Below are 54055 nucleotides of genomic sequence, written 5' to 3' on the forward strand. Positions count from 1 at the left end.
AAAGGTGCAACAATCATCGCTCCTACAATTTGATTCGGTGCTCTACCTGCTAAGCTTTTACCATCAATGGCAATTATTTCAGGGAAGATATTTCAAATTTCATCTGTACCTACAATAATGACTACTGTCATAAAGGCACCGAAAGCTGCACCTCTAACACCATAAATCATTTTCCCAGCATTAACTCCAATTAAAATTGGAATTAATCATTTAATTCCTGGGCCAACAATTGCGCCTAGTGAATTTAATGTATCTGGTTTATCTTGCCCGGTAAATCAACCGTGTGAACTCCCTGAATTGTATAAAAACATCGAAGTTCATAAACCTCATGCAATGAAAACACCAATTGAAGGTAGAATCATTCCAGCCATAAATGAACCAATTTTTTGAATTTTTTGACGCATACCTCCAGGAGCATACTTCTTAAAATTATTTGGTTTAATATTTTTGGTTAAAGTCATTTTATCCTTTCTTTTCTCTTCTAAATTTAGAGAAAAATTTTTATTAATTTCAATTATAAGTAGAAAAAATAATGATTTATTGTTTCTTAAATTTTTTATAATTTAGTGAAATTTTTCAAAAAAAAAAAAAAAAAACTTTCATTTTAAAAATGAAAGTAGTTAAAAGAAATTAATTGATATTTAGTAACCCATAGCTTCTTCATATTCGTCAAGCGTTCCTCTAAAAATGAATGAAGAATTTGGTTTTATTTCTAAAATAACATTTGCAACTTTTTTTACCAAAGCTCTATTATAAGTTGTAAAGATTGCTCCAGATTGATAATTTTGTAGTCCCTCAATTACTGAATCAATTGATTCAGTGTCTAAATGATCTAATGGTTGATCTAAAACTAAAAAGTTAGATTCTTTTAACATCATTCTCGAAAACATTAAACGAGCTTTTTCTCCACCTGATGTTACTTGGACATTTTTAAATACTGAATCTCCACTGAATAACATTCTTCCCAAAAAACTACGCATTCTTTGATCAGAATTGTCTTTAGTTGCTTCTGTAGTATTTTCTAAAGGCCATTTACTAATTCAGTCCATAATGGTTTCTTCTTTGGGAAAATATTTTGTATTATCAGAAGGAAAATAAGTCGTTTTAATTGTGTTTCCTCATTTTACTTCTCCAGATGTTGGTTTTTCTAAACCTAATAAAATTTCTAGTAACTTAGTTTTAGCAATATCATCCTCACCTAATAATGCTAATTTTTCACCATTAGATAAAGAAAAATTTAAGTTTGAAAATAAAGTTTCACCAGTTTTTGAAACATAAGAAAGATCTTGCACTTCTAAGATCTGTTTTCCTGGTCTTGTAAAAATATCGAAGCGAATGAAAGGATATTTTCTACTTGAAGGTTTAATTTCATCTAAAGTAATTTTCTCTAAAGCTTTTTTTCTAGAAGTGGCTTGTGATGATTTAGAAGCATTAGCTGAAAAACGAGCAATAAAAGCCTGAAGTTTAGCAATTTGATCTTCTTTTTTAGCATTTTGATTTTTTTGCATTTCACGCATTAATTCAGAAGATTCTTTTCAGAAACTGTAATTTCCTGTAAACATTTTAGCTTCTCCAAAATCAATATCTACAATATTTGTACATACTTGATCTAAAAAATCACTATCATGGGAAACTACAATAACAACATTTTCATAATCAATCAAAAAATTTTCTAATCATTTAATTGATTTAAGATCTAGATGGTTAGTAGGCTCATCCATAATTAAAACATCGGGATTACCAAATAAAGCTTTTGCTAAAAGTACTTTTACTTTTTGCGCAGCTTTTAAATCTTTCATTTGCAGGTTTCATTTTTCTTTTTCAATTCCTAAACCGGAAAGTAAAATTTGTGCATCATTTTCTGCACTTCAACCACCCATCATTCCGAATTGTTCTTCTAATTCACCTGCTCTTGTGTAATCTTCTTCAGAAGCATTAGGATCTGCATAAATATCATTTTTTTCTTTTTGAATTTCGTATAATTTTTGATTTCCCATAATTACAACATCTGTAACTACATAATCATTGTACATATTATGATCTTGCGAAAGAACAGAAATTCTTCTTTCTTTTTCAATAAAAACTTCACCTGATGATGGTTCAATTTCTTTTGCCAGTATTTTTAAGAAGGTTGATTTACCTGCTCCATTTGCTCCGATTATTCCGTATGTATTACCTTCAATGAATTTTAAATTAACATTATCAAACAGTTTTTTATCTGAAAAAATTTTTGACAAATTTCTTACTTCTAACATTTTTACCTTCTTTCAAATAAATTATGTCTATTATATAATAAGAGGTTATTTTTAATATATCAAACTAAAAAATAATTTTATTTTAGTATAATTACACTTTATAATGCTAAAAACTAAAAATACATCTAATAATTGATTTACACTAAATTTTAAATTAACTAGAAAGGAATGAAAAACTAACTTTTTCTTTTTACTACCAATAATTCTTTCATCCATCTTATTCGCATCTAACAACTTTGTGGATAATTTCATGGTTACACATATTAATGGCGGAATTTCTGCTTTGTCTTATGCCAATGCATGAATGGGAATTATTTTCGCTTTTTTAATTGGAATTAATATTGTTGGAAATATGCTTGTTGGACAATATAAAGGAACAGATAATATTAAAAATATTAATTCTTCAAATCGTTTAAGATATTTTGTTTCAGTATCTTTTGCAACTATTTTTTTTATTGGATCACAAATTTCACCAGAATGATTTATTTCATTTTTTGCTAGGACTAACCAAGGAATAGGTTATGAACTAGGTATAAGATACATTCGAATTGTGTCTGTAACTTGAATTACTACTGCTTGAATTTTTGTGAGTTCAAGTATTTGTCGTGAACTAGGTTCAGCTAAAGGAATTTTAATTGTTAACATAGTTTCAGTTTCATCAAACGTGCTTTTTAATATCATATTTTTAAATATTTTAAAAATGAGTGTTGAAGGAGCAGCTTATGCAACTTTAATTTCTAACTTTTTCTTTGTATTAACAACAGTTATTATTTTCTTAACAAGACAAAAAAAATATTTTGTTTTACCTTTTGCTTTTTGAGCGGTTTATAAAGAAATTTGAATTCACTATTTTAAAAGAATCCCAACAATGGTTATTTCTACAGTAAGTTTTCTTTTTATTGCTATTCGTGCTGTTTTTTGAAATCAAACTTTTCATGAAGGTTCTGTAGGTGAAGAACATTGAGCTTTAGGAGCTGCTGTTGTTTTGGGGATTACTAATTCCATTAATAATATTTTAACTTCAGCGTTTCCTTCGGTATCTGCTTCTGTTTCTAATTTTGTTGGTAAAAATTTAGGTGCTGGTAATATTGAAGAAGCTAAAAAAGAAGCACAAAAATTAAGAGGATTCAACTTTGTTTTCAGTATTGGTTTATCAGTTGTTTTTTCTCTTGTTTTTATGATTATTCTTAACACTAACCTTTTTGCTGGTGGAGTTTTAGACGATGTAAAAACCAAAATGATGCAAGAAGGTTGAACTGAAAGTGCAGCAATTAATGAAGCTAATACGGCAGCCAGTTTTTACTTAAAACAAATCCAGTACACCTTGATTCCTATTATTATTTTTAATCCATTTTGACTATGAATTATTACTACATCAAGGGCGATTGGTTCAGGTGGAAGAACTAATTTAACAGCTGTTTTTGACTTTGTATTTAACTTTTTACATGTTGTATTTTTAGCGATGTTAGTTTACTTAGTTGTACCAGCAATTAAAAACTCAGTTTCAAACGAAGCATTGTTACCAATTATTCTATTTATCTTTTATGCTTTTGAAGTTGTGATAAAAATTCCAATTTATGAGTATTTATTTTATCACTTTAAATGAGCTAAAAAAATTTATAAATAAAAAAATGGTTTTAAAACCATTTTTTTATTTTAGTTTTTATTATCTATTTTCTAAATGATCCCATAATTCTTGCAACATAATACATTAATCTGATGAAGGCAACAAATAATAATAAACTGTAAGCTAAAACTGCTCGATTAATCATTTCTTTTCCAATTTTAGTTTCTGAGTAATTACTTGTTTGATCTTCGTTTCATTCTACTTTTGGCATACGATTTAAATAATCATCTTCTGTTTTAATCTGGTACAAAATAAAACCAATATATAATGTGTAAAATAATGTTCCTAACGCTGTAACAAATGTGTAAAGCATATTGTTATTTGAAAGGAAAAAACCAATAATAGAAGAAATTATTAAGCTAATACCTAATACGATTAATAAAGGTGTAAGTTTATTGAAGTTGATAATATTTTTGTAAGCTAAAAATCCCATTATTCCCATTACACCAAAAGGTACTCCAATAATAATAAGCAATCCTTTAGCTCCTGAATCTGCATCTACAAATAAAATAAGTAGTGCTGCACTTATTGAATCAAAAAATACAATCGCTCCATAAAAAAATATCATAACTCACATAGGAATTCTCAAACTACGTGATATTACCATTCAGTATCCTACTATATTTACTATTATAAAGACTATTAATAAACCAATTCCAATTGCTCTTGAAGAAACTAATCTATTTAAAATGAAAGTAAATCCTTGTTGTACTGCTGGAATTCATAAAATTGCAAAGGCAAATCCGAATGTAAAAGCAAGTGTTGCTCCAAAAAGAGCTAAAGTTTTTCCTAAAATTAAATTTTTAACTCTTGCTTTTTCTGAAAAATCATTTGTTTCAGTCCCAAAAGGATTATTTTTTTTAAACATATTTTTTAACATAATAAATTTATTATATCAGTTTAGTGTTTTAATAAAAGTTTTTAAAATTAACCAAAGCAAAAAAGAAAATAAAAAAAAGCGACTCCCTATTTTTCCATCTCTGGTATCGTCGGCGTAAAGAGGCTTAACTGCTGAGTTCGGAATGGATTCAGGTGATCCCTCTTGCTTTGGTCACTCGAAAAATAATTTTATCTTATTTTTTAAAAAAATCAAGAAAAAAAATTTTCCATTATAAAATACAGTATTTTTTTGTTTTTATAATGGAAATAATCTGAATACTAATTTGTTTTTTAAGCTACTTTAATTGCTATTTTTAAAACTGGCTCACGGCGTGTTTCAAATAATTCATAAGCTTCTAAAATATCGTCAAATTTATATCTATGTGAAACTAATAAACTAGTATCAATTCTTTTTTCTTCTACTAATTTAATCAAGCGTCTCATTCTTTCACTTCCACCTGGACATAAAGATGTTTTAATTGTATTATCTCCTAAACCAGCATGAAAAAATTCTAGGGGAATTATTAAATCTTCTGAATAAACTCCTACAGATGAAAGTGTCCCACCAGGTCTTAAAACTTTTAAAGCATCTTGAAATGTTTGATTAGTTCCTAAACATTCAACAGATGCATCAGCCATACGTCCTTCTGTAATTCTTTTTACTGCTTCTAATAAGTTTTCATTTTTAACATTAACTGTATGAGTTGCTCCTAATTTTTTAGAAATATCTAAACGAGCATCATCAGTATCAGCTGTAATAATTTGTCCTGCTCCTAACAATTTTGCACCAATTGTTGCACTCAAACCAATCGGACCTTGAGCAATAACAACTACGGTATCTCCTAACTTAATATCAGCATTTTCTGAACCTTTAATTCCTGTAGAAAGAATATCAGGACACATTAATACTTCTTCATCACTTAAATTTTCTGGAATTTTAGCTACATTTCTCATTGCATCATGTACTAATAAATACTCAGCTTGTGCACCATCGATAGTATTACCAAATTTTCAACCGCCAATTGCTTTGTAACCAAACTTTTCTTCAGCTCCATCTTGTGAACTTTGTCCATACTGGCTAGCTGCCGAATGTCCTGAAGGAGTAATGGCGCCTGCTAAAACTCTTTCACCAATCTTAAATCCTTTAACATTTTTACCAAAAGCAGCAACAATTCCAACTGATTCATGTCCTAACGTTAATCCTGGTTTTACAGGATATTCAGCTTTTTTAATATGAATATCTGTTCCACAAATAGTTGTAGTAGTTACTTTAATTAATAAATCATTTGCCCCTACTTGAGGTATTGGTTTTTCGGTTATTGCAAGTTTATTTTTTTCTAAAAAAATTAATGCTTTCATTGTTTTAGGTAAATTTTCAAGAGATTTCATTTTTAGATAGATTCCTTTACTTAAAATATGTTTAGCAAAATTGCAAATTATTACTTTCTGTTTATTTCCTCCTTATGTTGTTATTAGCTATATTTTGCCCATCTAAAATTATATGTTTTATAAACCAGTAAAATAATTTTTAAAAAATAAAATATTTTACTGGTTATTTTTTAAAAAATTTCAGTAATAAAAAAATACTAATTTTTGTAATTAAAATTAGTATTTTCAAAATAACCAAAGCAAAAAAAGAAAATAAAAAAAAGCGACTCCCTATTTTTCCATCTCTGGTATCGTCGGCGTAAAGAGGCTTAACTGCTGAGTTCGGAATGGATTCAGGTGATCCCTCTTGCTTTGGTCACTCGAAAAATAATTTTATCTTATTTTTTAAAAAAACAATTAAAAACTTACTATAAAGTGTTTTAAAAATTTGTTTTAAAAAAAACTCAGACTTTATTGCCTGAGTTTTGTTTTATAACTTACCTAAAAGTTTTGATGTTTTTCCTGAAAGATTTTTTTTCATACTTTGAGCATATGAATATTTTTGCCCTTCAACACCATAAATTAAATCATATTTAGGATAAATGATTTTTCCATCTAAAGAAAAACCTTCAAAAATAAGTGGATCTAAAAATCCTGTTTTTGTTGTTGTTTCTTTTCCAAATTGAATTCCAAATACTTTAAATTGATCTTTAGTTTTTCCTTCAAGTCCCATAGAACCTGAAGCTCCAATTGCTAAATCATCATTGTCTAGTGAATAAACAACTCCAAAACGACGCAGGTATTTTACATGACTTGTATCTTTTGAATTGAAATCATAATCATTAAATTTAACAAGTAATTCACCACGTGGATCAGGAACTTTAAATGCATCAGTGATACCAGGAATATATTGATTATATTTGTTTTTTAATTGTCATTTTGTTCTTGCAGACATTTTACTTCCTACAGAATAATCAAAATCACCACGGTTAAAACTTTCTCCTTCTATTCCACCATATTTATTAAATACAGGAATAGTAAGGGTTAAATTATTTTCTAAACCATATCCTAAAACATAAAATTGATTATATGTATATAATCAATTTCCGTTTTCACTCATTAGTGATTCTTTTCTAAAACTTAATCAATTATCTTTATATTTTTGAGCAATATTTCTTGTTATTTTTCTTGCTTCTTCTTGATCTTTGAATTTAACTTCTAGAACAGCAAAATCTTTAAAGTAATCCCCAAATTTTTTATATTCTTCACTGTTATATGATGGCACTGAATTAGACATATCAATAGAATCACCTAAAAAATTTACAGCAGAAAAAACTAATTTAGGTTCAATTTCTGTATATCCTTTTCACTCTAATTCTGGTTTACCATTTTCTTTAAAGTCTGAATATCCTATTTCAAATTTATATTCAGCTGGTTTTTTATAATTTTTATCTAGAGGTAGTACAACATCTGTATATCCACCATTTTCTTCAAATCTTCAATGTGGAATATTATGCAAGTTAGTTGCAATAAATCATGTTGTAGGATACTCATTTGGGTTATCAGGCACTAAATAATCCATAAATCAACCTGTGCCGTGTAGATTGTAGTCTACCATAGGTTCTTCAGTCATCATTCTTCCTGTAAAAACTTCCCTTTTATATCTTTTACCCATATAAATAGCTAATTTTACAGTGTGATCGTTAATATATTCATACTGTTCATTTGGAGCTTTACCATATTGGAAAGGTCTAGGATCATTATTTGGGTTTAGTCCACTCGGTTCTTTATTATCATCAATAAAAGTTTCATAAGCAGGAGTTAAAATTTTGTATCCAGCAGCAGCATTTTTGTTTTCTGGAACTTCTGGAGGTCTGTACTTAGGTTTGGTTTTTCCTGTTGAACCACTTAATAGATCATTAGCTAAATCATCATCTTTTAAGTCAATATTACCATCAATATTAGAATTATCAACTGTATCGCCTGGAAGCGAGTTAGGGTTTGAATTATTACTACTAGAATTATTATCTGTATTAGGATTATCAGCTACTGGGGTTGATTTTTCTGTGTTAGAAGCACTCTGACAAGCAATAATAATTGCTGGAATAGAGATTACAGATAAACTTGATAAACCTAATTTAAACAATTTTTTATATTTCATTTTATTAAACATTTATAATTTGTCCATTTTTTAATGTGATTGTGATTGATCCTCTACCTAAAGAGCTTCATGATTGTGATTTTGCTTCGCTTTCAGTAATTTCAGTGTTTGATAAATCTATTTTATTAATTGAATTTGAATAAAATAAAATATTATAAATAGATTGTAAATCTGCACTGACTCCTCGAGGAGAAGTTGCTGTTAAAGTCAATGTATCAGGTCATTGACTTGGATCATGGCCATACTCTACAGGCTGAGGTTCTTGTCCCATTCCAAAATAAATTTTTCCTGTGGTGTTATCATCATTTGAATTAATAACTTTTGATAAATCTATTTTTAGATTTCTGTTTTCTGGTACAGGAAAAATTACTTTTGTAAATTTCAATTCTTTATTATTAATTCTTGGGAAAATGATGTTATTTAAATCATAGATTTCTGTATTAGATAAATCTCATTTAGTGTTGTGTCCGCCTTCTCCAAATCTTCCTTGAAATTCTCTTCTGTCTTTTTCTTTGACATAGATATATTCTAAAAGTTTTGACATAGTAGTTTTAGAAATATCATCTTTTAGTTGGTAGATTGTATAAATAGCAGAAGCATAATGATCATATGCTCCAGGTTTTACTTTTAAAAATACACGTGGATCTACTGTTACGATAGTTTTGTCACTATTTTCTAAATGAGTATCATTTGTAATAACATTCAATTCATATAATTTATTTCTAGCAGAGAAATTAGGATTATCTATTATTGCATTAATAACTTTGGGATCATTGTATTCATAAAATAATGTTAAAGCTTTTACTGAATCATTCATTTTTTGAACAAATTCAACAGCTTTTTCCTGGGTATCAGATTGTACATTTCTTAATGCTAAACCTGTACCGATTGTTTTATTACTCATAATACTTTTAGCCGCATCTAGTAATTGATTAATGTCCTGGATTTGGTTAATTAATTTAACTTCAACAATATATCTTTGGTCGCCTTTTTCATCTGTATAAACATTTAAAACAGCAACATTATTTGAAAATCCAGGAATATCTACAATCGTTTTTTGTCATCCTGTGCCAGTTTTGTGAAATTCCTTTGTAGTTCAATCTAGATCTCTAATTCTTTCCGGTGAGCGCTGTGCATTTTCTTTTAAAGGGATATATCTATTCAAATTATTTTTAGTCATTTTGTAAAATGTTGTGTTTAGAAAACCTGGTCTCAGTGCTCAAACACTTGCGCTAACAGGGAAAAAACCTTTACGCAACATTTTTTTGTCTTCTTCTGTTAATTGATAATTTTGCAAATCCAAATGTTTTTTATGTCAAGGACTTGGATCAGCTTGAATTGTTAATAAAGCATCTTTTAGTATTTCATCATCTAGTTCAATAAATTCTTCGCCTGTATAAATTAAAGAATTTTCTTTTACATCTTTGAAATCTTTGGATTTAATTTTTGTACCAGGTTTTAATTTTTTAAAAGTGGGTGATGAATTAACTAATTTAGTTAAAGCTATCGATGATGATTGACCACCAGGAAGAAATTCATAGTAATTACTATGATTTTCAATAATTCTTCCTTGTTTTCTAATGTATGTCCCACGTCCACCTTGAACATCTTCATCACCTGGTGCTTGTGGGTTTGTGTCAATAATGGAATCTAAATCCTTGATTTCCTCAGTACGAATATTTAAATCTGCATCATAATCAGGATTTAGAACCTCGTCTAAATCTGCATCTGCAGAATCTTCCCATTCTTTAGGTCTGGAGTTTACAGGAGTTGAGGGTTTATAATTTTCTTCCTCTTTTTTTGGTTCAGGAATTGTTTCTATTGGTTCTGTTACTTTTTCAGATATAGAATCAGATTTAGGCAAAGGAGTCGGTAAATTTTCGTTAGATTCATCCTTTGGTTTAATTTCTGCTTCTTCATTTTTTAATTCCCGAGTTACAGCGGAGGGGTCATAGATAATAAGTCGATTATTACTACCATTATAATTTTTAAAGTGATTAACAAGAATAAAAGTAAAAGCTGCGGATGATAAAACACCAACTACTGTTAATGATATTAAAATTTTGCTTTTTAATTTCATATTATCACTCCTTTTTAAATACTTTTTATATGTCTTCTAATTCTTCATCCATTGGTAAATCAAGTGCTGATCCAATTGATTTAAAAATTTCAGGACTTTGGTTAATGTATTTCCCTTCAATAATTCTAATAACTGATTCAATGGTGTCTTCTAGTTTTACATAAACTCCTTGTTCTTTTGTAAAACTTTCAGCTGTAAAGAAATTTTGTGTAAAGAAGTACTGTAATTGCATAGCTTTCCTTACAATAATTTTACTCTCTTTATCTAACTCATCAAAACCCAAAATTAAAATAACATCTTCAAGTTCTTTATATTTTTGTAAGATACTTTTTGTTCTTAAAATAGCATCAAAATGTCTTTTACCAATAATTTTTTCATTTACTGAGTTTGAGGTTGATGCAATAGGGTCAAAAGCAGGATAAATATTTTTAGCAATTTGTTCACGAGATAATACCAATGAGGAATCTAAATGATTTAATACAGAAACAGCTGAGGGATCTGTAATATCATCCATTGGTAAAAACACAGTTTCAAAAGCTGTAATTGAACCATTTTCATTTGCATATAATCTATTTTGAACTTCAGAAACTTCACTATCTAAAGTTGATTGATATCCACCAATAGAAGGTTTTTTACCTAAAGAAGCTGAAATTTCATTTCCAGCTTGAATATAACGATAAATGTTGTCAATAAATAAAAGAATATTTTGTTTTTCTACATCTCTTAAATATTCTGCTGCTGTAATTCCGATTGGAACAATACTCATTCTAGATCCTGGGTGTTCATTCATTTGTGAAATATAAAGTGAAGTATTTGACATTAAATTAGATTCATTTAGCTCTGAAAATAATTCTAATCCTTCACGTGAACGTTCTCCTGAACCAATAAAAATTGATGAATTAATTTTACTTTTAAATTTAGAAACATTAAAAATAATTTCTTTCATTAAAACAGTTTTTCCAACTCCAGCTCCACCAAATATTCCTAATTTATAACCTTTTAAAATAGGAATAAAAAAGTCAATAGATTTAATTCCTGTTTCAAGAATTTCAAATTTAGTATCTATTTTTTTAGCTGGAACATCCACAGAATTCATTGGAATTCTTTTAATTTTTGGTGAATTTTTATCTAACAAAGAATTTCCTAAAACATCATAAACATTTCCTTGTGATTCTTTACCTACAGGTACTGAAAAAGTTTTTAAGGTATTTATGAATTCATCACCTAATCGAATTTCTCTTTGGGAAATAATTAAAATTGCAAGAGCAGTTTCCTTATTAATAATTCTTTTAATAATTAAAGTATTTTTCTTATCACTTGATTCTAAAATTTGATTATTTTGTAATAATCCTTCTTTAGCTTTGGCGAATTTTACTTCAATAACATTTGATAAAATTTTATGAACAATTCCCTTCATTATTTTCATTCCTCCATATTTTCTATTACTGTTGTTAATTGCTCTGGGTTAAATGGAATAAAGTTCATTGTTGTTGGTATTCTGTCATTGATATTTTTATATTGGAAATATTGATTCAATGATCAAGCAAAATAATTTTTTAAAACTTCATCATCATGTGGAATTGCATTTAATAAATTCTTATAAATTTGAATTGCATTTCTCTCATGTTTAATTAATGAATATACAAATTTGATGGCCTCAAATTTATCCTCAACATGTTGTAAAATTCCTCATGCAATTAATTTTCCTGAAATTAAAATTGTTTTTTCAGAATATTGATTAAACCCTCTTTGATTTAAAATTCCTTCAATTGATTTACCCTTATAAATTAAGGTTGAAATTTCCTTATTTAATTCGTAATTTAGATTTGAAAGTTTACTTTGTCGTTTATAAGCTCTGTAAATTTTTAATAAATCACTTGAAATCTTAGCAATATTTTTTGATTGTACTGATGTACCTGTACGAGAAACAGAAATATCTAAATCAATAGCAGGTAATCTACCTTCAGCAAAAATATTACTATTTAAAATAATTTGACCATCGGTAATTGAAATAATATTTGAAGAAATTAGTGATGTGATATCGTTATCAACAGTTTGCACTATTGGAAGACATGTAATACTTTTTCGATCAATAAATTTTCCACTTTTTTCTAAAATTCTTGAATGTGCAAAGAAAATATCACCTGGAAAGGCTTCTTTACCAATTGGTTTATCAATTAATAAAGAAGTTTCACGATAAATGTTTGCATGTTTTGTTAAATCATCAAATACAATTAAAACATCATAATCTTTTGATAAGTTTTCAGCATGTGCCATTGCAAAATAAGGAATTAAAAATTGTTGAAATTGTGAAGTTGCAGGAGCTTCAAAAATAATTACATTATCTAATGCATTGTATTTTTCAAGTGTTTGATAAACATTATTTAAGTTGTGGTGGTTTTGACCAATTGAAACATAAATACATTTGACACCTAATTTTGATTGGTTGATAATTGTATTTAAAATAATGTGAGTTTTACCTGTTTGCTTATCACCAATAATTGATTGTCTTTGTCCTAGACCAATGGGATTAAATAAATCAATTGATAAAATTCCTGTTTTTAATTGCTCATTTAATTTTTTTCTCTGCATCATGTTTAATGCTGTTGAGAAAATATGATGTTTCATTGGAAATACTTCTTTTGATTTCTTTTCTGGTTGAGGCAATAAAATTTCTGCTTGATAATTAACTACCTTCCCAAAAATATTTTTAGGTGTTGCAACTTCTGAGTAATTTTTTAATTCAACTAATTCATCACCAACAGCATAATTTGTAAAACTGCTATCTATTAAAAGAAAAGCTTCGTTTTCATTAGCACTTAATAGAAAAGCTGTTAACCCCGGCTTGTTTTTAATTTCAAAAAATTGTTCTTGCTGGTAAGGATAATTTCCTTCAGCAATAATTACATAATCTAAAATAGCTTTAATTTTTGGATTGTTTGACATATTTATTGTTTCCTTCTTTTCTTAATTAAAAGTGCTTTTCAAATACTGATTGAAGCAACTGTGATGATCAATATTAAACTAGATAGTGAAATTAATACTGATTGCAAAATTTTAGATTTTTCTATTTGTTGAGATACTTGTGAAAATTCCTGACTTAATGCAGCTTCTGATCCTTCTGTTTTATTAAAAAAATCTTTTACTTTTGTTAAACTTTCATTTTTAAGATTTAAATCTTGACTTAAATCTACCATTTGATAAAAATTATTAACATTATCAATACTGTCGGTTTCACCTAAAAGTTTTAAATCATCTGACACTTTAGTTAGATAATTAATCACATTAACTAATTGATTAATGTTTAAATTATTTTCTTGAAATGTTTTTAGAATTGTGTCTTTTTCTTTATTAAAATTAGTGATATTTTCATGAAATTTCATAGCAGTAACTTGTGCAATAACACTAGAAATTTTTGTTGAATTAATATAACTATGTTTTAGTTGATTTAAAAAATATTTTTTAATTTCATAGTTAGCATCAGAAATGATTTCAGTCCCTGGGCCACCAGAATAACTTTTAACTCCCTGTTCTAATAATTTTGTTTGTTCTTCTATAAGATCGGGATAAAACATAAATTTAGTTAAAGCAAAAATTATGTTATTTATATGTCTTTGTTGTGCTCTATTGGCATCAGGATTTTCTTCATCATTTTTTGCACTATAACTTTTTTTGATTTGTAACAGATCATTTAACATCAAAGAAGTTTTGATATCTTCGATAATGCTTTTTAAGCTTTCTGTGATATTAAATCTTAAACGGGTTCGAAAATTTTCTTGTTCATTTTCATTTATATTTGTAACTTCTACTGAATAAACTCTTGAATTAGTTTTAACTAATTTATCTTCTAGTTTTACTGAAAGATTTAATTTTCCGTTTGTTTCATTAGCGGACTGCACAGAATATTCATATCTTATTGACATCGGGTTTTGAAAAAAGAATAATTTTTGTTTTTCTACATCATCTACTGAATTAAAAATATCACGAATTCTTTGGCTTGATAAATTTGAATAAACTGGAGAAACATAAGCCACTAAATTTGGAATATCTCTAATTTCATATGAATTAGTGATAGGAACTTTATCACCTTTTGAATCTGTTAGTATATCTTCTTCTAAAACTTCAGGATTATCAACAGGAGGAGTAAGGATATTTTCTTGTGTGTAACGTTGATTTTCTTCTAGATCAAACTTTAAAGTTTGCTTATGAATTTTTTGATTGATATAATCATCTCAAGAATTAACTCCTTCAATACCAATTGGATCTGACATATCTAAGTATCCAACTCCATTTTGGTAAACTGAGTTCAAGATAAAATGCTTTTTATATTCTGGAAAATCTTCTTTGTTTAAAAATATATCATGGAGTCTTTTGCCGAAATTATTTATATAATTCTGTACATAAACCTGAAATTTGTCATAAACATCCATTGATCTATGAGACGTGGTATTTTCTTCTTTTGGAGCATTTGCTGTTTCTTTAGCATAATCTGTACTAGGGCTTTTACCTCAAGTTATAGGAACATAATCTGTATCATTTCACTTAACTGTTCCGATTGATGTTTCATAATCTTCATAAAATATTCTTGGAAAAACAAAAGGTAATTCATATTTACCGATTGAATTTTGAATATCGTTTTTATTTTTTGAAATATATTCTACAACTTTTGATAAATAAGCTTTTTCAACAATTTTTTCTATATCTGTATATTCTTCTAACTCATCAAGTTGTTGAGATCTATTTAGCAAAAAGTTTTGTAATACATTTAAAAATTCATCTAACTTAGTTTTAATTAAATTGTTTAAATATGCTTTTCATTCTGCTTTTTCTTTTTCACCTAATCTTCTTGGTAAAGGTTTTGCTGTTTCTTCTGGGCTTGTAGCAGTGTCAGTATCATTAAAAACTTTTACTGTACTAACTTGATAATGGATATTTTCTTTTACAGATAAAAATGGAACTGCAACCACAGATAAAGTGAAAGGTATTGATAAAATTTTTGTTATCTTTTTCATATTATTCACCTTCTTTTTTATTTATTAAATAAAAATTATTTGTGGCTATTGCTTCAAATTTTTTTTCTAAAATTTTATTAAATAAAATGTTTTGTTCGATGTTTTTTTGAGAATTATCATCTAGATAAAAGGTAATTAGTTTTTCTTCAATTTCTGTTAAATTAATTTTTTTTCTTTGAATTAAAAATTCTTTTTTGCTTGACTTGTAAAAATGTAAAGGAGTTTGAAGATTGATAATTATTTTTTTGCCATTATTAATTACAATTGCCTTATGGGCAAATAAAAAATTCTGTTCTGTTTCAGTATCTATTCTCAGTAATAATTGTTTTTCTGATAAGATGATTTTAAATCTAATTTCTATTCATGAATCTTCTAGATTTAAGTTGTAAAAAAGTTTCGCATCATTGAAAGTAATAATTTGATTTTTATCAGTTTTTATATCAATATCAAAAATTTCTGGATTTTTATTTTTCATGATAATCTCATTTTTTGTTATAACTGGCAATATTAATTTCTTCAATTTCCATTTCTCTTTTAATTTTTAGAATTTCTCGTTTGAAAATTTTAATTTTTTCTTCAACATCTTTTAGAATTTGATTTTCATTAATTAATTTGTTTTTCATGATAACGAATGAAGATTCCAAAATTAAAATATCTAAAACTTTTTCTAAATATAAATTACATAAATTCTCTGTAAAAGTTTCTAAGTTAGGGAAGATTGTATATTCTTCAATTTCTTTTAAAACATTTTTATAAAATTTATTTTCTTTATCATAATCAAAATAAAATTGATTCATAGGGAAGATTGTTGCTGTAAAATTTTTAACTCTACTTGAATGAAGCATAAAATAAACTGTTTTGATTTCTTGGTGTTGAATTAAATTTTTCATTAATGTGATAATTTTTTGAGAATTTTCATAATTTCAATCTTTTGTATCTTCTAAATGAAAAAGAATTTCTAAATTTTGATTTTTAGCAAATTCATAAGCTTGTTTCCCTATAGCTATAATTTTGTCGCCGCTTTTAGCTTTAGTTTTAATATTTTCTTCAATATTTTCATAAAAAGCTTTTACATATTTTTGTTCTTCTGAAATATAAATTCAAAGTGTAGATTTTGATTTTTTAAACAAATTATCTTTTTTGTATAGTCATGGTTGTATTTTGTATTTATCTACAATTGCATCAATTAAATTTTTAATAAAATAAAAATCTTCAAATTTATCTTTTATTTTGTTTACCAATGATTGAATTTCAATCATGGAAATACTTCTATTAATGTCAACAATTTTGTGTAGTTTTTCAAAATTAGTTAATTTATTTACTTTTTTTTGAAGATTCATTACTTTCCTTTTCCAAATCTACAACTTCTGGACTAAAAGCAATTTTTAATGTGTTTGTTTCTCTTGATGTATAAATAATAATCCCGTTAGTTACTTCAATGTAACGTTTTTCTTGTAACAGATAGTGTTCAATGATATCGTTATAAGTTTCTAGATAATCTTCTTGATCTTCTAGTTTTCTAAAATTAACTGACTCAACGTTTGTTGTTTCTGCTTCGCTAATAATAGGGATAATTTTGTCTCTACTAAAACGTAAATTTTTATTTCAACTAATTACAAATGATCTAAAAACTAAGTCCAATTGTTTTTCATAAGCTTTTTTGATTTTTCTAGATAATTGCCGGAATTCATTTCCTTTATAAGAAGTATTTGTTTGTAAAGCTAAAGTTCCTCTTAATTGTGAAAAAGAAATAAAATTTTCTTTTTGAATAAGATCATAATATTCATAAGTAGGTTTATCTTTCTTTGAATAATTCTGTTGTGATTTGTTTTTAAACATTTTGTCCTCCTTTTGCTGCACCTTTATTTTTAAATAAAAGTTTTTTGAAATAGAATTTTATGATTTTTTGATTTTCTAAAACTATTAACAATAAACATGAAAATGTTATTGCAATAAGCACAACAATACCTAACTGTAAATACAAAGGTAAAGAATAAATATTGATTGATAGATAATTTTTATTTACTAATAAATAATTGTTAAATCCAATAACAATTGACATTAATGAAATGGTTATAAAAATAATAGATAAAACATTCAATTGCCTTAAAGTTGTTTTTTCTTTTTGTCAAATAAATAGTAAAAAGTAAACAATAATTGAAGAAGCAAAATTGACTGCAATGATTTTGAAATTTTCACTTGTATTGACATTAAATAAACTATTGATTAAATTAGCAATTCAAATTAATAAAAGTATTCAATAAATTAAATATTTATTTTTAAAAAATTTTCTAATTTTGAAGTTTCTTTTTGCTAAAAATTTTAATGTGATAATTGTTGTTAAAACAATTATGTTAATTGCTATAAAAATATAAAGTGATAAGTAATTAGTTTCAATTCCAAATGTTGAATCTCAAGGAATAAATTCACCTGCTGCTTGTTTAACAAAAAAAGCAAAAGCTCCTAAAAAGAAAATTGATGACATTCAATAAAAAATTTCATTACTTTTAATTTTATTTTTAGTTACGTGAATATTGAATCAATATTCAAATGAAGAACTGATTAAACCAAAAACTATTAATAGTAAAAATAGAAAAATAATAAATGCATTTTTAAATTCTCTAGCTCCTATTAAAAGTTCATTAAAAAACTTAATTAAAAAATTCTCATAAAAGCTATCTTTAATTGAAGCACTTCCAAATGCGATGATGGCAAAAAGTACATAAAAGACAACTAATCATAAGAATCTAAATATATAAGTTAAATATAAAGGTCAAATTACGTTTTTATCTAATGGATTGATTTTTTTCTGGATAACAAACATATGAATTGCATAAATTAAGTTAATGAAAAATAAAATTAACAAATTAAAACTTAAATAAAAAACATTTTGTATTTCTTTTGTGTGGTATATAAAATAAATGACTATATTTGCTAATAAATAAGTAGAATAGACAAATAATCAAAAATATTTTGTTCTATCTTTGATTCATTTTTTTGTAATAATTGAAAAAATACCAAAAAATAAGAATAAGCAAGTTAGTATAAGAAAAGTAGATCTTGCAATAATTGTAAAATTTAAATATAAAGTTTGGTTACTTGTACTTTGAAATAATCTTTGAATACTGATTCCATCTTTTCAAAAGAAAAAATTTTCTAATGTCATCAATACTACTAAAGTAAAAGCTAAATAAAATAATTTCATTAATCAAACTAAAAGCCTTTTTTTATTTCTTAAAAATGGAATTTTGAGGCTTTTATTTGGGTTTGATGTTTTTGTTGTGCTGATGTTCATAAAACAAATTTTACTGCTTTAATTTGGGTTTTAACAAAAAAAAAAAAAAGCCGAAAATCTGTTATTTTTTTGAATTTATTAACACATTTAATAGTTAAAAAATCTTAGCAAAATCTGATATTTAAACTGTAATAATAAGCTTTTATTTAGTAAAATTTTAATATCTAGTTTAAGAAAAATAAGGAAAGTTATGGACATTAAAGAATTAAATAAAGTGCCTGAAAAGTATGGAGTTTATTGCTGAAAAAATAAATGAAATGAAATTATTTATGTTGGTAAAACTAATAATTTACGCAAAAGAATGCAGCAATATTTGCAAGGTAGAAAAAATTCATATAAAACAGATGCTTTAGTCAGAGACATAGAAAGTTTTGAATTTAATGTTTGTAACAATGAAAAAGAAGCCTTAATTTTAGAAAGACAATTTATTGAACAATTTCGTCCTATATATAATATAAAATTTTTAGATCATAAAAATTATCCATATCTAATGATAAAATTAGACAAAAAAATTACTATTTCTGTTAAGTGAAATTTTAAAAATAAAATACAAAAAAATAATGTTTTTTTCTATGGCCCAATTCCAACTAGCAACTGAAAATCTTTAAAAGACTTTTTAGAAAGAGAAGCTTTTCATGAAAATGGTTTACCAATTAAAAATGAAAGTGCTCAATACTGAAAAGAAAAATTTGAAAAAATTAAAATAATGTTATCTCCTAAAAATGGTTCATATATAAAAGAATTAGAAAAAAAATACCTGCATGCTATAGAAATGCAAAATTTTGAAATAGCAAGAGATATAGATAACTGTATTAAACAATTAAAAAATATTCATGATGACCAAAGTGTAGAGTTAATAAATCAAAACAATTTAGATGTTGTTGCTCTTATTTCTAAAAACAATAAATTTTTTATTCAAATAAATTTTTACCGTGCTGGAAAATTAATCAGTAATTATAAATATACAAGTGATTTTACTCAATATAATGAGGTTTATTTTTTAAACTATTTTTTAAATGACTTTTATAAAAATACCTTTATTCCTGATCAAATTGTTTTAGATTATAAATTTCATAAAAATGAATTTTTATTTGATTTTTAATTCCTCAACTAATATTTCCTCAAAAAGGTAAATTAAAAAAAGCTTTAAATTTGGCTTATTTAAATTTGGAAGAAAATATAACTGAAATGCAAAATTCCTTTAATATTGAACAAACAAGAATTGCTTCAAATTTAGAAAAATTTAAAAAAATCACAAAAGTAGATAGTCTTTATAGATTCGGAATTTTTGATAATTCTCATTTAGGAAATACTGATGTAGTTTCTAAACTTGTAGTTTTTGTGAATGGTAAAGAAAATACATCAGAAAATAGACAATTTAAAATTGATGCGGAAGAAGACACAAGAAAAGCTGATGTTGCATATTTAGCTAAAGCTTTGAGAAAATGAGCATCATCTGATAATAGATTTGAATTAGATACTTTAATTGTAGATGGGGGCATTGGTCATATTCATGAGGCTAAAAAAATATTAAGTGAATTTGCTATAAATATTCCTGTAATTGGCCTTGTTAAAAATGACAAACATACAACAGAATATTTGATTGATGCAAATGAAAAAAAAGTTACAATCAAAGATCAAGTTTTATTAAATTATTTAAGATATATACAAGACTTAGTTGATAAAAAAGCTAAAAGTTTCCATCACAAAAGAAAAATACAAAATACTTTAGAAGGTACTCTTTCAAAAATTAAAGGTCTTAGTCCAGAAAAAGAAAATCAATTAATAACATATTTTGGATCATATAGTGCAATATATAATGCTTCTATTGAAGAGTTGAATAAAATTGTTTCCAAAAGAATTGCAGAAGAAATCTATAAAAAAATGAGAAAAGAATAATTTATAGGTCTCTTTTATTTTTTACTTAAAGCTTTTAATTTATAATTTAAAAACTATGTTAGATCTAAAAATAATTTTAAATGATGCAGAAAAAATCAAGCAAGTTTTAATTAATCGTGGCTGAGAAAAAAACAAGGCGAATTCTATAATTGAAAAAATATTTTTTCTAGGTAAAAATCGTAGTACATTAATGTTTCAACAACAAAATTTGCAAAATGAACTAAATACAAATTCTGCTTTAATTGGACAATATAAAAGTCAGAAAAAAAATACAGAAGAATTAATGAAACAAATTAATCTTTTGAAAGAAAAACTTCAAAAGATTTCAATAGAAACAGAAAAAAATAATCAAGAATTAGAAGATCTTTTGCTTGAAATTCCTAATATTCCTACAATAGATACTCCTGTAGGGTTTTCCGAAGAAGATAATGTTGTAATTGAAAATTTTTGGGAATTAGAACAACCTATAATACCAAATCCCTTAACACACTATGAAATTGGTATAAATTTAGATATTTTAGATTTTAAAAGAGCTGTTAAAATGTCAGGCACTAGATTTGCTATTTTTAAAAATCAAGGCGCACAATTAGTGCGTGCACTTGCTTCATTCATGTTAGATTTTCATACTAAAAAAGGGTATAAAGAATTGACTGTTCCTACTATGGTAAAAACAGAAATGTTATATGGTACAGGACAACTTCCTAAATTTGGTCAAGATTCATATAGAATAGAAAATCAAGATATGTGAATGATTGCTACTTCTGAAATTCCTGTTACTAATTATTATAATAATGAAATTGTTGATCTTTCTATTCCTCAAAAATTTACAGCTTATACAAGATGTTATAGATCAGAAGCTGGAAGCGGTGGAAAAGATACAAAAGGTTTAATTAGATCACATGAATTTCACAAAGTAGAACTTGTGAAAATTGTTTCACAAGAAGAATCATATGCAGAATATCTAAAAACTGTTGAAGATGCTAAAGATATTTTGAAAGCTTTAAAAATTCCTTTTCAAGCCGTACAATTGTGTACGGGAGATCTGGGATTTAGTTCACAAAAAACAATTGACTTAGAATTATGGCTTCCCTCAGAAAACAAATACAGAGAAACATCTTCTGTTTCTATTTTTGGTGATTTTCAAGCTAGAAGGGCTAAAATTAGATATCGTGATGCTCAAGGAAAAACAAAATATGCACACACAATTAATGGTTCTGGTTTAGCAATTGATCGTGTAATTGCTGCGCTTTTAGAAATCTACCAAAACCAAGATGGAACAATTACTATTCCTTCTGTATTGGTTCCTTACATGGGTGGCAAAACTAAAATTGAAAAAAATAATTAGAAAAGAGCTTTTATGTTCACTCCCTCTAAAAAAATAGTATATTTTATCGAAAGAAAAATTAATCGTTTATATAAGTTAAGAAAAATATCAGTTATTTCAGAAATTATTATTAATATTTTTATTATTTTAATAAATTTAACATCTATTGGTTTAGCTATTTATATTCTAGATGTTGAAATTTCCAAATTGGATTGAAGTCAAAAAATTACTGACAAAATATTTTTTGAAGAACTAGGAATGTCAGGAATTTTTGCAGGTCTGATTATTATTTTGTTTATTTTTACAATGTTTTTCACTTTTTATAAAAAGTTCAATAATTACAGAAAATACCGTGCAATTTTTAAAAAAATTGAGTATTATATTGTGAAATTTAAAAATGTTAAAGAATATACTTTAGAAAATCTACAAGATGATTTAGATAAAATTGAACAAGAAATACTTGTCAGAAATAAATTTAGTTGAAAATCTTTAATCACTGATCTTTTAATAGCAAAGGTGAATTAATGATAATAGATAATAAACCTTCAGTAATAGTAAAGAAAAAACTTCTAAGGTATCGCACTAATTTCTTGCGTTATAAATTTGGATACTATACATTAAATTTTTTAAGTTTCATTTTAATTTTTATTTCTGGTATTTTAACTACATTTTTTTTAGCAGGAATAACAGATAAAAAAGAAGTACTGCCCGAAATTTTTCAAAGTAGTGAATTCAGACAAAACTTTTTAATTTTTACAACTAGCATTACTGCAATAACCTCTTTGTTTACTTCACTAACTTCTGTTTTTGTAATGAAAGATCGTTATATAAGATATATGAAAATGAAACACATGTTAGAGTTAGAAATTGCCTTGTATGATGCTAAAAAAGGTATTTATAAATTAGGATCAAATAATGATTTTTTATTATATGAAAGATCAATTCAAATTTCTGAATTGGCTAGTTCTAATATTAATAAAAAGAATGGAAATATTTCATAATGAAAGATAAGAAAAACAAAAAAGAAAAAAATGACTTAAATTTAGAAATAGTAAATAAAATAGATATCGATGATTTATATACTTTTTTTAAACCACTTCCTGATGATAAAACTCCAAAAATTTATTTAGATCCTAAGAAAAAAGTTTTTGCAAAAGATAAATTAAAAAACATAAAATCACAAAAAGAAACATTGGAAAAAGCAACAAAAGCTTGAAAACATTACAAGAAAAAATATTGAAGATCTTATGGTTTATTTGTTTCGATGAATGTTTTAATAATAATTATTTCAACACTAATGATTATTTTAAACTTATATTCATTAAGGTGAAATACATCTAAAGAACAATATATGATTTGATTTTTTATTGCTATAGCCATAGGTTCTTTAATTATTACTTTATTAACTTCCATTTCTGCTTTTATGTCCTTTTCAACAAAAAATGAAATATATCTTAATAATATTCGTTTTTTAAAGAAAAAGTTAGAACAATACAAACATGAACCAATAGAAGATTTACATAGTTTTATTAGCGAAGTAGGAGCTGTAGATACAGATTTTTAAAACTCATTATAATATTTAATGCGATGATCATTTAAAGAATCCTTTAATTTTTTATAATCAAAGGATTCTTTAAATTTTTCTTTTCTAAAGGGTAATTTTTATAAGTAAAATTGGTTTATAATTCTTTAGATATGATAAAAAAATTTACTTCAACTTTAGAAATAGATCCAAAAAATGGAACTGTGGTTAAAAAGTCTACTAATATAAAATTAATAGAGAATCAATTCGCATGATTTTCTAATATTGTTAAATTAAATCCTGCTTTTAGCAAAATGATTCCTGCTTTTAGTAATTTCTCTAAAAGCACAAGAAGTGCAAAATATGAAATGGAATATATTCCCGCAAAGTCTTTAGCTAAAATTTTTATCGATGATAATTTGGATTTAGAAAATTGAAAAATTATTTTGAAAAATATTTTAAAAGGTTTAAAATATTTTCAAAAATTTCCTGCAATTCGTTATGATAATTTAAGTTCTAAAAAAGAATTATATTTGACCAAAACACAAGAAACTATAAATGAAATAAGAGAAAGTACATTTTTTAAAAATACTTTAAAATATGCTTCAATTAATGTAAATGATGTTTCTTGTTCTAATTTTATTTTTTTGGAACAAAAAATTATCAGTGAAATAAAAAAGAAGTTTTTATTAACTCCAGATAAAGCGATTTTAGCACACGGAAATTTAGTTCTAGATAATATTTTATTTGAATCTGTAGAGTATTTAAAAATGATTAATCCATTAGGTTTTTATCATAAACAAACCATTTATGGGCCTCAAATTTATGACTTTGCAAAGTTATCTTCCAGCATTAGATCCAAAATTGATTTTATTTTTCATGATAAATTTATAGTTAAACAAAATGGTAGCAATTTTGAACTAAATTTTAATATAGCAAATTTAGATAAATTTTTAAAAATAGAAAAATTTTTATAAAAATGGTTATTAATAATTTTCAAATTTCTGAAGAAAATTTGTTCTTTATTGAAATACTTTCTTTAATCCATAATTTTTCTAAACTCGAAGAAAACGAAGAAAGACAAAAAGCTTTATTACTATTAATTATTTTAAGAACTAATCAGTATTTTAAAAAACAAAAAGCGTAAAAACTAAATATATAGAGTTTTACGCTTTTTGTTTACAGTTTTCTAAATTCAAGGTTGAAAAATAATCAAGGTGAAAATGATGGAACCTGCAAAAAGATAAAAAAGTGAAAAGTTCTTTTTGTATAAAATAAAAGAACAAATTATGTTGATCGGCGCTCAAATTAATAGAGCAATAAATCTTCAATTTGTAAAAAAAGTATTTTTATCGCTTTCAGTTAAAACTATATATCCATTTGAATCATTAAAGGAAATTTGTGGAATTATTACGCTTATAAATAATTGAATCCCTAAAGCGATCATAATTCCTGCAATAGCAGGTTTTGTATATTTTATAATTCTTTTTAATATTATTGAATTAGCTGTTTTTTGCATAAATTTTGTTGCTAAAACCAATAAAAATATAGAAGGCAAAACAAAAACTAAATAAGTAGCAAAAACTAATATTCAAGCATATCATTCCCCTTGAGCAATTAATCATCCTGTTAAAAATCCTAATTTAGTGGAAACCACTCCAGGAGTTGAATTACTTACTGTTATGACAGTTTCTATTTCTTCAGCACTGATTTTTACTCCAAAATTATTAGATAACATTTCTCAAAAAGATTTAAAGAGAGGAATAAAAATTTGACCGCCGCCAAAAACAACTAAGCCTATAAAAATTAAGGATATAAAAGAAAAAAGAAGTGTTAGAATCATTAGTTATTTCCTTCTCTCTTTTCTTTTATAAATTACAAAATAATGGAATAAAATTCCTAATATTACAATAATAATTGGGATAGAGGAAATATTTCAAGGGTTGGGAACAAAAATTATAAAAATGCAAGTAAAAACAAATAAAGATAATCATCTTACAATCGAAAGTTCCTTATGGCTCATTTTTATATATCTGTATCCAAAAGCAATAATAACTCCTATAATCGAAGAAATTACTCCGACATTAATTACATAAATATATTCTTTTGGTAAATAATTAAATGAAATAATAATTGCTAAAGTAAAAAATAAACTAGGTAAAATTCCTAATAAAGTTACAAGCATTCCTTTCCATTTTCCTAATAAATTAATCGAAATATACGCAATAATTTCCACTACAGAAGGACCGGGTAAAACATTTACAATTAATATTCCTTCTTCCAAAGTTTTTTTATCCATTCATTTATAACGTGTTACAGCATATTTTTCAATTATCGGCATTAAAGCATTACCACCACCAAAACCTAAAAATGTTACTTTTAAAATAAAAACAAAAACGTTCCAAAAATTAGCTTTTTTCATTATCTCCCAGTTGTAATTTCCTATTGTTTTTCAGCACTCTATTATAATAAAAGGCTTTTTTTTGATAAAATTAAATAATTATATTTAACTATAAATTTTATTATTTTTCATATATTTTATTTTTATTTAGGGAGAAAAAATGTTAACGATCAAAAATATATTAAACAAGTGTGAAGATTTACATGAAAAAAAGATTTTTCTTCAATCATGAATAACTTCAAACAGGGGGAATCTTAACATTAAATTCTTAACACTAAATGATGGTTCAACTGTAGATGATCTACAAGTTGTACTAAAAAAGGAAAATATTGACTTAAAAGAAGTTGATAATGCAAACATAGGTGCAGCTGTTGCTGTTGAAGGAACCTTAATTTATACACCAAAAAATAAACAATTAATCGAACTGCATGCAACATCATTTGAATTATTAAAAAATACCGATGAAGATTATCCCATCCAAAAAAAAGAAATTTCTTTAGAAACATTACGTGAAATTCCTCATTTAAGACATCGAACATCTTTAATAAAATGTGTTATGTTAATTCGTTCAACATTAGCATTACAAATTCACGCTTTTTTTAATAAACAAGGTTTCATGTATTTCCACTCACCAATTATTACTTCAAATGATGGTGAAGGTGCAGGAGAAACTTTTTTGGTATCTTCTGAACATGAAAAAAACTTTTTTGGTAATGTCAAAGCAACCTTGGGTGTTACAGGTCAATTGCATGGTGAATCATATGCAATTGGTTTCAATAAAATTTACACTTTTGGTCCAACGTTTAGGGCAGAAAATTCACACACAAAAAGGCATGCTGCAGAATTTTGAATGATAGAACCTGAAGTTGCCTTTTACTCACTAAAAGACACTGTCTATTTAGCAGATCAAATGTTAAAAGAAGTTATCTCTAATACATTAGAAATAAATGAAAAAGAATTTGATTATTTGGAAAAAAAATTGCAATTAAACATCCGGGAAAATTTAAGGAAATTTTTAAACAATGAAATTGCTATTCTGGATTACAGAGATGCAATTAAAAAATTACAAGAAGTAAAACACATTTTTGAAAACCAAGATATTGAATTTGGTTTAGATCTTGGAACAGAACATGAAAAATATCTAGCTGAAGAATTATTTAATGGCCCTGTGGCAGTTATTAATTATCCTAAAGCTTTTAAAGCATTTTATATGCATCAAAATGATGATAATGAAACAGTTGCAGCCTTTGATTTATTAGTTCCAGGAATTGGTGAATTAATAGGTGGAAGCAGAAGAGAAGCCAGATATGAAAAATTACTACAAAGGGTTGAGGAACTAAAAATAAATGTTGAAGAACTAAAATGATACCTAGATCTTAGAAGATTTGGGGATTCAGGTTCAGCCGGATTTGGATTAGGTTTTGAGAGGTTGGTAATGTTTGTAACAGGAATAGATAATATTCGTGATTCAATTCCATACCCAAGAACTACAAATAACTTAAAAATGTAATATTGAAAGGCTACTAAATGAAATTATCTATTATTGTTTCTTCATACAAACAATCTAAAGGTTTGAAATGATTTTTAAAAGACTTAGAAAAACAAACTTCTCAGTCTTTTGAAGTAATTCTTTTCATAGATAGACCTTCTAACTCTGATTTAACATTAGTGGATCAATACAGTCAGCAATTCGGCCAACAAATAAAATGATTTATTAATTCTTCTTCAAAAGGAAATCATTCCAATTGATTAAAGTCAATTGATTTAGTAAGTGGAGATTATATTATCTTTTTAACTCCTGAAACATACTTAAAAAATGATTTTGTGGAAAAATTTGAATATTATTCAAAATTCAACACAGATATTATTGAATATAAACCAGAGTTAAAAGGTGTTGTTAAATGGACTCCTAAGGCCAGATTACATGCTAATACAACTTTGGAATTAAAAAATTACAAAGCAATAATTGCTTACTCATTTCCTTTCATATTTAACAAATTTATTAAATATGAAGTTATTAAAAATGTTAGTGATTTTACTAGTTCAAAATTTGATAATACAAGGTTTTGAGTGCACTTTGTTTATAAAGTCTTAGCAAATATTAAAAATTATACCTTTGTTGATGAGGTTTTAGCTACAGACTATGTAAAAAATTTAAGTAGTTTTAATATTAATTTATATATAAATGAATGAAAAGAAATTTTAGATCTTTATCAGAAAAACCACAAAAACTATAATATGGAGATTGAATATGCAAAAATGTTTTTTTTCCACATTTTTTTAAGTGGTTTTATTGGTATGGCTTGTTATTCAAAAATAAAATCAATTTTAGGACTTCAAAGTAAAAACAAAAAAAGATTAGAAAAACTTAAAAATACTATGAAAATCATCAGAGGTCCTGATTTTAAAAATTTTGTTGTAACTAATAAATATTTATTAGCAAGCAATGAAGAATCATTCTTTTTAATTAACTTTGATACAGCTACAAAATGGCATTTAATTTTTAGTAAATTTTAATTATGATAAAAAATGTTCTTGCAGGTTTTTGAATAAGAATTTTGGCCGGAATTATTGATGGAATAACCTTTTTGATTTTGGGTTATACTAGTTCATTCATTTTTCAGATCAACAATTCTTTAACTATCCTGTTTTATTACTTATGAATACTATTATTAATTATTTTTGTGGTTTTACTTTTTTTTATTATTCCCTTAACAAACAAAAGCAGGCAAACTTTAGGTAGATGAATTTGTCGTATAGAAGTCAAAACTATTGCTGGACAAATTCCTACATTTAAACATATTTTTAAAAAAGAATTTATGTATAGCTTTTTATGAATTATAGCTTTCATACTTTTTATAATTTTTATTCAACCTGCACTTTTTATGAAAATAGCTAATGAAAGTGGAACTAAAATCACACAAAATAAAAACTTTACTTATGTAGAAATTTTTTTAATTTCTATCCCGTCAATGTTTATTACGATGATTAATTTTTTACAAATTCTTTTAACAATGTCTTTAATTAGAAAAAACAAAAAAGGCTGAAATGACCTTTTCTCAGAAACTCAAACCCTTTATAAATATAAGTATGAAGAAATAGAAACTAAATACACATTATCATCAAAACTCAGACATATCGATAATTATGAAATAATTGATTAACAAGAAAGTAGATACTATGACATCAAACAATCATGCCCTAAATTCATTAAATAAACAACAAAAAGCAGCAGTACTTCACACAAAAGGACCATTAAGAATTATTGCTGGTGCTGGTACAGGTAAAACCAGAGTTTTAACTCAAAAAATTATTTATTTAATTGAAAAATTAAAAGTAGCACCATACAAAATTTTAGCTGTAACTTTTACTAATAAAGCTACCAAAGAGATGTCAGAAAGAATTAGTACTGAATTAGGTGATTTAAAATCTGAAGTAAAAATTTCTACTTTCCATGCTTTATGTGCTTATATTCTTAGACAAGATATCGAAAAAATAGGTTATAGTAAGGGTTTTGATATTTTAGATGTTATTGATCAAAAAAGTATTTTAGAAACTATCTATGCTAAATATGAAATTAGTGCCTCTGAACATAGTTATTCACATCTAATTCAATTTATTTCCGATAAAAAAATTAATTTAGAATCACCAGAAAAATTAATGAAAGAAGTAGATCCCGATAATGAAGTTGAATTACTTTTCATTAATATTTATCGTGATTATTTAGATACTTTAAAAAATTTAAATAATCTAGATTTTGATGATTTACTAATTTTAACCAGAAAACTTTTAACAGAAAATGCGGAAGCACAAAAATATTGATCTAGTAAATTTGATTATATTTTAGTGGATGAATTTCAAGATACATCCCAAGTACAATATGACATTGTAAAAATAATTGCTAATCCAAAAAATAATATTACCGTTGTTGGTGATCCTGATCAAACTATTTATAGTTGAAGAGGAGCTGATGTAAATATTATTTTAAATTTTGATAAGGATTTTCCTAACACATCAACAATTTATTTAGAAGAAAATTACCGTTCAACACCAAAAATTATTGAAGCTTCAAATTTATTAATTAAACATAATAAAAATAGATTAGATAAAAATTTGTTTACCAACAATGAGAATAAAGATGATATAGAATTTTTTCATGCTTTCAGTCCAGAATCTGAAGCTAAATGAGTTTTATCAAAAATTAATACTCTTAAAAAACAAAAATTACAATTAAAAGATATTGCTATTTTATTTAGATCTAATTATTATTCAAGAAACTTTGAACAAATTTTTATTAAAGAAAATGTAAAACATGTAATTTTGGGTGGACAAAAGTTTTATGAAAGAGCAGAAATCAAAAATATTATTTCCTTTCTAAAATTAATTAATAATGGTTCAGAATTAGCTTTTAAAAGAATTATTAACGTTCCTTCACGTAAAATTGGTAACTCTGCAATTAAAAAAATTCAAAGCCTTGCTGAAAGCAAAAATATGTCTTCTTATGATGTTTTGACTGACTATTTTAAAAACTTAGCAGAAAATAAAAAAGATCCAAATTTTGTGCCCTTAAACATACCAATGCAAGCACAAAAAAATATTGTGGAATTTTTTAATATTGTCCGTTGAGCCAAAAAAGCTTTAGAAAAAGAACCGATTCATGTTGTTTTGAAAAAATTTTTAAACTTGATTGGTTACTATTCAATATTTAAAGAAAATCAAAAACTTCTAACTAATGCTGTTGAAAATATTGATGAGTTAATTGGATCAATTAAAACATGACAAAACAAAAATCCTGAAGGTAAATTGAATGATTACTTAGAAGAAATTTTTTTATTAACTTCTAGCGATTGAGAAACTACAGATAACACTTATTTAACAATGATGACAGTACATATGGCCAAAGGTTTAGAATTTAAACATGTTTTCCTGGTGGGTATGTCAGAAGGTAATTTTCCAAATAATTTAGCATTACAAAATGCTAAAAATATTGATGAAGTAATCGAAGAAGAAAGACGTTTAGCTTATGTTGCTATAACTAGGGCAAAAGAAAATTTATATATTTCTAACTCGCAAACTTCTGATTTATATCAAACAACAAGCTTTTTAAAACCTCCAAAACATGCAAATCCTTCCAGATTTTTAAAAGAGATGGGTCTAAAAACAAACTTTGGTATGAAAGATTTTGTATTGAGTGAAAAAAATGGTGTTATAAAATATGAAAAAGACAACAGTCTTTTAGTAGTAGGTGACCGTATTGCTCATGTCACTTTTGGTGAAGGAACAATTTTAGAGGATCAAGATGAAACTATCATTGTTAAATTTGTTAACTATGATGAACCTAAATTACTTTTAAAAAATCATAAATCACTGCAAAAAATTTAATATTAATGAGGAAAAATGTTTTGAATAATAACCATATTAATTGCATTATTTTTAATAATAATTATTGCTCTAATCTGATACTACATCATCAATGCTTTTATTAAAAAAAATAATTTTTACATGTTGAATTTTTATTCATTTTTTGTTGATAAAGAATTGAAAAGAATTCGAATTGCTGATGAAAAATCAAATAATAAATTTCAAAACAAATTTCAATTACAAAAAAATGCTTTAAATCAATGATTAACATTTCGAGATTTTGCTGCTTTATTTTCTACAGAAGATCAAAAAACTGTTATGGAACTTTTAGAAAGTAATCAAAACACAAAAATTCATGTTAAATTAGCTGCACAAAATAATAAAAAAGATAAATTTGTTGATTTGATCTTAGAATTATACTTAGATGGTAATTCTTTTTTAATATTAAAAAATATTCCTGGTGAAAAACATATTTCTAGAACTTATTTAGAAAAAGTACCATCATTGGATGCAAAAACAAAATTCAGTATTTTCAAAAATGCTAAAATGTATGTTTATTTATTAGATGAAAATGTAAATGCTGAATTTTTAATTAGTAAAATGAAATTAGAAATGAAATATGTATTTAAATGAATTAATGGATATTTTAAATATAAAAAATTTTTAATTCTTGTTTTAGAAAAAGATAATAAAAATATAGATTTAGAACCTATTTTAATTAATAAATGCACAACTGCAATTGCAAAGCTTGCTACTTATTTTGAAAAAGATCAAAAAAAATATTTTTTATCTTCTTTACATACTCAAATTGAGTTAAGTATTTTTAAAACAATAAATAATTTGGAGAGTAATCCTAATTTCTTGCATTTTACTATGGAAGAGATTTATTTATTTAAATCTAATTTAGAACTAATTTTAAATAAAGAAAATTCAAGAATTATCAAAAGAAATGTAACTAGAAATGGTAAAGATAAAAGTAAATTATTTTACTTAGAAAATCAAACAACTTCAAAATATATAAAGATAAAAAGCCTTGATGCGTTGCCTGAATATTCAAAAGAATTAAATCTTAATTACTTAGAAAAAATTGTTAATTCAACTAAAATAAATAAAATTGTAGATTTAATATTTGATAATTTTTCTTTTATTATGCTTAATAGAGAATTTTTTAGTCCAAACGATACAGTTCTTAATTTAAAATATTCCCAAAATAATTTAAAACTTATTGAAATGTATGGCAATGAATTTAATTTTGGTGTAGAACTAGCTTATATTGATGAGCAAATAATTAACACTATTTCTATTTTAAATATTAAATATATTTTTGTTAATGAAACTATATCAAAAAAAATAAAAGATGATTATACCATTCTATTATCTCTAATATATTTAAATCAAGTATGTATTAAATCAAACATTACACTAATTTATTTTAACCCTCAAGAAGAAATTGAATTAAAATACAAAAAGAAAATTGGTTCATTAAATTTTATACAACGTAGTGAGAACTAATTTAATGTAAAATATACTTGTGAAACTTGAGCTTGTCAAACAAATTTTTCCCATAAAAATATATCAGCAATTAACTGATATTATTTTTATTTATGAAGGTTTGCATAATTACACTTTTAAAGCCAAATTCAAAAAAATGGATGTACAGTTAAGAATTATTAAAGCTCAATGAGTCAATCATGAAAATGAAATTATTTACATAAAAAATAATTCTAATTTTCTTTATGTCGATGAAAAAGGTAATTACATTAAAAAATGATTTGATGGCGATACTTTAGAAAATATGAAAATAACCGAAATAATTGCCAGGGATATTATTAAAACTGTGCAAAAATTTCATCAACAAAATAATTATAAAAATATAAAAATTTTTGATTGACATGTATTAGAAATTAAAGATAAAAAATTTCTTCAATTTAGAGAAAAATATAAAAATTTGCCATTAGTTCTTTCTCATAATGATCTACGTTTAAAAAACATGATTAAAACTGATTTAAATGAAATTGTTTTAATTGATTTTGAATGAATAAGATATAACTTTGCATATTTTGATTTTGCTCATTTACATTTGTATTGTAATATTTCCAAAAAAATAATTTTAAAATATACGCAACTAGATGCTCAAATTTTAAATGATTTTATCTATATGGTTTCTGTTTTTAATAAACATTGAACAGAAAACAATAATCAAACCCTATAAATTCAAATGCTTTTTTGATTCTTTGTATTTTTCTCAAAAATAGTAAAGATAAAATAAGAAAGATACTCAAACTATAAAAGTTAGTGCAAGAATTACATAGTTATATTTAACAGCACTAATGGTGTCAAGAACTTCCATTAGGATTTGTGAAATAATATAAACTGTTAAAGATAATGAAATAATTTTAAATCATGTTTTTTTCTTTAAATAGAAAGAAATAAAATAAAAATAGATCATAATAGGGACTGTAATTATATTTAAACTAACAAAAGATCAATTATATACAATAGTAAATTTTTTAGAAATAGCTTTACTTACTTCACTTGTTCCTATGGTTAATATCATTATGTATAAAATAATTCCGGATAAAACTCAGAAAGTAAAAATTCCCAATAAAATAAAACAAGAAATTTTTAATTTATGTAAATCTTTTTTTTCCAAGTTTTCTTTTGGTTTAAACATATTTCCTCCATTTATTTTATAAAATTATATATTAAGTAACTTAAATTAAACCTTTTTAAAGTTTCAATACTTTTATCTTAAACCCGCTGGTTTATACAAACAAAATTTCCTGTAATATAATATAAACATGATAAAAAAAATAAAGTTTTCCCACTTATTAAGAAATTCTATAGTAGCAAGTTCTGCTTTAACATTAAATTTTTTATTAATAGCATGTTCCAGTAATAACCAACATATATCTAACTCGGTAGATTCTAATAAAAAAACAGAAGAAGAAAAAAGCGATCTTCAACCTCAAGAAGATAATCAAAAACCTGAAACAAAACCAACTCCTCCGACACCAGAATCTGAGATATCAGCTAATAATGAAATTTCAGACTCTGTAAAGCCTTCCCCAGATAAAACTTATCCTGATACTGAAATAAAACCAGTAACTCCTGATGGAAATAAACCTATAATCTTTGAAAAAGAACCTGAACCTGAGCAGAAGACTGAGCAGAAGACTGAGCAGAAGACTGAGCAGAAGACTGAGCAGAAGACTGAGCAGAAGACTGAGCAGAAGACTGAAGTTAAGGAACAGCCCAAAAAGAAATCTGAAACTGAAGAAGTTTCTAAATCTGAAGAAAAATCAAATATTGAAACATATAAAACAAAAATAGATGTTGTTTTAAAAGTAATTTTTTCTAATGATGAAGAAAAGAATAATGCTAAAAAAATGTAGAAAATTATTTTAAAAAATTAAATGAAAATGCTATAAGTCCACCTTCAAAAAATAATGACAAAACTAAACAAGAATTAAAAAATAAATTAAAAGCTGCAACATTAAAGGAAACAAATAATTTTGATGATGAAAATAATTTTTTAAATGTGTCATCATGAAAAATTTCTCAACAAGATAAAGATTCTGTTTTTAATTTCAATGACGATAACGAAGATATGACACCTATAAAAGAAACATTTAAAGAACAAAAAGAATTTTTTATAAATAGTATAAATAGGTCAGTCTATCCAAGAAGTGTCTATCAAGAGCGGCGTTTGTGGCCTTCTATGTCACATGGTGTAGCTTTTAAATTAAATGGTATAGATAGTACAGATTCTAGATCTCGAAATAAGGGTTATGGTTTTTTATTAAGAGGTGCTCTTTCTGAAGAATCTAATAAACTTAATAAAATAGTTTTTGTAAGCAATCAAATTTGAATGAGCATTTTTTATAATTATAAAAAATATTTAGATTCAAATAATACAGAACAAAGTGAGATCTATATTACTAATATTTACAAATTAATGCAAACATTTTTTCACGGTACAAATGCTAAAAAAGTTTTTGAAGAATTTTTAATAAATAATACACACTACAATGTTTCGAATTTTTATTCAGAATTAACCAGGGAAAACTTTGCCTCTGAACCTCAATATTTTCAAAAATTAAAATCAACTGATGTAGAAAAAACTTATGATAATTTATTGATGTATTTAAATTATCTAAATTTTAATTATCCTATAGGAATAATTAATGATTCTGAATTTGTGATTACAGAATTATCGATTGATGAAAACCACAGAGGAGGTTTTTCATCAGATCGAGAAGATTCTAAATCGAGATATAAGAGTTGAACTTATTTAGCTGATTACAAAAAGGATGAAAAAGAAAGAGTGGCAGATATTAATTTTAATTTAATTTTTTAACATAAAAAAAACTTGTAGTTACTAATTTTCTACAAGTTTTTTATTTTATTTTGTTCATCTTGAAAATTGTCATTTAGCTTTATCTGTTACTAAGAAAATTTCATCTAATAAAGGTTGCACAGTTGGTGTTGATTCTACTGTTTTAGTTAATTGAATAATCTTGTCTAGATCAGCTGAAATTGTGTTGGAAACATCATCAGCTCTATATCATGTTGTTGAAACTTCTTCAATAACTGAAAGTTCTAAAACTTCTTTTAAATTTCCAATTGCTGGTAATTCATGCATAAGAATTTTTTCGGCAACATCATCAGCTAATTCTATTAATTTGCTTGCTAATTTGTCTGTTTCTTTGTGCCAAACAAAAAAACCTGCACCTTTGAAATTTCAATGATAATTTTTTACTTTATATGCTAATACAACTAAACTAGCTTGTAGTACTTTTAATTTATCCATGTAATTCTCCTATTATTTTTATTAATTAATTTTATCAATAATTTTTCTTTCAATAGAAAAACTGTTGATTTTGTTTTTAATAGTAGCTAAATGCGTTTCTAGTGCTACATTAGCTTGATTTTTAATATCTTCTGCATTTTTGAAAATTTTTTCACTGCTACTAATAATATTAATTAAGTTATTATTAATATTTTTCACTGAATTATCTAGTATTTGATTTTTAAAATCTTCAAACTCTTTTAAAATATTTTGCTTTTCTTTGAAATCAATTTCTTTTTTTAGTAAATGCTTATTTTTTTGTGTTAAAGAATAGATTAATGATAAAAATGTAAATAAATAAAAAGGTCTAACTACATACATATTTTCATACTTGGCATCATTGACTTTTTTAATGACAAAATTTGAATCTATTTCTAGTTCAGAAACTAATAAGGCATATTCTGCATTATGATTAATTTTGTCTTTATTTAATTTATCATAAAAATTTTCATTCTTTTTACCTAAACCATCTAATGCATCTGTTTTAGCTTCGATCACTACAGACGATAAAGTTATTTCTGATTTTGTTTGATGGTTAATATCTAAAACTTTAAATAAAAAATCTGGTTTTTTACCTTCAATGGCTTTTGTTGTTTTTTCAAATGAACAATCTGATAATAATCCCATTTGGATATTATATTGATCAAGAATTCAATTTTCTAGTTCTTCACCCATAACTTTTGAATTATTGCTTTTATTTCTTTTAATTTGTTCTATTTCTGTTTTTAAATTACTAATTTCTTTTTCTTTTTCTAAAAGTAAAAGTTTTTGGTCTTTATTAGTATTTTCTTTTAAATTATTTAATTCGTTTGTTAAATTAGTAATTTGAGTAGTAAGGTCAATTTTATCTACTAAAAATTTTTCCTTTTCTTGAAAAACAAGCGCTTTAAATTCATTTTCTTTAGCGTTTTTGAACGACTCATATTCATTTTCTATTTTTTGTAAATTCAATTTTAATTGTGTTATTTGATCTTTATATTTATTATCTATTGCTACTTGATTTATTTCTATTTCTTTTTGTTTATTTTTTATTTGATTTTCTAAATCTAAGCTAATGTTATTTTTTTCTAATTTTAATTTATTGATTTGTTCTTTAAGTACATCAATAGTTTTTTGCTGTTCATTTTTTAAATTTTTTTCTAAAATAACAATTTGTTTACTATATTGATTTTCCTGTTCTAATAAAGCATTTTTGATTTTTACTTCTGCTTGCTCTCTGTAATTTTTTTCTTTGTCTTTAATTTGATTTAGATAAAATAATTCTTTTTCACTTTCAGCTTTTTTGACTGCTTCATTAATTTTTTTAGTTTCAATTAAAGTTAAAAAATTATGCAATTCACGAACTGTGTCTGTGTTTTCAGAATCATTCAAAATGAAAAAATCACCTTTTTGTGCATCTTCTAAAAGCTCAAATTTTAAAGATGATTTATCTTTTAATTTAACTGTAATTTTTTTAGACATTTTGTTTTCTTTTTTTATTTTTCATAAATAAAAAAGAATGGACAAAATTTACTTTATTCATTCTTTTTTTATATTATTATTTTTCATTTAGAGCAAGTTGAGTAAGTGTTTTTACAAGTACACCTGTTGGTTTATCTCCACTATCAGCTGTTCCAGCAATATCTAAGTGAATAAATTCTTTGTCTTCTGTGAATTCTTTTAAGAACATTGCAGCTGAAATTGATCCACCATTTCCTGTAAAATCTGTATTTCTTAGATCAGCTACTTCTGAACCTTTAATATATTTAGCAAAATCAGCGTGGAATGGCATTCTTCAAATTAATTCATTTTGTTCCTTAGCTGCTGTTTCTAAGCTTTCTCAAGCTTTATCTGTGGTTGATCATGTGCCTGTAAATGTATGACCTAATGCTACTAAGATAGCTCCTGTTAAAGTTGCGATTGTTATTACTTTAGAAGCCTTTAATTCTCTGATAGCATATGTTAATCCATCCGCTAAAATTAATCTTCCTTCAGCATCTGTATTATTAACTTCAACTGTTTTTCCGTTCATTGATGTTCAAACTGAATCAGGTAGTGAAGCATCTCCATTAACTCTATTATCAGTTAAAGGTAAAACAGCTACAAAATTAGCTTTAGGTTTTAATTGTGCAATGGCTTTCATTGTAGCGGCAGCAATTGCAGCCCCCGACATGTCATATTTCATTCCTGACATGTATCTACCAGTTTTAATGTTATATCCACCTGAATCGAATGTAATACCTTTACCAACTAAAGCTGTTTTTTCTGAAGACTCAGGATTTCCATTATATTCAATTGTTACTAATCTTGGTTCGAACATTGATCCACGATTAACTGATAATAGTAGTCCCATTTTGTGAGCTTCAATCGCTTTTTTATCTAATACTGAAACTTTTAATTCTTTTGAATTTGATAATTCTTTTTGAATTGATTCAGCTAATCACTCTGAATTACAAATATTAGGTGGTGTTTTTTGTAAATTTCTTGCCAAATTAACAGATTCTAACAAAATTTTTGTTTTGTCTACTAGTAATGAAGTACATGGTAAAGATTCATCTGATTTTAATAAAATTAAATCTTTTGTTTCATCCTTTTTATCTGTTTTAGCTGAATAAATATTTGCATTATTAAATAAATATTTTTCATGTAGTGCTTGAACTAATAATTCTAATGAAACTTTTTCTGTTATAAAAGTTTTTAAATCTACTTGGTAAGAACGTGAAGCTTTTGATAATTGTTCTGCTAATGCATAAACTGCTTCTTTATCAAATTTATCTTTTTCACCTAAAAAAATGAAGGCTTCTTTTTTTGATGTAAATTCTGTAATATAGTTTTTTTTATCAAGTACTCCTTCGGGAGCAATATCATTTTTAAAAACCGCTTGTAATAAAAAATCATGGGTTTTTTCTCTTGTTACTTTAATCATAATGACCTTTCTTATATCTATCTATGAAATTATTTAATTATACTTTATATAAGCTTATTTTTATTGTATTTTCTTGCCTGATTTCTGCTTTTTAAAAGAAAAAACACCACAAAAATGGTGTTTTAAAGAAAAAAGCTTTTATTTAATCAAATTCTTTAGCTAATTTTTTTGATTCTTCTTGTCAAATACTAAATTGTTTTTCTGTTCCATAAACTTCATGTTCATTTTCAAGTTGATAATATTCTGGTTTATTTGGGAATTTTTGTTCTTTTAAGTATTGGAAGTCAAAACTTGAAACTTTAAAGGGTTCATTAGCATTAGAAATACTTGGGATAGAATCAAATAAGCTAATTGTATAAGGATGACAAGGTCTTTTGTAAATTTTTTCTGTTTTACCTTTTTCCACAATTTTACCTAAATGCATTATTAAAATATTGTCAGAAATATATTCAACCATTTGTAAATCGTGAGCAATGAAAAGCATTCCAATTTTCTTTTCTTTTGCTAGTTTTTTCAGCAAGTTTACAATTTGCGCTTGAATAGAAATATCTAGAGAAGCAATTGGTTCATCAGCAATAATTAATTTTGGATTTGTAATTAAGGCTCTAGCAATAACAATTCTTTGTCTTTGTCCACCAGAAAATTCATGTGGATAACGGTAAGCAAATTGTTTTAATAAACCAACATCTTCTAGGGCTGAATAAATTTTTTCTCTTACTAAAACTTTGTTAACAACATGTTTTGTTACAAATTTCAGTAAGAAAGGTATTTTATTTATAAAGCTTGGTAATTTTTTAATTCCGTATAAATATTTAATTTCATTTTCCATTTGGTGAATTACTTTTAATTCTTTTCCAAATGAGGCATTAGCTTCTTGTTTTTCTTTAAACTGTTGTGAATATTGACTTAATGTTTCTGCAATTTCTTTTTTACTTAATTTTTGTTCTTCACTTAAATGAACACTAGCTCATTCTAAGAATTCTTTATGTTTTTCTTCATAAAGTTTGTCAACTAATTTTTGAAGACCTAAAACTTCAGTATCTCATTCATGAGTTAATTCTTTAAAACGTTCTTTTAGATTTTTTTGTACTTCTTTATGGTGTTTGTTATATTTTTCAATTTCAGCCTTATTAAATTCTTGGGCTTTTTTATAAGCACGTTCAAGAATTTCTAAATCTTGAGCATTAGTAGGGTCAGTTGCAGGAGCTTGAGCAATTTTAGTTTTTAAACTTTCAATAGCCGCTGTTTTTTTTGCTACTTCTTCTTCAAATGCTTGTTTATTTTTAACGGCTAAATCAAAAAATCTTGTTAAATCAACTTTGTGTTTTTCATGTACTATTTTTTTTAAATCTTTAGTATATGTTTTTTCGATTGTTGCTAATTTCAGTTGTTTTAATAAGGAATTATTAAATTCTTTGATATATGAATCTAAACTTTTTACTTCTTCATTTTTCAATCATAAAAGTTGATTTTTAGGATTTTTTGAATCTCAAAAAGGAAGCGTTAATAATCAATATGATTTTAGGTTTACCAAAGAAATAGTTTTGTAATATAAATATTCATCAATTCTTTCAGTTGTTAAAGCATTGTCCTTTTGTAATTTATATTCTCATCAAAATTCTGTATTAAAACTTTTGATTAAACTTTTTACATTCTTGCGATAGTTCTTGTTTTGTTTTATAAAAGTTTTTAATTCTTCTTCAGCTGCTTTTAATTGCTGTTGCAATTCGTATTTTTCTTTAGAAACTGTAGCTCTTTTTTTATGCAATTCTAATGCTTCTTTAGCTTTAGTTAATTCTTCTTCGTCTAAATCAAGTCCTTGTTTCTTTCTTAAATTGTTTTGTTTTTCATAGAAAAATTCAATTAAGTTAGAAATATTTTCATACATATAACTAATAGCTTGAGATTGAGCTAGATTTTTTCTTTCTGCATAAACAAAATAAGTTGAAAAAGCATCGCTTAAGTTATAAAACTTATCAAAGTTTAATTTTTCAAAAGTTTTTTCTCATCCTTTTAAACTTTGTTTGGCAATTTTAATTGATTGTTCTAGGTTGTTGTTAGTAATCTCTTGAAATTTATTTTCAAAAGTCATTTTAAAAATATGCGAAACTTCTGCTCAATCTTTCATCAGATTAGATGTTTCTTCATGAGAAATTTTATTAATAATTAACGGTTCTTTTAAAATTGAAAAAATATTTTTTTGTGCATTTAATGAAGCGTGTGGGTCTTGGAAAATCATTTGTACATTGCGACGCATGTATTTACGATTTTCCCGTGATAATTTTTTACCTGAAATAATTTTGCCATTTAAGGTAACAAAACCACTAAAGTCATCATATAAACGAATTAATGAACGTCCTACTGTTGTTTTTCCACTCCCTGATTCACCAACTAACCCTAAAACTTCACTTTCATGAATTTTAAAATCTACCCCATTGATTGCATTAACTATACCGAATTTGTTATGAAAATATTTTTTTAAGTTTTGAACTTCTAAAATAACATTATTTTTTTTCATCAAATACCTTCTTAAATAAAGTAAGTCTTTTTTGCAACTCAGGAGTTGGTTTTACTTTTGGTGCATCTGGATGCAACAATCAAGTTGCAGCAGAATGAGTTTTACTGATTTCAATTAGTGGGGGTTCCTTTTCAAAATCAATTTCTAGGGCATAGTCATTACGTGGTGCAAAAGGATCTCCTGGAGGTAAATTAGAAAGATCGGGAGGAGTACCTTTAATTGTATAAAGTGCTTCATCTCTTTGTTCTGGTATAGCACTAATTAAAGCTCAAGTATATGGATGTTTAGGATTTGTAAAAATATCTTTTTTAGTTCCTTTTTCCACTACTCTTCCTGCATACATAACGTATAAGTAATCACAAAACTTGGCAATTACTGAAATGTTATGAGAAATAAAAATGATAGAAATTTTATATTTATTTCTAATGTCATCTAAAAGAGATAATACAGAAGCTTGAACAGTAGGGTCAAGCGCTGTGGTTGGTTCATCAGCAACAATTAATTCCGGGTTCATTGCAACAACCATGGCAATAACAACCCTTTGTTTCATTCCACCACTAAATGTGTGCGGATATGAATCAAATTTTGCGGCTGCATCACGAATACCGAAAGATTCTAAAATAGATATAAGATATTCTTTTTTTTCTTTTTTATTTTTGAATCTTTTATCTTTATGTAAAACGTCTAGTAATTGCTTACCAATTGTTCTTGTTGGGTTTAAAGCTGTTAAAGGGTCTTGAGGAATATATCCTACTTTTTTACCCCTGATTTTTAATCATTGTTTGTCTTTTTTATAATTTTTAGCATCAATTCCAGAAATATACATCTTACTGCTTGTGGTAATTGCATCAGTATTAATTCCTAAAAAAGATTTTGAGGTTACGGTTTTTCCACTCCCTGATTCACCAACAAGACCAACAATATCTCCTTTTTTGATTTTTAAATCAACACCACGAACAATTTCAATTTTGTTCTTTCTACTTGTTTTAAATGCTACCCTTAAATTTTGAACATCTAAGACAATATTGTTAGAAGGTGCTGTTGAAATACTTTCAGTTGTTTTAATATTTTCTGAAACTTTTTTTAGAGGAGTTAGTTTACTCAAAATAGTTTTAGCAAAATTTGAAAATGTATTGAAAAAATCCAAATCTATTTTTTTATTCTTTTTCTTGATTGTACCGGACAAACTAAACTCCTTTTTTAGCTTTAGGGTCTAAAGCATCATGAATTCCAATTGAAATTAATTTTAAACTAGTTACTAATGTTAATAAAATTACAGAAGGTAAAACAACTGATCATGGGTTTGATTCCATTAATTGTTTAGAACTAAATAATGAAAGTCCTAAGTTAGGATCTGCATTAATACTATCACTAATAAATCCTAAGAATGATAATGATGACAAGTAAAATACACCTGACATTAAACTATTAACAAACATAGCTGATAGTTTTCCTAAAATTAATGGTAGTGCTTCAATATAAATAATTCTAGCCTTAGTTGCACCTAATGATTTTGAAGCTTGTAAAAATTCTTCATCTTTTACTGTAATAATGTACATTCTGGCCACTTCAAGTGGTCCTGTAAATCCAATGAACACTAAAACTCCAAATACTACGTGGTCTTCTATACCGAAAATAGCAATTAGAACTATTAATCAAATAATTGAAGGAACAGTGTTAATAATATCTACAACACGCATTGTCAATGTATCAACTCTTTTTCCAACATGAAAACCTAAAAATAATCCAATAGGTACTCCTAATAGAGTTGTAATTGTTACAACTAATAATGAGAATCACAACGCATTTCTTGTTCCTTCTCAAATTCTTAATCAAATATCTCTACCATAGTTATCAGTTCCTATGATAGAAACTAATTTTTCATTAGAACCGCTTAATACTTGTAGAAGTGTATAAGGATCATAAAGAACTCTAGCATCACCGATGCTTTCTTGTATATCTAATATAATTTTTTGACCAGAATTTTTTTCAACAGAACGAATTAAATCAATAAAATCTTGCTTTTGAAAACTTCAGAAAGCACCATATAGAGATGATTGTTGGTCAACAACATAAACTGAAGAAGCTTCAGAAATTGGTCTATTTGCATTGAATGGTGAAATTATAGGAATGATAACAGACATTAAAAGTACTACAAATACTAAAACTAATGACATTAAAGTTCAAGGGTTAGTGAAAAATCTTTTTGCAATATCCTTTGCTCTTGTGGTTGGTTTACCTATTCTTTGTAAAGAAATAAATTTGTCTTGCGGATAAAACTTTAATAGAGTTACATCGCTATCATTTAATAAATATTTCTTATTAAAATCTTTTCTACTCAGTTTTTCCATTTATAATCCCTTTTTCAAAATTTTTCTTTCTTAAAAATAAATATTTTACTTTTTTGAAAATACTATTTGGGTTACTTGAACTTATTTTAATTCTAGGGTCAAGTGCAGCAAAAGAAATATCCACAAGAATTTTAGAAAGAAGAGTTAGTCCTGTAAAGAACAAGACGTTAAACATAATTACATCAATTTCACCAAATTGTGCTGAGTTGAAGAAAATAGAAGCAGAACCTGGAATACCAAAGTAACTTTCTAAAATAATACTTCCTGATAATAAATCAATATATGAGGGAATTAATGCAGCCATTAAAGGTAATGAGGCATTTCTAAAAACATGTTTTCTAAAAATTTGCCCCTGTGATAAACCTTTAGCTTTTGCGATTAAAACTTGATTTGAAGTTAAAACAGCAATCATTTGGTTTCTTACTATTAATGTGTATCTTGAGATAGATAAAATAGTAAAAATTAATATAGGAATGATCACAGATAAAATTGTTATGTCAAAACCAATATGTCTTAATGGGTCTGGAGCTTGAAAAGTTACTGGTAAATTAAATCATTGAATCATTAATAAAGTAATAATAGGGGCAATTATGTAAGAAGGTAATCCTGAAATAATTGTTGTCACAGAAACTACAGATGTATCTAATAGTTTACCTCTTTTGTATGCAGATAAAATTCCTAGAAAAATTCCAATGATTGAACTAAATACAAATGAAGGAACACTTATTAATAAAGTTCATTTTAATCTAGAGTTAAATGTTTCTGGTAATCTAACAGGTTCTATTTGGTTTCCATATGTTGCACCAAAATTACCTATAAATATTTGCCCTAAATAATTAAAAAATCGTGTGATTGGGGGTAAATTAAACCCTCCTTCATTCAATTTTTGTTGAATGTCAGATTGTGAGAACACTTTTGAGTCATATTCACTAATAAGAATAGGGTTTTTACCGAATTGTGCTTGCATCGTATAGACAACAAACAGAATGATAAACAAAGTTACTATCGATAGTAACAACCGCTTGGAAAAATATTTAGTCATATATTACTAATTTTTATTTGCCTCTTGCAGATTCTGTTGGATATACTTTAGCAAAATCTCCTCTTAAATTGTATCCTGATTCTTTTTTAGGTAATGAATAATGAGCACTTTGTAGTAAAACACTTGGTGATGCAGGGTCGTTAACTAATCCCTGTGTTGACATTGGGTTTCATCCTGAAAGAATGTGTAATTCATTTTGTAAGTCAACAAGTTGTTTGTTTGTTCTTTTACTTTGGTATGTAAAGAAGAATTTCAATCATTCAGTAATTAAATCGAATGTTTTATTTGATTTATTAATAAATTCTTTACGGTTATGAATTAAGTTTCATGTAGAAGCATTTTTAATTTCATCAAATGTAGCAACACCATCAGGTCAAAGTTTTTTATCTTCTTTTAATGCTTTAGAAAGTAGAACCATTTCAGGGAAAGATTTAGCTAATTCAGGATTTTCTGATTCTAAATCTGCAAATAAGGTAAATACTTGGAATGTTGGTGGAGCACTTAATCCTGAAGGAGGATAAGCAAGAGCTGATAAGTAGCTACCAATACCATCGTAGTCGTAACCTCAACCTGTTCTTGTTTCTGTTGCTATACCATCAATAATATTTGTACGAGCATTACTTTGATCTTCTGGTAAAGATACACTTAATCTGTCATCTAAACTATTAATGATTTCAACTACCCCATTTGCTGCACTTATTGCTGTACTTGAAGATTTTGTTCATTCTTGTAATTTTCATTCAACTTTTGTTGAAGCATCAAGTTTAAATTGTTCATAAATTTTATCTAGCAATTTTTTCATTTCTGCTTTGATCTCATTATATGTTTTAGATTCTCATAATGTTTTAGAATTACCTTGATTATTTGGATCTTTGTAAATTGCTTCATCTTCTGCAACTGTTTTTTCAGCAAATTTTTTACCTTCTAAATTAATAGCGAAACTTTTATCAACTTCATTTTTGTAATCAAACAATGTTTGTTTTGAATCTGTTGCTCAGTCACTTCCACTAATTTTGTTGTCAGCTGTTGCCATAGCATTTCAAGGAATTTGGTTATTAGGTGCTTTAGTTTTTACATAAGTATAAATATTAAATGCACTACTTAATAATGTTCTGAATGTTAATCCATGTCCTAATCAGAAATGTTTATTAGTTGAAACAGATTTTTCACCTGCTGCAGCTAATTGATCTGTTGAAGCACCGTACATTGCGTATGCATAACCATCATTAAACAAGTAATTAGGTTTAGCATCAGATTCTGCTTTTTTAGGAGCGGGTGCTGGTGAATATCTTAAATAACTTGAAGGTAATGAATTTCATTGAGGGTCAATTACATAACTTAAATTGAATGCAGAAGGGTTTGCATTAATTTCATCTTGTTGTGCTTTATTTAAAGTACTGTAAGCTAAATTAGCTGTGTAATTTCTCTTGTAATTTTCAAATTGTTGGTTAGCAAAAGCAGAAGGATCTAATCCTGTGTATATTTCAATAATAATTCTTTTTATAGAAGTATCAGATTTAACTCATTCTTGATTGTAAAAATGTGGATTTTGTTCTCAAATGTATTGTGATTGTGAAACTTGTTTTGCATAGTAAGGACTTGCAAATAACATTTTTTGTCAATCCTTACCATATCAGTAAACTCCTGATTCAGCTACTTCACCTGAAGGTTTTTTACCTTCCACTGTTGGATTTTCTGCTTCAGCCAGTTCTTTGATGTAATCACTAGGTGTTGCTTGAAATAGTGTTGAACCTGCAATCAGTTCTTTGAAAAATACACTGAAATCTGTTGATTCTTCTTGTGATTCTACTGTTACAGCTGTTTCTGTTTTTGCTCCATTTGTAACACTAGTTAAATATCCTTCTTTTGTGTCTAATTTTGTTTTATTAACACCAAATAATTCATATAAATAATCATTTGGAGGGTATGAACCGTCAGAAAAATATGTGTTATGTGGGTCAATATTTGGGTTATTTTTATTTACTAAAGTATCATCTATTTCTTTTGAACCACCACTAGATCTTCTGTTATTAGCATAACGATATTTTGAATCTAACAGATGGTTAAAATAGAAGTCTTCTGCTTTAACAGTGTATTTAGTTTTTTCTCCTTTTGTATTAACTCAGTGAATACCTTCTTTAACTGTCATTTGAACTTTTTTAGCATCTTTAAGATCTTCATAAAATTTCGGGTTATTAATTGATTTAGGATCAGCAGAAGTTAAAGTTTTAAAACCGAATCTGCTTCCTGTTTGGGGAACTATTTCGTGTTTATCGTTGTCATAAACAACAACAGTACCATCTTTTTTAGTGATGTAAACTGCTTCTCCTAAACCTTTTTCTATTCATAGATTTTGATAAGAAGTAACTTTACCAGCTCTATCTAGTTCTGCTTTACCTGAACCTGCTTCCACAAATAAGTGAGTTCCTTTTCACTCAGATGTAGTATCAGATGATGAAGGTCAACGATTTTCAATAGTAAAATCATAAAATTTATATGAGTCAGCATTAACGTTATTTCTATATACTAATTCTCTTCTTTGGTGAGAGTTTTGTAAGACATTAGTTGAACTACAAGAAATTGCAAAAGCAACTACACCTAAACTCAACGGTATTGCCAAACTATAAAGTAATTTTTTCTTTTTAAACATGTTTTTCTCCTTTACTACACAGTTTTAAAAACAAAAACTTATTTCTTCGAGATTTTCTACCCCTAGAAATAAGTTTTATTTAATAATTATGTTTTTAATATTTTTTTGTAATTTTTTAAAATTTCTAAATAATTATTATATTTATTTCAAGGATTCTTGCTTATAATTTCAAATCATAAAATCATTAACATTCTTAAGAATGTTAATGGCCATAGCACATTCGGTAGCTAATGCAAATGATTTGAACATATAGGCTTTCCTTTCTTTTTGTAAAATAAATATTTTTTAATTATAAACTATTTTTAAAAAATGCAAGTCAAAAAAATAAAAGTAATTTTCTTTATTTTATATGAGCAAAAATGTGATTTTTTTAAAATCTATTTATTATTAAGATTTATTTTGTTGGTTTTCCTAAAATTTTAAACATATTATTTTTATAAACTTCAACCCCGGGTTGATTAAAAGGATTTACTCCTAATAAATGTGCAGAAATTGCACAAGCTCTTTCAAAGAGCATTACTAGTCAACCAAAAGTTTCTTCTTTACTATCTTCTAATTCAATATGAATGTTAGGGACTTTTCCTTCATTTACGTGTGCAGCTTGTGTAGCTTTAAATGCTGCATTATTAACATAGTGTAAAGTTTTTCCTGATAAATAATTTAATTCATCTAAATTTTCTGCATCTTTTAAAATTTCAATATCATGTGGAACATTTTTAACAGTTAATACTGTTTCAAACAATATTTTTGATCCTTCTTGAATAAATTGTCCTAATGAGTGTAAATCAGTTGAAAAAATTGCTGAAGTAGGTAAAATACCCTTTTCTTCTTTTCCTTCACTTTCACCAAATAATTGTTTCCATCATTCATTAAAGAAAGCATAATTCGGTTCATATGAAACTAACATTTCTGTAGGATATTTTTTACCTAAAATATAACGAGCTACAGCATATCTATAAGCATCATTATCTATCAAGTTATTTTGACCATAAACTTCATTGGCTTTTTGAGCTCCTAATAAAACATTATCAATGTTAATTCCTGCACAAGCCATCGGAAATAATCCTACTGCAGATAAAACACTGAATCTACCTCCGATATCATCAGCAATAACAAATCTTTGATATCCTTCATTTACAGAAATTGTGTGTAAAGCACCACGATTTTTATCTGTGGTTGCAAAAATTAATTTTCTAGCTTGATCCTTACCAACTTTTTCTTCTAAAAGTGATTTTAAAATTCTAAAAGCAATTGCTGGTTCTGTGGTTGTTCCGGATTTAGAAACCACATTAATAGCAAATTTTTTGTCTTTTAAGTACTCAATTAATTGGTACAGATAAGAAGATGAAATTGAATTTCCTGCAAATATAACTTGCATTTTTCTTTCTTCTTTTAATGGATAAAGTCCTTGAATTGCATCAATGGCTGCTCTAGCTCCTAAATATGAACCACCAATCCCAATAACTACTAAAACTTCTACTTTGTTTTCAAAAAGAAATTGCGCAGCTTTCTTTATTTCTTTAACTTCATTTTTATCATGATTTTTAGGTAGATCTTTTCAACCTAAAAAATCACTACCTACAAGGGTTTTTTCTTCTAAACCAAGATGAATATTTGACACTTTTTCTCTAAAACTTAAAATATCATTTTCTTCAACTGCTTTTGATAAATCCAAATTTATTTTTTTCATGAATATATTTCCTCTTCTGCATGTTTTTGTAAGTTTAAAAAACCATTTTTAGTTGGTTTAATTTGATACACAAAAAAATTAGTAATTCTTTTTTTGTTTTTTACAGCTTTATAAGATAAAGTTACTTTCTTTTTTTGAATATTTACTGTTAAAACTTTAAATAATAAAACTTCGCCGACTTTCACTATGTTAGATATTTTTTTAACAAAAAAATCACTTATTTCATTAATAAAAACTACGCCTTGATATCCGGCTTCTAAGTCTACTCAAAAGTGTTTTTCATGAATTGATTTAACAATCCCTTTGACAATTTGATTTTTATTCATAATATAAGCTGAATTATAAACTAAATTAGTAAAAAATTAGTAATTTATAACTAAAGGAATCAATAACAAAAGGCAATTTTAGGCTTGAATGTGGTATAATTTTCAATATTTTGTATTACTAAATAAAGCAATACAAAAAAAGGTTATTTTAGTAAAAGGTGGTATAAATGCCAAATAATTACAGCGCTAATAATATTCAGGTTTTAAAAGGATTGGAAGCTGTTAGAAAAAGACCAGGGATGTACATTGGTACAGTAGGCAAAAAAGGACTACATCACTTAGTTTGAGAAATTGTTGATAACTCAATTGATGAGGCTATGGCTGGTTTTGCTACTACAGTAAAAATTAAAATTAAAAATGATGGTTATATCGAAATTTCAGATAATGGTAGAGGAATTCCTACAGATATACACCCTGAAACAAAAATTTCTACTGTAGAAACTGTTTTAACAGTCTTACATGCTGGTGGAAAATTTGACTCTGAAACTTATAAAGTATCTGGAGGGTTACACGGTGTTGGAGCTTCTGTAGTTAATGCACTTTCTAAACACTTACTGGTATGAATTAAAAGAGATGGAAATAAGTATTTCCAAGAATTTAAAAATGGTGGAGTACCAGTATCTTCTTTAAAAATTATTGATCAAGTTTCAGATAATGATACAGGAACAAAAATTTCTTTTAAACCTGATTTTACTATTATGGAAGAACATGAATTTGATTTCAATGTAATTTCAGACCGCGCAAAACAAACCGCATATTTAAATAAAGGCTTAAAAATTATCATTGAAGATGAAAGAATCAATGAAATTCATGACTTTTGTTTTGAAGGTGGATTAATTGAATATGTACAAGAATTGAGCAGAGGGAAAGAAGTAATTAATAAAGAAATTATTTATGCAGAAGGTGATCACAAAGGTGATGATGGAAATGTAAGAGTTGAGCTGGCTTTACAATGATCCACTGCTTATAATTCAAGCATTATTTCTTATGCTAATAATATTTCTACAATTGAGGGTGGAACACACGAGCAAGGTTTTACAGATTCTTTAGTAAGAATTTTAAATAATTATGCAGAGAAAAATAAATTGTACAAAAATGAAAAAGAAAAATTATCTAAAGAAGATGTTAAAGATGGACTTATTGCTGTTATTTCTGTAAAACATACTGAACCTGTCTTTGAAGGACAAACAAAAAGCAAACTTGGAAATAAAGATGCTAGAACTGCCACAAACAGAATTTTGTCAGAAACTTTAGAAAGATTTTTAGAAGAAAATCCTCAAGAAGCTAAAACAATTATTGAGAGATCATTACTTGCTCAAAGAGCTCGTTTTGCAGGTATGGCAGCTAGAGATGCTGTTAGACGGAAAAGTATTTTTGATATTGGGTCTTTACCAGGGAAATTAGCTGACTGTTCAACTAAAAATGCAGAATTATCAGAACTCTTTATCGTTGAGGGAGATTCAGCTGGTGGTACTGCTAAAATGGGTAGAGATAGAAAATATCAAGCCATTTTACCTTTAAGAGGAAAAGTTATTAATGTAGAAAAATCTAGAATTGATAAAGTGTTTCAAAATAATGAAATTGGCGCCCTTATTACAGCTTTAGGTACAGGTGTAGGTGAAGAATTTAATATTAATAAAATTAGATATCACAAAATTGTAATTATGACTGACGCCGATGTTGATGGAGCTCACATTAGAATTTTACTTTTAACTTTCTTTTATCGCTACTTCAGACCTTTAATTGAATATGGTTTTATTTATATTGCTCAACCACCTTTATATAAAATATCTTATGGTAAGAAATTTGCATATGCTTACACAGATACACAAAAAGAAAAAATCTTACAAGATATTACTTCGAACGTAGAAATACAAAGATATAAAGGACTAGGAGAAATGGACGCTGAACAATTGTGAAAAACAACAATGGATCCAGAACAAAGAAAAATGCTCCAAGTACAAATTGAAGATGCTGCTAATGCCGACTTAGTTTTTTCAACTCTTATGGGTGAAGAAGTCGCACCAAGAAGAGACTTTATCGAAAAAAATGCAAAGTATGTTAAAGAAATAGATTTCTAATATTTCTCCATTTTTGCATTTTTTATTTAAAATTAGTCATTGGACAGTTATTTGAGGGAGTAAAGATGAAATACAAAAGAATATTATTGAAACTTTCAGGGGAAAGTTTGGCAAATAAAAGCAAATCTTTATCAATTGATTATCAATTAGTAAAAAAAATTGCTAAACAACTAAAGGAATTGGTTAATCAAGGAATTGAAGTGGCTATCGTTGTTGGGGGTGGAAATTTTTGAAGAGGAGCTTCTGCAGAAAAAAACGGTATTTCTAGAAACAGAGCTGATTACATCGGGATGCTTGCAACTGTAATGAATGGGCTTGCATTACAATCAGGTTTTCAATCAGAAAATTTAAAAACCAGAGTTTTATCATCAATTAATTTTGATAAAAGAGTTTGTGAATATTACATTAAAGAAAAAGCTAATAAATATTTAAATAAAAAAGAAATTGTTATTTTTGTTGGAGGCACAGGAAGACCTTACTTTACAACCGATACCGCTTCAACACTATTTGCTTCAGAAATTGAAGCTGATGTTATTTTAGCTGGTAAAAATAATGTGGATGGCGTTTATGAAAAAGATCCTAATATCTATCCAGAAGCAAAACATTTTATTGACATTAGTTTCGATGAAGTTTTAAGACAAAATTTAAAAGTTATGGATTCTACAGCTTTTTCAATGGCTAGAGATAACAACATTGAATTATTAGTTTTTGATATTAATAAAGAAAATTCTATTAAAGATGTAATTGACAAAAAAATTAAATTTACAAGAGTTCATAATTAAAAAAAGGATAAAGTATGGAAATTCAGATATATAAAGAAATGTTTGATGATGAAGTAAAAAAAGGTTTGGATCATTTCCAAAGAGAAATGAATAAAATTTCTACAGGTAGAGTTAATCCTCTTTTAATCTCTCATATTAAGGTTTCATATTACGGTGAATTAACTCCAATTGACCAAATTGCTAATATTTTAATTCCACAAGCACAACAGTTATTGGTTAAACCTTTTGATATTAATTCTGTCAAGGATATCACAGCAGTTTTAAATGATGCTCAAATTGATGCTCAAATTGCCAATGAAGGAAATCAAGTTCGCTTAACATTCCCACAAATGACTACAGAAAGAAGAAAAGATCTAGTTAAAAAACTAGGAAAAATCAGTGAAGAGGGAAAAGTAGCAGTACGCCTTGCAAGACAAGAAATAATAAAAGATATTAAAAAAGACGAAGAACTTTCTGAAGATCAAGAAAAAAAATATCTTGAAGAGATTCAAAAAGTTACAGATAAATTTGTTGAATATATAATTCAACAAACAAAAGAAAAAGAAAAAGAAATTTTAACAATATAAAAATGAAAATAAAAATCACCAAGAAAATACAAAAAAATAAATTATTATTAAGGACTATTACAACCTTAATAATTCTTTTATTTTTTATCACTTCATTTTTTATCACTGGATATTTAAAAATGGGTGGAAGAATATATGGTGTTATTTTTTATGCTATTTTGTGTTCTATTGGTATTTATGAATTTGTTTCACATTCAGAAGTTAAAAAAATATTTGTTTTTTATTATATTATTTTAGGTTTAATATTATTATTTCTACCATGACATGAATATTTCTATGTCATGATTAATCAAGGTTCAACTAAATATATGTTTATTGAACAATTAAAACATTGATGAATTTACTTAATAATAATCATTGGATCTGCATTTCCTTTTTTGTTTTTAATACAAAAAAAAGATTTAAAATTTATTACTAAAAATTATTTATTAAATCTCTTCGCAGTATTAACTTTTCCAATTTTTATTAAATGATTATTAATAATCAATACTATACCAAATGAAGGTGTATATATTTTGTTGTATATCGGTTTAATTACAGCTACAACAGATACTTTAGGTTTATTTGGCGGCATGCTTTTTGGGAGAAAAATTTTTAAGAGAGGTTTTGCTCCTAAGCTATCACCGAGAAAATCATGAGAAGGTGCTATCATCGCATGATTTTTTGCAGTTTTTGTAGTAGTTTTTATTGGTTCATTTTACATTAATAAACTACTTTTTCTAGAAGAGAATCAATTTTTATTTTTCAGTATTTCAACAATTGTTTTGCTTCCTTTAGCCTCTATTTGGGGTGACCTACTATTTTCAAAAATTAAAAGAACATTTCATGTTAAAGATTTTTCACAATTAATTCCAGGCCATGGTGGTTTATTAGATCGTTTTGACTCAACTTTTTTAGTAACTTATACTTTTGTTTTTTTGATAATTTTTTTTAATTAAAAGTTTAAAAATGTGGAAAACTTTTTTAAACTTTTAAACCTTTGCACCTTAAAAGTTTTTAGGCTTTGAAGGTGCATTTTTTAAACACTTTTAAGTTATTTTTAAAAAAATATAATGTGGAAAACTTTGTGAATAGTTTTAATTTTTAACAGTATTTTTTCTGTTTCTTA

The 54055-nt window shown here is 26.1% G+C and carries 47 protein-coding genes and 2 rRNA genes (1 of these 49 only partly in view); 21 read left to right on the plus strand and 28 right to left on the minus strand.

What is annotated here, in order from left to right:
- Both NV226_RS02885 and NV226_RS02890 read right to left on the minus strand, forming a co-directional pair.
- A protein-coding gene (locus NV226_RS02885) for a PTS transporter subunit EIIC (protein WP_258210820.1) crosses the window boundary here: on the minus strand, nt 1-461 show its beginning. The gene continues 1165 nt to the left of window position 1, outside the view; only the first 461 of its 1626 coding nucleotides appear in the window; the start codon lies at nt 459-461; its stop codon lies beyond the left edge, outside the window.
- Nucleotides 462-641: 180 nt separating this feature from the next.
- Nucleotides 642-2255: an ABC-F family ATP-binding cassette domain-containing protein gene (locus tag NV226_RS02890; RefSeq protein WP_258210821.1), complete on the minus strand. Its 1614-nt coding sequence runs from the start codon at nt 2253-2255 to the stop codon at nt 642-644.
- A 103-nt stretch (nt 2256-2358) separates the two neighbouring features.
- Here NV226_RS02890 and NV226_RS02895 point away from each other — a divergent pair, with 103 nt between their 5' ends.
- The gene (locus NV226_RS02895; protein WP_258210822.1) at nt 2359-3882 is read left to right on the plus strand and encodes an MATE family efflux transporter; all 1524 of its coding nucleotides are present in this window, start codon (nt 2359-2361) and stop codon (nt 3880-3882) included.
- 43 nt (nt 3883-3925) lie between these two features.
- Here the strand turns inward: NV226_RS02895 and NV226_RS02900 are convergent, their stop codons facing one another.
- The 13 genes from NV226_RS02900 to NV226_RS02960 form a co-directional block, all read right to left on the minus strand.
- Nucleotides 3926-4762: an MAG0110 family membrane protein gene (locus NV226_RS02900; protein ID WP_258210823.1), complete on the minus strand. Its 837-nt coding sequence runs from the start codon at nt 4760-4762 to the stop codon at nt 3926-3928.
- 73 nt (nt 4763-4835) lie between these two features.
- Nucleotides 4836-4941, minus strand: a 5S ribosomal RNA gene (rrf, locus tag NV226_RS02905).
- Between the two features lie 111 nt (nt 4942-5052).
- A complete protein-coding gene (locus tag NV226_RS02910) occupies nt 5053-6150 on the minus strand; it encodes a zinc-binding dehydrogenase (protein WP_258210824.1) in 1098 nt (365 codons plus the stop codon).
- A 257-nt stretch (nt 6151-6407) separates the two neighbouring features.
- A 5S ribosomal RNA gene (gene rrf / locus NV226_RS02915) occupies nt 6408-6513 on the minus strand.
- A gap of 106 nt (nt 6514-6619) precedes the next feature.
- Nucleotides 6620-8302 (minus strand): MIP family Ig-specific serine endopeptidase, encoded by a 1683-nt coding sequence (locus NV226_RS02920; RefSeq protein ID WP_258210825.1) that lies wholly within the window; start codon nt 8300-8302, stop codon nt 6620-6622.
- Nucleotides 8295-10370, minus strand: coding sequence for a hypothetical protein (locus tag NV226_RS02925; protein ID WP_258210826.1), 2076 nt, complete (start codon nt 10368-10370; stop codon nt 8295-8297). The genes NV226_RS02920 and NV226_RS02925 overlap by 8 nt, the downstream gene beginning before the upstream one ends.
- Nucleotides 10371-10395: 25 nt before the next feature.
- Nucleotides 10396-11787 (minus strand): MSC_0618 family F1-like ATPase beta subunit, encoded by a 1392-nt coding sequence (locus tag NV226_RS02930; protein WP_258210827.1) that lies wholly within the window; start codon nt 11785-11787, stop codon nt 10396-10398.
- Nucleotides 11787-13316, minus strand: coding sequence for an MSC_0619 family F1-like ATPase alpha subunit (locus NV226_RS02935; RefSeq protein ID WP_258210828.1), 1530 nt, complete (start codon nt 13314-13316; stop codon nt 11787-11789). The genes NV226_RS02930 and NV226_RS02935 overlap by 1 nt, the downstream gene beginning before the upstream one ends.
- A 2-nt stretch (nt 13317-13318) precedes the next feature.
- The gene (locus NV226_RS02940; RefSeq protein ID WP_258210829.1) at nt 13319-15382 is read right to left on the minus strand and encodes an MSC_0620 family F1-like ATPase-associated subunit; all 2064 of its coding nucleotides are present in this window, start codon (nt 15380-15382) and stop codon (nt 13319-13321) included.
- A 1-nt stretch (nt 15383) separates the two neighbouring features.
- Nucleotides 15384-15857 (minus strand): MSC_0621 family F1-like ATPase epsilon subunit, encoded by a 474-nt coding sequence (locus NV226_RS02945; RefSeq protein WP_258210830.1) that lies wholly within the window; start codon nt 15855-15857, stop codon nt 15384-15386.
- The gene (locus NV226_RS02950; protein WP_258210831.1) at nt 15847-16722 is read right to left on the minus strand and encodes an MSC_0622 family F1-like ATPase gamma subunit; all 876 of its coding nucleotides are present in this window, start codon (nt 16720-16722) and stop codon (nt 15847-15849) included. The genes NV226_RS02945 and NV226_RS02950 overlap by 11 nt, the downstream gene beginning before the upstream one ends.
- The gene (locus NV226_RS02955) at nt 16697-17221 is read right to left on the minus strand and encodes a DUF2714 domain-containing protein (protein ID WP_258210832.1); all 525 of its coding nucleotides are present in this window, start codon (nt 17219-17221) and stop codon (nt 16697-16699) included. Before NV226_RS02955 ends, NV226_RS02950 begins: the two co-directional genes overlap by 26 nt.
- On the minus strand, nt 17214-18587 hold the full coding sequence (locus tag NV226_RS02960) for an MSC_0624 family F1-like ATPase-associated membrane protein (RefSeq protein ID WP_258210833.1): 1374 nt from the start codon (nt 18585-18587) through the stop codon (nt 17214-17216). The genes NV226_RS02955 and NV226_RS02960 overlap by 8 nt, the downstream gene beginning before the upstream one ends.
- A gap of 280 nt (nt 18588-18867) precedes the next feature.
- Here NV226_RS02960 and NV226_RS02965 point away from each other — a divergent pair, with 280 nt between their 5' ends.
- From NV226_RS02965 to NV226_RS03000, 8 genes are all read left to right on the plus strand, one after another.
- Complete coding sequence (locus NV226_RS02965; RefSeq protein WP_258210834.1) at nt 18868-19779, plus strand: GIY-YIG nuclease family protein; 912 nt, start codon at nt 18868-18870, stop codon at nt 19777-19779.
- Between the two features lie 50 nt (nt 19780-19829).
- Nucleotides 19830-20576: a hypothetical protein gene (locus tag NV226_RS02970; protein WP_258210835.1), complete on the plus strand. Its 747-nt coding sequence runs from the start codon at nt 19830-19832 to the stop codon at nt 20574-20576.
- A 55-nt stretch (nt 20577-20631) separates the two neighbouring features.
- Nucleotides 20632-21921, plus strand: a complete 1290-nt coding sequence (gene serS, locus NV226_RS02975) for a serine--tRNA ligase (protein ID WP_258210836.1) — start codon at nt 20632-20634, stop codon at nt 21919-21921.
- Between the two features lie 12 nt (nt 21922-21933).
- A complete protein-coding gene (locus NV226_RS02980) occupies nt 21934-22425 on the plus strand; it encodes a hypothetical protein (protein WP_258210837.1) in 492 nt (163 codons plus the stop codon).
- Nucleotides 22425-22901, plus strand: a complete 477-nt coding sequence (locus NV226_RS02985) for a DUF4231 domain-containing protein (protein WP_258210838.1) — start codon at nt 22425-22427, stop codon at nt 22899-22901. The genes NV226_RS02980 and NV226_RS02985 overlap by 1 nt, the downstream gene beginning before the upstream one ends.
- Nucleotides 22901-23464, plus strand: coding sequence for a hypothetical protein (locus NV226_RS02990; protein ID WP_258210839.1), 564 nt, complete (start codon nt 22901-22903; stop codon nt 23462-23464). The genes NV226_RS02985 and NV226_RS02990 overlap by 1 nt, the downstream gene beginning before the upstream one ends.
- A gap of 131 nt (nt 23465-23595) precedes the next feature.
- Nucleotides 23596-24399: a hypothetical protein gene (locus NV226_RS02995; protein WP_258210840.1), complete on the plus strand. Its 804-nt coding sequence runs from the start codon at nt 23596-23598 to the stop codon at nt 24397-24399.
- Nucleotides 24400-24401: 2 nt separating this feature from the next.
- Nucleotides 24402-24569: a hypothetical protein gene (locus NV226_RS03000; protein ID WP_258210841.1), complete on the plus strand. Its 168-nt coding sequence runs from the start codon at nt 24402-24404 to the stop codon at nt 24567-24569.
- Between the two features lie 42 nt (nt 24570-24611).
- Here NV226_RS03000 and NV226_RS03005 read toward each other — a convergent pair whose 3' ends face one another.
- On the minus strand, nt 24612-25265 hold the full coding sequence (locus tag NV226_RS03005) for a chromate transporter (RefSeq protein ID WP_258210842.1): 654 nt from the start codon (nt 25263-25265) through the stop codon (nt 24612-24614).
- Between the two features lie 3 nt (nt 25266-25268).
- Nucleotides 25269-25844 carry a chromate transporter gene (locus NV226_RS03010; RefSeq protein ID WP_258210843.1) on the minus strand — a complete coding sequence of 192 codons (576 nt, stop codon included), beginning with the start codon at nt 25842-25844 and terminating at the stop codon, nt 25269-25271.
- A 139-nt stretch (nt 25845-25983) separates the two neighbouring features.
- On the opposite strand from NV226_RS03010, the gene asnS reads away from it, so the two are divergent.
- From asnS to NV226_RS03040, 6 genes are read left to right on the plus strand one after another with little or no spacing between them, the layout of a single operon-like run.
- Nucleotides 25984-27333 (plus strand): asparagine--tRNA ligase, encoded by a 1350-nt coding sequence (asnS, locus tag NV226_RS03015; protein ID WP_258210844.1) that lies wholly within the window; start codon nt 25984-25986, stop codon nt 27331-27333.
- Between the two features lie 17 nt (nt 27334-27350).
- Nucleotides 27351-28340 (plus strand): glycosyltransferase, encoded by a 990-nt coding sequence (locus tag NV226_RS03020; RefSeq protein ID WP_258210845.1) that lies wholly within the window; start codon nt 27351-27353, stop codon nt 28338-28340.
- 2 nt (nt 28341-28342) lie between these two features.
- The gene (locus NV226_RS03025; RefSeq protein WP_258210846.1) at nt 28343-28987 is read left to right on the plus strand and encodes an RDD family protein; all 645 of its coding nucleotides are present in this window, start codon (nt 28343-28345) and stop codon (nt 28985-28987) included.
- A gap of 16 nt (nt 28988-29003) precedes the next feature.
- On the plus strand, nt 29004-31205 hold the full coding sequence (locus NV226_RS03030) for an ATP-dependent helicase (protein ID WP_258210847.1): 2202 nt from the start codon (nt 29004-29006) through the stop codon (nt 31203-31205).
- A gap of 15 nt (nt 31206-31220) precedes the next feature.
- Nucleotides 31221-32696: an MHO_4530 family protein gene (locus NV226_RS03035; RefSeq protein ID WP_258210848.1), complete on the plus strand. Its 1476-nt coding sequence runs from the start codon at nt 31221-31223 to the stop codon at nt 32694-32696.
- A gap of 19 nt (nt 32697-32715) precedes the next feature.
- Nucleotides 32716-33396, plus strand: a complete 681-nt coding sequence (locus tag NV226_RS03040) for a phosphotransferase (protein WP_258210849.1) — start codon at nt 32716-32718, stop codon at nt 33394-33396.
- Here the strand turns inward: NV226_RS03040 and NV226_RS03045 are convergent.
- Nucleotides 33391-33858, minus strand: a complete 468-nt coding sequence (locus NV226_RS03045; protein ID WP_258210850.1) for a hypothetical protein — start codon at nt 33856-33858, stop codon at nt 33391-33393. The genes NV226_RS03040 and NV226_RS03045 overlap by 6 nt on opposite strands.
- 127 nt (nt 33859-33985) lie before the next feature.
- Here NV226_RS03045 and NV226_RS03050 point away from each other — a divergent pair, with 127 nt between their 5' ends.
- Complete coding sequence (locus NV226_RS03050) at nt 33986-34579, plus strand: hypothetical protein (protein ID WP_258210851.1); 594 nt, start codon at nt 33986-33988, stop codon at nt 34577-34579.
- A 146-nt stretch (nt 34580-34725) separates the two neighbouring features.
- Entirely contained in the window at nt 34726-35544 is an 819-nt protein-coding gene (locus NV226_RS03055) for a hypothetical protein (RefSeq protein WP_258210852.1), read from the plus strand.
- A 45-nt stretch (nt 35545-35589) separates the two neighbouring features.
- On the opposite strand, the gene NV226_RS03060 is transcribed toward NV226_RS03055, so the two are convergent.
- The 10 genes from NV226_RS03060 to NV226_RS03105 form a co-directional block, all read right to left on the minus strand.
- Complete coding sequence (locus tag NV226_RS03060) at nt 35590-35997, minus strand: Dps family protein (protein WP_258210853.1); 408 nt, start codon at nt 35995-35997, stop codon at nt 35590-35592.
- Between the two features lie 21 nt (nt 35998-36018).
- Nucleotides 36019-37497 carry a DUF2130 domain-containing protein gene (locus NV226_RS03065; RefSeq protein ID WP_258210854.1) on the minus strand — a complete coding sequence of 493 codons (1479 nt, stop codon included), beginning with the start codon at nt 37495-37497 and terminating at the stop codon, nt 36019-36021.
- Nucleotides 37498-37573: 76 nt separating this feature from the next.
- Nucleotides 37574-38941 (minus strand): M17 family metallopeptidase, encoded by a 1368-nt coding sequence (locus tag NV226_RS03070; RefSeq protein ID WP_258210855.1) that lies wholly within the window; start codon nt 38939-38941, stop codon nt 37574-37576.
- A 142-nt stretch (nt 38942-39083) separates the two neighbouring features.
- Nucleotides 39084-41459, minus strand: coding sequence for an ATP-binding cassette domain-containing protein (locus NV226_RS03075; RefSeq protein ID WP_258210856.1), 2376 nt, complete (start codon nt 41457-41459; stop codon nt 39084-39086).
- The gene (locus NV226_RS03080) at nt 41446-42645 is read right to left on the minus strand and encodes an ABC transporter ATP-binding protein (protein WP_373423268.1); all 1200 of its coding nucleotides are present in this window, start codon (nt 42643-42645) and stop codon (nt 41446-41448) included. Before NV226_RS03080 ends, NV226_RS03075 begins: the two co-directional genes overlap by 14 nt.
- Nucleotide 42646: 1 nt before the next feature.
- Nucleotides 42647-43810 carry an ABC transporter permease gene (locus tag NV226_RS03085; protein WP_258210857.1) on the minus strand — a complete coding sequence of 388 codons (1164 nt, stop codon included), beginning with the start codon at nt 43808-43810 and terminating at the stop codon, nt 42647-42649.
- Nucleotides 43794-44852 carry an ABC transporter permease gene (locus NV226_RS03090; protein ID WP_258210858.1) on the minus strand — a complete coding sequence of 353 codons (1059 nt, stop codon included), beginning with the start codon at nt 44850-44852 and terminating at the stop codon, nt 43794-43796. Before NV226_RS03090 ends, NV226_RS03085 begins: the two co-directional genes overlap by 17 nt.
- A gap of 13 nt (nt 44853-44865) precedes the next feature.
- Nucleotides 44866-47502 carry an OppA family ABC transporter substrate-binding lipoprotein gene (locus tag NV226_RS03095; protein WP_258210859.1) on the minus strand — a complete coding sequence of 879 codons (2637 nt, stop codon included), beginning with the start codon at nt 47500-47502 and terminating at the stop codon, nt 44866-44868.
- 394 nt (nt 47503-47896) lie between these two features.
- Nucleotides 47897-49192, minus strand: a complete 1296-nt coding sequence (locus tag NV226_RS03100) for a glucose-6-phosphate isomerase (RefSeq protein WP_258210860.1) — start codon at nt 49190-49192, stop codon at nt 47897-47899.
- The gene (locus NV226_RS03105; RefSeq protein ID WP_258210861.1) at nt 49180-49518 is read right to left on the minus strand and encodes a S1 RNA-binding domain-containing protein; all 339 of its coding nucleotides are present in this window, start codon (nt 49516-49518) and stop codon (nt 49180-49182) included. The genes NV226_RS03100 and NV226_RS03105 overlap by 13 nt, the downstream gene beginning before the upstream one ends.
- 167 nt (nt 49519-49685) lie before the next feature.
- Here NV226_RS03105 and gyrB point away from each other — a divergent pair, with 167 nt between their 5' ends.
- From gyrB to NV226_RS03125, 4 genes are all read left to right on the plus strand, one after another.
- On the plus strand, nt 49686-51599 hold the full coding sequence (gene gyrB, locus NV226_RS03110; protein WP_258210862.1) for a DNA topoisomerase (ATP-hydrolyzing) subunit B: 1914 nt from the start codon (nt 49686-49688) through the stop codon (nt 51597-51599).
- A gap of 65 nt (nt 51600-51664) precedes the next feature.
- Entirely contained in the window at nt 51665-52381 is a 717-nt protein-coding gene (gene pyrH, locus NV226_RS03115; protein ID WP_258210863.1) for a UMP kinase, read from the plus strand.
- A 14-nt stretch (nt 52382-52395) separates the two neighbouring features.
- Nucleotides 52396-52947 (plus strand): ribosome recycling factor, encoded by a 552-nt coding sequence (gene frr / locus NV226_RS03120; protein WP_258210864.1) that lies wholly within the window; start codon nt 52396-52398, stop codon nt 52945-52947.
- Between the two features lie 2 nt (nt 52948-52949).
- Nucleotides 52950-53885 (plus strand): phosphatidate cytidylyltransferase, encoded by a 936-nt coding sequence (locus tag NV226_RS03125; protein ID WP_258210865.1) that lies wholly within the window; start codon nt 52950-52952, stop codon nt 53883-53885.
- The last annotated feature ends 170 nt before the right edge of the window (nt 53886-54055 follow it).

The organism is Mycoplasma iguanae, from assembly GCF_024722375.1.
GTDB classification, from domain to species: Bacteria; Bacillota_I; Bacilli_A; order Mycoplasmatales; family Metamycoplasmataceae; genus Mycoplasma_M; species Mycoplasma_M iguanae.